Genomic DNA, 57,343 nt, shown 5'->3' on the forward strand with positions numbered 1-57,343 from the left:
GAAGTTTGTTAACAGGTAGCCGCCGAAGCTAGACAGGCTCACCACCCACCCCGCGGAAAGCGAGCACTGTAGCGGAAATAAACCCTAAACGACAATTCAGTTAAAAGCAACAATGTTTACGAAAACAGCCTTTCTAAAAGATTGTTTAAAACAAGAATAAATATGAAAAGGTTACCCTAGAATGTGATGACTTAAAGATCAGTATAACAAAGAATTGCTAGATGAAGAAAATAATAGTACAGTTTAGTGTTGATAACAAGTAAATAGTGAAAGTGTTTAGGTGAAGCAAGGCTACAGCTTTTCTTTTTAACTTTAAAAATGTTATTATAGAGATTGATTTTACATAAAAGGAGATGTTTTCTTTGGCTAAAAAAGGATACATAGTAATGGAAAATGGAGAAAAGATAGAGTTAGAATTTTATCCTAATGAAGCTCCTAACACAGTAGCTAACTTTGAGAAACTAGCTAACGAGGGCTTTTATGATGGCGTAACCTTTCATAGAGTAATCCCTGGCTTTGTGAGCCAAGGTGGAGACCCGACCGGTACAGGAGCAGGTGGTCCAGGATACTCGATTAAATGTGAGACAGAAGGTAATCCACATAAACATGAAGCAGGTTCTTTATCAATGGCGCATGCTGGTAAAGATACAGGTGGAAGTCAATTCTTTATTGTGCATGAACCACAACCTCATTTAAATGGAGTACATACAGTGTTTGGGAAGGTTACATCAGGCCTGGAAACTGCTCTTAATATGAAAAATGGGGACAAAATGACAGAAGTTAGAGTATTTGATGCTGAGTAATTAATAGAAAGCAATGTGAGGTAGGGGATAAAGGCTCCTGCCTTTTTTAAATGAGTAATCCTTGGTACATAATATCATGAGGTTTAGTACAAGATAGTTTGTTTACCCTGTAATAATTAAAGTTCTGTTTTTAAAACTTGGGCTTTTTCAAAAAAAAATTGTTGCTTTCTACACTAACTTTTTTAAAAAGTGCTTGGTCGCGAACCGAAAAAAATAATTTTTCAAAAGCGATTTTCTTGCACTGAATACGATTCAGTGATAATATTCATTTAAAATTAAGGATTCCTCATATAATATTGTTAAAGGAATCAGTAAAAATTACATAGTAGATGATTGGTTTATAAGTCATCTAAATTCTTCGGGGCAGGGTGGAAATCCCTACCGGCGGTGATGAAGTTGAACACTTCTAAGTCCGTGACCCGTTAATGTTGAATCAAATTAACGGTGGACCTAGTGAGAATCTAGGACCGACAGTAACAGTCTGGATGGGAGAAGAATTGCGCATTAGCGGTGTATTATCATTTCCTTTTTATTAACAATTGTAACTATATTTGAATGTACGAGCTAAAGATTTTACTAAAATAATATCGCATGTAGGTTGAGTACAATATATAAATGCTCTGACATAGATAGAACCTATTGTATTTAGCGAGTACTAATGAACATCTGTTTCAATCTAAAAGTTATGATTAGTTATTAAATTATGGAAATAATACTCTTATTTGAGTTTGTCAAATATCAATTTTTCACATACAAAATGTCCCCAATGTCTTTTGACTATGGGGATTTTTTTTGATTTATTAACTCCCTCGGGTAACATAGGAACTGAATTGAGGTGGCAAAGTGTTTACAGGTATCATTGAGGAAATAGGTACGATAACTAGTATTCGTAGTACGGAAAGCTCAATTAATTTTAAAATTGATGCAAAAAAAATAATGGAGGATATTTCATTAGGTGACAGTATTGCAGTAAATGGAGTTTGTTTAACCGTAACAGAGTTTACGTCAAACTCTTTTCAAGTTGATGTTATGCCGGAAACAGTTAAAAGTACATCACTAAAAATTTTATCAAAAGGTTCAAAAGTAAACTTAGAAAGAGCGATGTCTGCTAACGGTAGGTTTGGAGGTCATTTTGTTTCTGGACATGTAGATGGTACTGGTAAAATTGTTAGAAAAACAAGAGAATCAAATGCAGTTTATTATGAGATTGAAGTTTTAGAGAAGTTAACTGATACTTTAATACATAAAGGTTCTGTAACGATTGACGGAATAAGTTTGACGATATTTGGTTTAGAAGCAACTAAGATATTGATTTCAATTATTCCGCACACATTATCAGAAACAATTCTCGAACAAAAAGGTGTCGGCGATATTGTAAATATAGAATGTGACATGATTGGAAAATATATAAAAAAGTTTATAAATCAGCAAGTTCAACAAAAAAGTTCGTCATTAAGTGAATCCTTTTTAAAGGAGAATGGCTTTTACTAGAAAGCATTCTGCAGTTGAACGATTGTGAGGAGGCTAAGTTAATGTTTCATACAATTGAAGAGGCACTAGAAGATTTGAAAGAAGGTAAGGCTGTCATTGTAATAGATGACGAGGATCGTGAAAATGAGGGTGATTTTATAGCATTAGCGGATAGAATTACGCCAGATATTATTAATTTAATGATAAAACATGGTAGAGGGCTAGTTTGTGTACCAATTACTGAGGAAAAAGCAAAAAAATTAGACTTGTATCCGATGGTATCACAAAATACAGACCCACATGGAACAGCATTTACAGTTAGTGTTGATTATAAGACAAATAAGACTGGCATAAGCGCTTTTGAAAGAGCGGACACTGTGAAAGCACTTCTCGCAGATGAAACAAAAGCAGCTGATTTTAAAAGACCTGGTCACACATTCCCACTGGTAGCTAAAGAAGGTGGTGTTTTAAGAAGAGCTGGTCATACTGAGGCAGCTGTGGATTTATCCATCTTATGTGGTGCCAAACCAGGTGGTGTCATTTGTGAAATTATAAAAGAAGATGGAACAATGGCAAGAGTACCAGACTTGCTTGAAATAGCTAACGAGCTTGGTGTGAAAATAATTACTATTAAGGATTTAATTGAATATCGTAATCGAAGTGAAAAATTAATAAAACGTGAAGTAGAAATTGATTTGCCGACAGAATATGGTACATTTAGGGCAATTGGTTATTCAAACTCTATAGATGATAAAGAGCATGTTGCTTTAGTTAAAGGTACGATAAATAGTGATGAACCAACACTCGTAAGAGTACATTCTGAATGTCTATCTGGTGATGTTTTTGGCTCGTATCGATGTGATTGTGGCCCACAATTACACGCGGCACTTTCACATATTGAAAAGGCTGGTAGCGGTGTATTATTGTATATGCGGCAAGAAGGTAGAGGTATTGGTTTACTTAACAAAATGCGTGCGTATAAACTTAGGGAGCAAGGAACTGATGCTGTTTCCGCTAATGAAAAGTTAGGACTTGTTCCAGATTTAAGAGATTACGGTATTGGGGCACAAATATTAAAAGATTTGGGTATAGAAAAAATGAATTTACTTACAAATAACCCAAGGAAAATTACAGGGTTAGAAGGATATGATTTGTCTATTGTGGAGCGCATCCCAATAGAAATACCTACTAGAGGTAAAGATGTACGTAATGACAAAACAAAAAATGATAAAATTGGACATTTTCTACATTTATAGATTATGTATAGCCACAAGTGAAAATTGTTGATTATATTTAAAAATTATTGGAGGTAATGGGTATGAATACATTTGAGGGAAATTTAATTGGTAGTGGTTTAAAGGTGGCAATTGTTGTCGCACGTTTTAATGAATTTATTACATCTAAGCTTTTGAGTGGTGCTGAAGATGGACTGAAAAGGCACGGAGTTAGTGAAGATGAAGTAACGATTGCATGGGTTCCAGGTGCTTTTGAATTACCGCTAGTAGCACAAAAATTAGCTGAATCAGGAAAATACGATGCAGTTATTACTCTAGGAACAGTCATAAGAGGTGCAACAACTCATTATGATTATGTATGTAATGAAGCAGCGAAAGGTATATCTAAAGCATCATTATCAACAGGTGTGCCGGTTATCTTTGGACTTTTAACAACGGAAACGATAGAGCAAGCAATAGAAAGAGCCGGAACAAAGGCAGGTAATAAAGGCTACGAAGCTGCTGCAACTGCAATTGAAATGGCAAACTTATTAAAAGATATCGGATAAATTACTGAAAAGTGTTTAAAAACGATTCGAAACTGTTTATAATGTTGTGAGGAGTTAATTATTGTTATTGCTGAATAAATTGCAATTTAGTTAATGAGGGGTATATATGTTAATTCGCTTTAAAAAAAGTTTTGAAAAAATTGCTATGGGTCTTTTATCTTTTATGCCAGCAGAAAAAGATTTAAAGCAGTTACAACAAACAATTAAGCAATATGAAACTGCAGAAGACTGGCAATTATTTCTTTGGAAGCAAGACGAGGATATAATTGGTGCGATTGGTGTTATTTTTAATGGGGAGAATACGGTTGAGGTTCAGCATATTAGTGTCAATCCATCACACCGTGGACAGGGGATTGGCAAACAGATGGTTAATGCTTTAAAGGAAATGTACAAACATAAAACAGTGATACCGAATCATGAAACAGAGGCATTTTTTGAGAAATGTCTTGATACTGATAATTGTTAGTTTTTCAAGTCAATAATTAAATATCGATCAATTAAAAATGGTAAACATAAAAGGGTCTAACTCCTGCAATGACAATTTATTTATATAAATTGTTTTTGTAGAGCAGACCCTTTTTTATTCAAACGAACTAAGAATTTCTATTTTCTATTAGCTTGACGCTGTAATAATTGTTTTTCTCTTTCCTGAATCACTTCGGTACGGTCACGCTTCATATGCTTATGTAAAATGTACTCATTAGATAAGTCGCTCGTCTCGCCCCAATTACGCTGAGATTCTTTAGCGAGAGTTTTACAATGTTCCAATAATGATTTGTCAACAATCGGTAAGTCAAAACTATAGTAAGCTTGATGATTCATAATTTCTAACTTTCGCTTTTCTAGTGCTTTTAGAAGCTTATCATAATCTAGTCCTAGTTTAGGGAAAATGATTTTTTCTTTATGTAATATATGTATGGAGTTTGTTATCATCTTCAGCGCACCGGCATAATTCCCTCGTCGTTGGTGATACAAACCAACAGACATTTGGATTAGCCCAACTAAATAATCATTTCTATGATTAACCGGGTTCTTTTTCCAGAATTCCTCTAGAATTTCATGACATTCAAAATAATCCCGTTCACAATGAAACTGTAGGAGAAAATTTATATATTCAATATCGTACTTCAATAAAATCACTGCCTTGTCAAATATTTTCTAGTCATTATAAGTGTAGTAACATATATATCTTTGGTCAAATTTTAATTATTTATAATGTGTAAAGGCGAGGGATGTTAGCCTCGCCTTTACCTATGTCATCTTATAGCCAAGCTGCACCAACAATAATTAATAAAATGAATAAAACAACGATTAACGCAAATCCTCCACCATAATTAAATCCATGTTCACCCATAATAAATTCCTCCTTCATGATAGCTTACATTTGTAATATATGAGTAATGGGTTAAGTTGTATGGGCATAAGTCCAGATTTGAAAAAATTTATTTGATTAAAATGATATAGTATTCACAACTAAACAAATTGAAGGAACTTCATAGTACCTCCTTCAATGTTTTGGTGAATTGGAAAGTTAAAAGAAGTTGCAAAAGAAACCCTTCCACATAGAGTCGGGCAAATTGAAAACTGATGGAATCACAAGATGAAGCCACTTTATAACATAAAAACAATATATTGGTAATTAACTCGTAATTTAAATGAATATCAATAATTATTCTTGGAGATATGCAGAATTTATTCTATACTATATGTTGGCTAGTTGGTAGAATGGTGGGATAGTAAAAAATGCAGTATCACGTAAAGATTAATGCGTTTGAAGGACCTCTAGACCTACTCCTTCATTTAATAAATCGTTTAGAGATAGATATATATGATATACCTGTAGCAGAAATTACAGAGCAATATATGTTGTACATTCATACGATGCAGCAATTAGAGCTTGATGTAGCTTCTGAATATTTGGTTATGGCAGCTACTTTATTGTCAATAAAAAGTAGAATGTTACTGCCCAAGCAAGAGGAAACTCTATTTGATGAGGAATATGTAGAGGAATTAGAGGATGACCCTCGAGAAGAACTTATGCAACGGTTAATCGAGTATAGGAAATATAAGGAAGCTGCGCAAGACTTGAGAGATTTAGAGGAAGAACGATCACAGGTTTATACAAAAGCTCCTAGTGATTTAAGTGAGTTTGGTGAACAAACAGTAAGTCAGACGGATTCTTTAAATGTAACAATATATGATATGCTTGGAGCCTTCCAAAAGATGTTAAGGCGAAAAAAACTGCAAAAACCAATACAAACAAGGATAACGAGACAGGAAATACCGATCGAAAAGAGAATGGAAGAAATTCTAGAAGATTTAAGAAGAAATCCAGGCAGACGCCGATTTGTTGAGTTATTTCCGTCAAATAGTAAGGAACATCTAGTTGTTACTTTTTTAGCAATATTAGAATTAATGAAATCACATATGATCCTGATTGAGCAGGAAAATAACTTTTCAGATATTTTTATTATGGGGAGTGTATAGCGTCAATGTCCTATGGTTTAATAGAATGGCAATCAATTGTAGAGGCGCTTCTATTCGCTTCTGGTGATGAAGGCCTATCTTTAAAACAATTAATTGAAGTGCTCGAGCTACAAGAGCATGAAGTGATCGAAATTATAAAAGAACTTGAGGAAAGTTATCGAGTTCGAGAACGTGGTATTGAATTAGTAGAGGTTGCTGGACATTATCAGCTTACTACTAAGAAAGAACATTCATTATACTTAAAGCGACTAGTTGAATCACCTGTAAATACGACACTATCTCAAGCAGCACTTGAAACATTGGCCATCGTTGCATATCGTCAGCCGATTACGCGGACGGAAATAGAGGAGATTCGTGGTGTTAAAACAGAAAGACCAATTCAAACATTAGTTTCAAAAGTACTAATTAAAGAAGTAGGCAGAGTTGAAGGTACTGGTCGAGCTATACTGTATGGTACTACAAAAGAATTTTTAGAACACTTTGGCTTGAAATCATTAGAAGAGCTGCCTCCATTGCCAGAGAAATCAGGTGATGAATTTGAACAAGAGGAAGCTGATTTATTTTTTGAAAAATTTAATGATGCCCTTGAAGACCTCAACTAAAAAGACCCTTAGCAATCATAAATTTGTTTATGATGCTAAAGGGTCTTTTTTTAGTTGAGGATAAAGAGTTAGTAGCTGATTTGCGATTAGAGAAAGTGAGTATTGGGAAAATCGGTGAGGTTATTGAAGGAAGATAAAGTTTGCTTTTTTAACACCCCTCGTAGAAACAAGCAATTTTGAGAAATATCTAGTAGGAACAATGACTGTTTTCGATTCATAACAATAACCTTTTAGCTATGAGATCAATAAATTTTATACATAAGCTTTGTCCACGTGCATAAACTTGTACAAAACAAGTAAGAGGACGTGATTGGTTTGCCGTATGTAAGAAAAATAACAACAGGAGTTGTCATTTTCATTTTACTTCTTTCCGTTTTCCCGCACAAAACAGCGGCTATAGGAGTTAGTGCACGATCTGCAATTTTAATAGAACAAGAGTCAGGAAGAGTTTTATATGAAAAAAATGCACATCAGAAAATGAGAATTGCTAGTATAACAAAGATTATGACTGCAATTCTTGCTATAGAGTCAGGTAAGCTTAAAGAGACTGTTACAGTTAGTGAACGAGCTACGAAAGCAGAAGGTTCATCCCTTTACTTACAAAAAGGCGAAAAAATTGCACTGGAGGATTTAGTTTATGGATTAATGCTACGTTCAGGAAATGACTCCGGTGTTGCAATTGCAGAGCATGTAGGGGGGAGTCTAGAAGGATTTGTCGTTTTAATGAATCAAAAAGCAGAAGAAATTGGGATGAGAAACACTCACTTTGCTAACCCACATGGTTTAGATGATCATGAGGACCATTATTCAACAGCTTATGATATGGCGATATTAACTCAATACGCAATGAGAAATGAAACTTATCGGAAAGTCTCAAGTACAGAAACATATCGGGCACCAAATCCAAATGAAAAATGGGACAGAGTATGGCATAACAAAAACAAATTATTAACCAGTATGTATAAGTATAGTACAGGTGGAAAAACAGGCTATACAGTTAGAGCAAAAAGAACACTTGTTTCAACAGCTTCTAAAAATGGTATGAATACGATTGTTGTTACATTAAACGATCCAGATGATTGGACAGACCATATGAATCTTCATGACTATGCTTTTAATCAATATGAATTAGTTAAACTAAAGGCAAAGGGACGTTTAACTAATATTGAAGATGAGTTTTATAAAGATATGGTTTTTATTAAGAGGGATATTGTCTACCCCTTAACTCCTAAAGAACAAGAAAAGGTGCATATTAATCTTTTATTACAGAAACCTGAAAAGCAATGGAAAAAACCAGAGGATGTTCCTGATGTTATAGGGAAGTTATCTGTAAAAGTAGATAATGAACAAATTTCAGAAGTTCCTATCTTTTATGAAAACGGGGCAGTGAAAAAACCAGATACGTTTTGGGACAATTTCAAAAGAATCTTCTTGATTACAACAGGAGTTAAGTAATATGGTTAATATTATTTGGATGCTATTAACTGTGATAGGAATTGTCTTTGCGATGTTTAATGGTACGATGGATCAGGTTAATGAAGCGATTTTCAAAGGAGGCAAAGAAGCTGTTACGATTTCGATAGGTTTAATTAGTGTATTGGTTTTTTGGTTAGGTCTAATGAAAATTGCCGAGGTAGCTGGGTTATTGGAAAAACTCGGGAATTTATTCAAACCTATTGTAACAAGACTTTTTCCGGAAGTTCCACCTGAACATCCAGCAATGGGCTATATGCTATCAAACATGATGGCGAATTTGTTCGGTTTAGGAAATGCAGCGACACCACTAGGAATTAAGGCGATGGAACAGTTAAAAGTTCTTAATGGTAATTCCGATAAAGCGAGTAGATCAATGATTACATTTCTAGCCATTAATACATCGAGCTTAACCTTAATTCCTACAACGGTCATAGCGATAATGATAACTTATGGTTCATCCTCACCAACTAGTATTGTCGGTCCAACGTTATTAGCTACATTTATATCAACATTAGGCGCTATATTAATCGATCGATTCTTCTATTATCGTAGAAAGAGAAAAGGGTGAAAAGTTCATGGGTGTTATAGGTGTCATTTCGTTATGGTTAATACCAATTATAATCGGTTTCATATTAATCTATGGGACAATTAAAAAGGTTCCAACATATGAAACCTTTGTTGAAGGTGGTAAAGAGGGGATATCAATTGCATTCTCGATAATTCCGTATTTAGTAGGAATGCTAGTATCTATATCAATATTTCGTGCGTCAGGCGCTTTAGAATTTTTAATGAATTCAATGCGACCTTTACTAGAAGTATTACATGTGCCTGCTGAAATTGTACCACTTGCATTTATACGGCCGATTTCTGGAACTGCTGCACTTGGGTTAACTTCAGATATAATTGCTACATACGGACCTGATTCTTTCATCGGGATCCTTGCTGCTACAATGCAAGGTAGTACAGATACAACCCTTTATGTATTAACAGTTTATTTTGGAGCGGTAGGCATAAAAAAAATGGGAGATGCCCTAAAAGTTGGTCTATTAGCAGATTTAGTTGGGATTATTGCAGCGATTATTATCGTTACCTTGTTATTTGCATAAGAGGTTATCCTAAACGCCTTGTCGAATAGTTGGAAGTTAAAGAGACTGTTTATAAGGACTTACTCTCGCTTGTTTTTAGAGTATAGTCCTTTTTATTTACCCATCAATAAATAAGTTAGATTCGTATTAAGGTGCTTTTCGATTCCTAAGCGTAAACGCCTGTTAACGTCTCACCCTTCCTCCGCATACCGCAAGAGTCGCGGACTTACGCTCTAACCAACCTATGAATAAAGTTTGCGCAAAAAGCAACTAACTTTTTAGAAAAGAGCTAGTATTAAGATTAATAGCAGCTGGCTAAGTTTCTACATGAATTTGTAAGTGATAAAATGACAAAAGAAATGTTCGCCAGAAACTATCAATTAAATTTATGGTATGATGGGGAAGCACGTCCACAAAATATATATTAAGAAATGCTTTAGATAGAATGAAATCATTTCTTTTAATAATCACTACTTGTGTATATAGAATGAAAACAGTAATATGTTAACGAGGTGAATGGAATGGAACGGTTACAAAAAGTAATTGCTCATGCAGGTATCGCTTCTAGAAGAAAAGCGGAGCAATTAATATTAGAAGGAAAAGTAAAGGTTAATGGTAAGGTAATAAAGGAATTAGGAACAAAAGTAAGTGAAAATGATAAAGTCGAGGTAGAAGGTGTACCCCTCGAAAGAGAAGAACCAGTTTATTTATTATTTTATAAACCAGCTGGCGTTATATCTGCCGTAAAAGATGATAAAGGCAGAAAGGTCGTCACAGACTTCTTTCCACATATTGAACAAAGAATCTATCCAATCGGAAGACTAGATTATGATACATCAGGATTGCTATTATTAACTAACGATGGGGAATTTGCAAATAGTGTAATGCATCCCCGTTACGAAGTAGATAAAACTTACGTAGCAAAAGTGAAAGGGATCATTACTAAAGAAAAAATGCGCCAGTTAGCAAAAGGTGTCCATTTAGAGGATGGTAAAACAGCACCAGCACAAGTGAAGATGTTATCGATGGATAAAAAGAAGCAAACATGTATAGTTGAACTTACGATTCATGAAGGTAGAAATCGACAAGTGCGACGCATGTTTGATGCAATAGGGTTTCCAGTTCAAAAATTAAAGAGAGAGCGTTATGCTTTCCTAGACTTGAGAGGACTATCAACTGGAGATGCAAGAGAATTAACTCCGCATGAAGTGAAACAGCTTCACGCATTGGCTACCCATGGAAAGCAATATAAATAACAATTCACATAAACGTCAAAATATACGTCAGTTGATTTATTACAAAATGATATAATTGTACTGAATGTGTAAAAAGTAGGTGATATGCTTGAAAAAGAAACGATTACTTATGCGTTCAATTATTTTAATCATATTAATTTGTGCGCTAGGATATACCTTATATTCCAACTTTTTTATAAATAAGGAAAAGGTCAAAATTGGAGATAAAGCACCTGACTTTGTATTAAAAGACCTTGACGGTAAGGAGCACCAGTTATCTGATTACCGGGGGAAAGGTGTGTTTTTAAACTTTTGGGGAACATGGTGTGAACCTTGTGAACGTGAAATGCCATATATGCAAAATCAATATGAATATTACAAGTCACAAGGTGTAGAGGTATTGGCTGTCAACATAGCAGAATCTAATATAGCAGTGGAGAGTTTTAGTAATGCACTAAATTTAACATTTCCCATTGTACTAGATAAGGATAGGCAAGTATTACAAGCCTATGGAGTTGACCCTTTACCAACAACGTTTCTTATTAATCCAGAAGGGGAAGTCGTACATATAACATCAGGTTCATTATCTGAAAGACTTGTAAGGGACTTTATGGAACAGATAAAACCATAAATGGGGAGTTTTTTAGCATGAATAAGGTTAAATGTGAGTGTGGTCATGCAAATCCAGAAGGCACTATTTTGTGTGGGTCATGTGGGAATCCAATAGATGAAAAGGTAACAAAAGAAACAACTAAGTTATTGGATATGAAATATGATGGGTCAGCAAGACGTTCTCAAACCTATAAAAAATCAATTGTAGATAAAATTTGGAATTTCTTTTCGTCTGTTAAGGTTGGTATATGGTTAATTGTATTGCTACTATTAGCATCAGCAATCGGAACAATATTTCCACAGGAATTTTATATACCCAAAACTGTTACTCCCGCTCAGTTTTACAAAGAAGAGTATGGGGTATTAGGACAACTATATTATCAGTTAGGTTTTCACAATTTATATGACTCCTGGTGGTATATTATTTTAGTAGCTTTACTTGGTATGTCACTAGTTATTGCTAGCTTAGATCGGTTCGTACCTTTGTATCGAGCTTTAAAGAAACAAGGTGTTGTAAGGCATGAGTCATTTTTAAAGCGACAAAGATTATTTAGCTCAACTGAAACAAACCAATTGAATGTAGAAGAGATAAAGACGAAACTAACTTCTAAGCGTTACCATGTAAGAGAGGAAAATGGTAATATCTTTGCCGAGAAAGGCAGATTCTCAAGATGGGGTCCTTATGTAAATCATTGCGGATTAATTATCTTTTTAATTGGAGCTATGCTCCGTACAGTTCCAGGGATGTATGTTGATGAAATGCTTTGGATAAGAGAAGGTGAAACAGCTGTTATTCCAGGAACTGAAGGCAAATATTACTTGAAAAATGAAAAGTTTCTTTTAGAAGTTTATGAGAAAGACAAAGAAAATGAAGTGTTTGAAAATGCGATTAATGAAGCCGGTGATGGCAGTGTTGCGAAAAACTTTCAATCAAATGTTGTTTTGTATGAAAGAGTAGGTAAATTCGTCCATGGTGCAAAGCCGGAACTTAAAGAGTTAAAAAATGAAGAAATTCGGGTGAATGAACCTCTTAAGTTCGATTCATTCGCTTTATATCAAACTTCCTATAATCAAAATGAATTTAGTAAAATGAAATTTAGTTTAATAGAAAAAGAATCAGAAGAAAGTTTTGGAGAGATAACGATTGATTTGCATGACCCTGATAAAGAATATGATTTAGGTAATGGTTATAAAGTAGAGTTAGCAACCTACTTACCAGACTTCTATTATAATGAAGAAGGTATCCCTGAGACTAAATCGAGATCACCTTACAATCCAGCTTTTGTATTCAAAATAATCACTCCTGAGACTCCTAATGGTGAGAAGAGTTTTGTTGCAATTCAAAATACTATTGAACCAGACGGAGAGAATAAATATAAAATGAAGTTTGCCGGTATAGAAACGGTTAGCTTGTCAGGACTTACGGTTAGAAAAGATTTAACATTATGGATACTTGGTTTAGGTGGTGCCATTTTTATGATTGGTCTAATTCAAGGTATGTATTGGAATCACCGTCGTATATGGATAAAACAGCTTGATAGTAAAGTATTAATTGCAGGACATACAAATAAGAACTGGTATGGCTTACAAAATGAGTTGAAATTTATTTTACAGGATACATCACTACAACAACCAATTGACCAAAAGGAAAAAGAGTAAAAACTCAAATTAATGAACACTAGCTCTCGTTTCTTTTGATTAACGTTTTCATGGACTAGGCTTATGCTTAAGTAGCTGAGACTGTCCGGGGGATGCAAAAATAACAAGATTTACAGAATGATTTTTATTAAAGCACCATACTGGAGATACGCTATATTAAGGAGGGGGACATGTGGCAGCTATTAGTAGTACGCTATTAGAAATTGCTTTTATAGTCTATTTAATTGCCATTTTTCTTTTCGGTGGTTCAATACGAGATAAACGGAATAAGCATGATAAACAGAGTAAGTGGACAATACTTGCTGTCGTAACAACAATAGTTGGTTTTATTATAAATGTAGGATACTTTATAACTAGATGGATTGCGTCAGGACATGCACCTGTTAGTAACTTGTTTGAATTTGCAACTGCATTCGGAATGATGCTAGTATTAGCTTTCATTATTTTATATTTTATTTATAAAGTAGCTGTGCTAGGTTTATTTACATTACCAATTGTTTTATTATTAATTGCTTATGGCAGTATGTTTACAACAGACATTACGCCATTGATTCCATCATTACAAAGTCACTGGTTGTATATTCATGTAACAACTGCTGCACTAGGACAGGCAGTTTTATCGATTAGTGCAATTGCCGGAATTATTCATCTTGTAAGAGTTGTTGATCAGCAAAAGTCTACTAAGAAGACATTTTGGCTTGAAAGCATTATGTATGTACTCGTTGTGACGTTAGGATTTATTTTGACTACAATGACGTTTAAAACAATGGATTATCAAGCTGACTTTAAGTGGATTAATAAAGAAGGCGAAGAGGCGGTAATGTCATACCAATTGCCTGCATTAGTTGGCCCTAATGAAGGAGAGTTACAGACAGAAGGGCGATTTGAACCTTTACTTCAATTACCTGCGATAATTGAGGCTTCAAAACTAAATACAGTCATTTGGTCAGTAATAATCGGTTCAATTCTTTATTTAGTAATACGGTTAATTGTAAGAAAGCGATTGGCAGCAGTTTTACAGCCGTTCACGAAAAATGTTAATTTAGATTTAGTAGATGAAATTGGTTATCGCTCTGTAGCGATTGGCTTCCCTATTTTTACTTTAGGGGCATTGATTTTTGCGATGATATGGGCACAAATTGCTTGGACCAGGTTTTGGGGATGGGACCCTAAAGAGGTCTGGGCACTAATAACGTGGTTATTTTACGCTGCGTACCTACATTTGCGATTATCAAAAGGATGGCATGGTGAGAAGTCAGCTTGGCTTGCGGTGATTGGCTTTGCAATCATTATGTTTAACTTTATTTTTGTAAACCTAGTAATTGCAGGACTTCATTCATACGCATAAAACAAATTTTTTGAAGAAATTAACATAAAAGTGCAAAAGGGTAAGATAATAGTTTAAACACTGCTATTAAGGCCTTCACTCTCATGCAGTGAAGGCCTTTTAATATTATACTTCTCGTTTTAGCGCTTGTTAAATTGATGATATCAACGCTTAGAATGGTTAGCCTCTAGCTAAAGAGCAATTATAGAAGGATTTACAATTCGCATCGTCCAAGTTGGATACAAGTAAAATGATTTAATGAAAAAGTAGTAGCGAATAGGGAGGTTTTTTTGATGGAAGAGACAAATGCAAGAATTTTAGTTGTTGATGATGAAGAACGTATTAGACGGTTATTAAGAATGTATTTAGAAAGAGAAAATTATGAAATTGTTGAAGCGCAAGATGGAACAGAAGCTTTGGAACTAGGTTTAAATAACGAGTATGACTTGATTATGCTTGATATAATGATGCCTGGTTTAGATGGAATAGAAGTATGTAAAAAGCTTAGAGAAAAAATTGCAACACCAATTATTATGTTAACAGCAAAAGGAGAAGAGGCAAATCGTGTGCAAGGCTTCGAAGTTGGTACCGATGATTATATCGTGAAGCCTTTTAGCCCTAGAGAAGTAGTGTTAAGAGTAAAAGCTTTACTTCGTAGATCATCACAAACGTCCTATTTAAAAACAGAGACGAAAGCAAATAATGTAATTGTGTTCCCACATCTTTCAATTGACCACGACGCACATCGAGTAACTGCTGACGGTTCAGAGGTTAGTTTGACACCAAAAGAATATGAATTATTATATTTTTTAGCGAAAACACCTGATAAGGTTTACGATAGGGAAAAATTATTAAAAGAAGTTTGGCAATACGAGTTTTTTGGCGATTTACGTACAGTTGATACTCATGTGAAACGATTAAGAGAAAAATTAAGCAAAGTCTCACCAGAGGCTGCAAAAATGATTGTCACAGTGTGGGGAGTCGGTTACAAATTTGAGGTTACTAATGCATGATATTATTTAGAAGTGTAGTTGGTAAATTATGGGGCACTATTTTACTACTAGTATGCTTTGTCCTGTTTATTTTAACAATCTTAATGCTGGAGTTTATTGAAGGGTATCATGTGGATGTTGCTGAAAATGAAATAGACCAACTAGCAAAAAAGGTATCAGTCATACTAGAAAGTCATGAGGACCAGGAATTAGCTAGGTCCATATCGTGGGAATTAACTGATGAACTTACAGATATATTAATTATAGAGAATCAACAAAATTACTGGAAATCACCTAATGATTATGAGGAAATAACCCATCTTGAGTTAGCAAATATTAAAAATGACCCAGACTTACAGAACGTTCTTATTAATCAAGAATCGATTAGTAAAAGAACAAACTTAAATGACCCTGCTAATCAGTATTCTAACAGTGAAGAAGAAGTATTAGTTGTTGGTGTCCCATATAAAGTAAATAGCTCTGAATACGGAGCAGTGTTTATATCCCAATCATTAAAAGCAGTTCATGAGACTACGAAAAATACAACCAAATATATTTTCCTAGCAGGTGGTATCGCGTTTATCTTAACAACTATCTTTGCTTTCTTTTTATCGACAAGAATTACTTATCCACTTCGTAAAATGAGAGAAGTTGCTCAAGATTTAGCTAGAGGGAAATTTGATACAAGTGTACCGATTTTATCAAATGATGAAATTGGGGAACTAGGAACAACATTTAACCAAATGGGGAAACAACTAAAGTTCCATATCAATGCATTAAGTCAGGAAAAGGAGCACTTAACGAATATTCTTAGCAGTATGGCTGACGGTGTTATCACATTAAATATTGATGGAGAAACATTGGTGACGAATCCCCCTGCAGAGAGATTCCTTGAAGCCTGGTATTTTGAACAAGGTAAACTTGATGTTAAAGAGGAACTGCCACATGAAATTAACGTGTTATTTGAACAAGTTGTTAGTGAAAATAAAGAACAATTATTAGAAATTACATTACAAGGTAGAAGTTGGGTTATATTAATGAGCCCACTGTATAACCAATTAGATGTAAGGGGTGCAGTTGCTGTTCTACGTGACATGACAGAAGAGCGACGTTTAGATAAATTACGGAAAGATTTTATTGCAAATGTTAGTCACGAATTGCGAACACCACTTGCAATGCTACAAGGTTATAGCGAGGCAATAGTAGATGATATTGCAAGTTCCGAAGAGGAAAAGAAAGAAATAGCACAAGTTATCCACGATGAATCATTAAGAATGGGTAGGCTGGTAAATGATTTATTAGATTTAGCCAGAATGGAAGCAGGCCATATTTCACTAAATCTTGAATCGGTTGAAATAGAGGCCTTTATCGATAAAATTGTAAGAAAGTTTCAAGGTCCTGCGAAAGAACAAGAAATTATGTTAAGAGGTAAATTAAATCTTGAAAGATATGAATATGTCATTGACCCTGATCGAATTGAACAAGTGTTAACAAATTTAATTGACAATGCGATTAGACATACATTAGAAAATGGCAGTGTGGATATAATTGTTTATGATGATAATAAAGGATTGAACATTCAAATAAAAGATTCAGGTTGTGGAATCCCTGATGAAGATTTACCGTTCGTATTTGAGAGGTTTTATAAAGCTGATAAAGCAAGAACACGTGGCCGTTCTGGTACTGGTCTAGGTTTAGCTATTGCTAAAAATATAGTTGAAGCTCATCTAGGAAAAATTCAAGTTCATAGTAAATTAGATGAAGGTACGACATTTAGTATCTTTATCCCACGAAAAAAGGTGGATATTGAATGATTATGCCGAACAATCTTGTTTCATAAGAAACACTATATAAATAGTGAAAGCTGTAAGTGAATGGGTTTTTTTGAAAACTACTGCATTAGAGGTTAACTCCTTAGCGTTACCTTTGTAAAGAATAAAATGTTTACGATAGAAAACAGGTCTTTTCAAAAGAATGATGAATCAAGAATCTTAACTTATTACTTACAATAAGGAGCGTCTTATATTGAAACTATATACAAAAACTGGAGATAAAGGGCAAACAAGTGTCATAGGTGGTCGTGTCGATAAAGACAATTTAAGGGTAGAAGCATATGGGACAATTGATGAAGCGAATAGTTTTATCGGTCAAGCACTCACATATTTATCGGATCCAATGTTCTCTGACATCTATAATGAACTAATTAAAATTCAACATGAATTGTTTGATTGTGGGGGAGACTTAGCTGTCGTGAAGGAAAAATATCCATATAAAGCGAAGATGGATATGATTGATTTTTTAGAGGAGCGAATTGATTATTACGTATCTGAAGCACCTGAGCTTGAACGCTTTATCTTGCCGGGAGGAAGTCCTGCGGCGGCAGTTATTCATATTGCAAGAACTGTTACGAGGAGAGCGGAGCGTAACGTTGTAACACTAATGAAGAATGATCCATGTTGCAATGAAGTCGTGTTGAAATATTTAAATCGTTTATCAGATTATTTATTTGCGATTGCAAGAGTAATCAACTTCAGATTAGGTTTAAACGATATAGAATATGAAAGAAGTGCACTTGTTTTTAAAACGAAGTAGCCAGAATAATGAATATAAATAAACAGAAGCCTTACCAACTAGTCACATCTTGGTAGGCTTTATTTGTTTCAATAAATAGAAGTATTGGAACTAGAGTGTATTTGTGCAATTCTAAATTAGATGGCCACATCAACATATTCATAAAATCTTCCTTTTATCTCTGAGTTTTATAGAAATAATATTATAGAATCTAAAAATAAGGAATATCTATTTTCTAACTCAATGTTGCTTTATACTAAGTAGTTGTAAGTAGTGGAATCTCCACGGATTTAACTACTTACCTGAATCACTTAAATAACCGTATTAATAATTGTGCCTAGTTTAAGATAATTTAACTTAGTCGGTATGTGCTTAATGTTGCATTTGAATTATCTACTATATAATAAAGAAATGACAATATTTGAAAAATATCTTCATAGTTAAGTAGAAAATATGCTAAAGTAGAGAAGATAAGTTTCAAATGTTACATTAATATTTCATTTATATTTCTTTATATAAGCATTGCAACTTTTTTTTTTACATAACGACTAATTGAGAAATGGAGGGGCATTCATGGAGGATACCTTTCAAAGAATATATGAAAAATATCATCACGATTTATTTCAGTTTTTATTTTATTTGGTTAAAAGTCGAGAACAAGCGGAAGATCTCGTTCAAGAAGTATATATAAGGGTTTTAAAATCCTATGACCGATTTGAAGGAAGAAGTAGTGAAAAAACTTGGTTATTTTCAATTGCGAGGCATGTTGCGATTGATTGGTTTCGAAAGCAAAACTCGTTACGACAAAGAATTATCGAAAAATTTGACTGGGATCGGCAACAGTTAGTTGATAGTCATGCTTTACCAGATGAAGTCGTATTGCAAAATGAACAAATTAAATGGATGTACAAATCATTAAACAATTGTACGTTTGATCAAAGGTCAGTACTTGTTTTGCGTTACATTCAAGAATTATCAATTTCGGAAACTGCAGAAGCATTAGGTTGGACGGTAAGCAAAGTTAAGACAACTCAACATCGTGCGCTTAAACATTTACAAAAAGTAATGAGTAGCATCTCTGAAAAGGAGGGGCATCCGATTGGGAAAACAGGCGTGGAATGAAGAAAAAGTTGAACATTTAATGAAGCAATTACCAAAAGTAAAGGATAAACAAAATCCAGAAGAAATATATCAAAATATTTCTAATGAACTCCATTATAGGAGAAAACAGAAAAAATGGTTTGCGCCGGCTATTGCTTCTATTGCTGCCATTTGTATTATGGTAATTATGTCACCTTTTTTGCTTTCAAATTTTAATATCGCAGAACAAAAAAGTTCCAGCATAATGGATTCTGGCAATGCTGAACTAAACAATAATAGCGAATTAGCAATTGAAGAGAAATCTGAGAGCATGGAAACTAAATCAAAAGACATAGATAGTGAACCAAATAAGAAGTATGCAGTTACTGAACAATCCAATGAACAAGTGGAGGAAGAACAGAAAACATTTGTTTTAGCAGAAAGTGATGCCAATAATACAATTACGATTGGATTTACAGACGAGCAAGCCCAAGTCATCTTGCCAATTACGATCATGTTAGAAGAAAATCCTGAGAATATCGAGGTTTTAGAAGAAATAGTACCAGAGGTTTACTATGATGAATTAGGACCTGTCACATATGAATTGCAAGGAATAGATATAGAACAACCTAATCAAGAGGAAATACGAATAGAATTGAACCAAGAGCAACAAATGAATGGTTCAAGAAGTGAGGAATTATTTAAAAACGCAATTATCGAAACTTTTAGATGGCATGATTATAAACACGCATATTTATATACAAATGATGAAAAAGGAATCGAACTACCACACTCAGGTGTTTTAGATAATTTAGAGGTTCCACACGAACGAAAAAAAGCTTATTTTCTCTATCAATATAATCAAAATACATTGAAACTTCTCGTTCCCTCTCCTAATCCATATGATTCAATTAATATGGCGCTAGAGGATATGAAAAACAACCAAGACAACTACAATTTAAAGTCAACGATTTTGGACAATATCAACATAGAAACAATTACAGAGCAAAATAACATGCTGGAAATAACTTTTCATGCAGACTCAAAGTTCCTTAATAATCAAGAATATATTATAATGTTAGAATCAATCTTACTAGTTGCTAAAGAATTTGGCTTTGAAAGAGTACTTTTTAAAGGGATTGGCATAGATAAAATTGGAAATATGGATGTTACTAAACCAATTGCAGTACCTTACTCACCAAACCCGATAGATGCTAATTAGAGACTCCCTTTGAGGGGTCTCTTTTTTATGGTACGAGTAAAATTGACGTGTTTTTACATGGTAACTTTGCTCAAATAAGTAACCGACCGACATCAAAAAAATACCAGAGAAGTCTCTTATATTTATTGAAATTAGACCAACTAATAATAGTCGGAAAAAAACTTAATGAAAAGTTCAATTAATAAATGTATAGTTAGGAAAATTATGTTATATACTACACATGTTCTTTTTTCAGACGAGTCTACATACAATGGACGTGTACTAATGAATTGTACATAATTGTTACTGAGAGAATTCAAGCCTAGCATAAAAAGTGCGAGATTTCGTACATGCGTTGTAGTTTGGTCAATTACTATCTAGTGAATGTCAGAGGTCCATAACGAAAAGCAAAACATGTAAGGGGAGAATGAAATGTTAATGATAATGAAACGATCGGTATTTTTAGTAGTAGTGATGATGATTTTGACTCTGGTCGATATAAATATTGTTAGTGCACATACGTCTATTAAAGAAATTGAAAATAATTGGGTACAACCAGTACAAGGTAAAATAACAGATACATTCGGTACTAGAAATGGTCATCATAAAGGAATTGATATTGCAGCACCTGAAGGAACGAATATTCTCTCTGTCTCGGATGGTGTTGTGACAAAATCGTATTATTCTGATTCCTATGGACATGTAGTATTTGTTAAGCATCCAGAAGGATATGAGACTGTTTATGCACATCTTAGTAAGCGGTTAGTCAATGAAGGAGAGTCAATAAAAAAAGGACAAACTCTAGGGATAATTGGTAATACAGGGATTTCAACTGGTACACATCTGCATTTCGAATTACATAAAGGTGAGTGGACTGTCGATAAAAACCATGCATTAGACCCTTTCTTTGTCTTTCAATTAACAGATTCTTCCGTTTCAGCATCACGGCAACAAGAGACTACTAGTAAGAAAGAAGTAAAATTAATAAGTGCTAAAAATGAATCAGACAAAAAAAATCATAGTAATCACAACGTAATTAAAGTGAAAAAAGGTGATACACTGTGGAGGTATTCCAAAAAATACAATGTATCTGTTCGTCAGATTAAGGAATGGAATCATATAAAGTCTGACTACATATACCCAGGCCAAGAAATTTCGATTCATTCGAATATGGAATATAAGTATGTTGTAAAATCAGGTGACACCCTACATTCAATTGCAAATCAATATAAAACAAATCCTAACCAGATTATGGAGAAGAATGATTTAAAAAACGAAACGATATACCCAAATCAGGTACTTGTCATAAATCCAGCTTCTTAAAAAACCTGTGTATGTAAGCTTTGTAATAACTAATTTTCAGTAATTAAGTAACTAAACTATCTCGTGAAACAGATAATATTGTATGTCTAACAGCCTCAATACTCATTGTAAGGCACTAAAAAACTATGCTGAGGTACAAATGAGAAGATTAAGGGAAAGAAGTCAAAATTCTATACAAAATCTCCTTTTAGGTATATACTAAATGAAAAAATGATCAATCTTCGGGGCAGGGTGAAATTCCCGACCGGCGGTGAGGATACCTTATCTAAGTCCGCGAGCCAATTTTTTGGCATGATCTGGTGTGATTCCAGAACCGACAGTAAAGTCTGGATGAGAGAAGATGGAGGTTCTATCCGTTTGAAAAAAATGATATCAAACGTTTATTTAGACATGGAATAAAGCCCCTTCATAAGTAGATAATTTATCTATTTATAAGGGGCTTTTTGTCTAATGAATGAACTTTCTCTTTTTCGAGATGAGATCAGAAAAGGAGAGACAACCATGCAACATAGTCATGTCAGAAGAAATGTAACAGTAGGAATGTTAAGTACAATTGCTTATTTACTAATGATGCTCGATTTTCCCTTTCCGGGATTCCCAGCTTTTTTACTCATTGATTTTAGCGATATACCAGCATTAATAGCAGCAATTGTTTTCGGGCCAATTGCAGGGATAATGGTTGAAGGGATTAAAAATATTTTACACTACCTTATACAAACTAGCGCAACTGGAGTTCCAGTTGGAGAATTATCAAACTTCATTGCTGGATCATTGTTTATTTTACCAATTGCGATATTTTTTAGACGATATAAAAGCATGAAGTCGTTATTTGTTGGCTTATTTTTCGGTACAATTTTAATGACTGTAGTTATGAGTGTGCTAAATTATTATCTTATCATGCCTGCTTATACATTATTTCTTAATATGCCAGCAATGTCTAATGAGGCAACAAAACAACTCGTTATTGCTGCAATCATGCCGTTTAATTTAATTAAAGGTGTTATGATAAGTATTTTATTATTTGCTTTGATGACAAAGATTAAAACTTGGTTAACGAAATCTATCGTTCATACTTTGTAAGAGAATTACTTTAACAAAGGTTCTTTTACGAAAATAACGAAATAAAATAAAAAAACAGTCCATTGTTAATGCAATGGACTGTTTCATTTATCTATTCAAACTTTAATGCGTCACCATCAAATTTTTCATCAGCAATTTTTATAGAATCTGTTGGGCAGCCCTCGTAAGCATCCATCATATCTTCTTCAAGAACTTCCGGGACTTCAACTATTCCTTGGTTATCATCTAATGTAACGAATGCAATTCCTTCGTCATCATAATCATAAATATCTGGTGCAGCTGCGCCACAAGCACCACATGCGATGCAAGTGTCTTTGTCTACAATTGTGTACTTTGCCATTAAAACAAACCTCCTGATAAATTAATACCATATAAACATATGATAGAAAATGTAAAATAACAAATAAGTAAACACAGAGTATTGAGCGTGTCTAACTAGTATTGTAAAACTGTTCTATGGACATTTCAATATAAAACTTCTGTAATCCATAACAGTGTAAATCATTCAATTACTATCATATCACTATTTTGTAAAATATGTTTGATAAATTTAGAACATTATGCAAACAAACTTCCAAATTGTAGTTAAGGATAACATATTTCTGAAAAAATCGATATGGTAATGACACATAAAATATATAATATTCTAAACGTATTGAACAAATTAATTTGTTAAAATAGAAGAAGATACTCGAATATTGTATAATACTGCAGGTGATGAGATGAACGACGGATATTTACGTTTTATTGTATTGTTGTGTTTTCAACAATTTAAAGGGGAGAGGTCGCCCTCCGCTATTTATCATTTACTTAAAGGGAAAAAATCTTCACAAACAATTCAAGATGGTAAACTTTTTAACCTTTCATTTTTGTTTGGGCTTTTTCCTAGTACAACTAAAACAATAATAGAAGCAATATGTAAGGGATTATTAGCTGATGAGCTCTTATCATTTAAGGAACACCAACACTATATTGTGACAGATAGGGGCAATGAATATATAGAAAGATATAATAAAGAAAAGCCATTACCAGGTCATCTAGACGGATGGAAATATGGTGATTTGTCGAGATTATATTGGCGCAGGTATTCTTTACTTGTACAAGTACTTTCTAACATTTCTTATAAACAAACATCATATTTACCGATAACAAAAAACCAAGAAGATTTACAATGGGTAAAAAAATTTATTAGTGGAATAGGTGAACGAAAGCAAAAAATAATTGATGACCTATACTCTGAGACGTACTTTGCTTTAAAGCAATTAACCAATTTAGAAGCTGAAATTTTCGTGAAGAAATTGACAGCCAGCTACCGTGTTGGAGATACATTTGAACAAATTGCAATAAAACAAAGAGAAGACCCTGTATATATTTATTTAATGTTTTGGAATGTTAATCACGTACTTATTAAAAACATTCAAAACACACCCGAACATTTTCCGATGTTTGTAAAGATAATAGAGGACCGGATGCAGCAAAATTATGTTACAAATTCTACAAAAGTCACTTACTCTTTCTTACAAAAGGGACTTGATATATCACAAATAGCAGCTACACGCGGTTTGAAAGAAAGTACGATTGAAGACCATGTTGTTGAGCTTACACTTCATTATCCAAATTTTCAACCTGATCCGTTTATTACAACAGAAGACTTTTTGCTAATTAATGATGCAATTGATTCGCTACAAACACATCGCTTAAAACAGGTTAAAGAATATTTTCAACATAAATATAGTTATTTTCAAATTCGACTTGCTTATGCTTTGAAAGGAAGAAACAGATGAATAAGCAACTAATGACGATTTTAAAAACACGGTTTCATTTGGATAGTTTTCGGGTTGGACAACAAGAGATTATTGAATCAGTACTTAATGGAAATGACGTTGTCGCGATGTTGCCGACAGGTGGTGGTAAATCCCTATGCTATCAATTACCCGGTTATATTTTAAAAGGTCCAATATTAATTGTTTCACCTTTACTCTCTTTAATGGAAGACCAAGTTGAGCAAATCAAACTGAGAGGAGAAAAAGGTGTTGTTGCTTTAAATAGTACGTTATCGTTTGAAGCAAGGACAAAATTGCTAAAGTCTTTAAGTGCTTATCGTTATATTTATGTTTCCCCTGAGATTTTACAATCTGACCATATTTTACGGGCTTTAAAAAATATTAGTATTTCATTATTTGTAGTTGATGAGGCTCATTGTATTTCACAATGGGGTCATGATTTTCGATTAGATTATTCGAGATTAGGCGAAATTCGAAAACAATTAAACAATCCTTCCTGTCTAGCATTGACGGCAACTGCAACAAAGGAAGTGCTAAATGATATCCAACAAATTTTATATTTTCAAGATAAGTGTGAAACGTTTATTTACTCTGTTGACAGACCGAATATAGCTTTAGCTGTTGAGAGAATGAAATCCGTAAGTGATAAGATGAAAAGAATTCAATATTTGGTAAAGTCGTTAGAAGGACCTGGGGTTATTTATTGTTCTAGTAGATTATCAGCTGAACGGATTGCTGAGGATTTAATTAATGCTGGAATAGAAGGTGTAGCTTATTATCATGGTGGGATGGACCCAGAACAAAGAATACTAATTCAACAACAGTTTTTATACAATCAATTGCAAGTTGTATGTTGCACAAATGCATTTGGTATGGGAATAAATAAACAAAATATTCGATTTGTTATTCATTATCACTTTCCTTCCCAAATAGAATCATATATGCAAGAGATTGGCAGGGCTGGGAGAGATGGATTACCTAGTCTTGCGATTACATTACTTACAAATAGTGATTATGATATCCCAAAGTCATTAGTTGAGTCAGAGTTTCCGTCATATAATACGTTGTCTCAAACTGTACACTATCTGTATAACAATCAACAAGAGAAATTATCAATGATAGATATCATGGAAAAGTGTCAACTGACTGAAACACAGTGGCGATATATAGATAAAAATCTTAACCGTCTAATTGATAACGTGGAGAACCTAGAAGAACTTATATCAAATATCTGGTCCGAGATTGAAAAAAGACTAGTTGTGAAACATAATAAACTAAATTTAATGTTTGATTGGCTCAATACCACAAAATGCAGGCGACAGAAATTACTCGCTTATTTTGGTGAATCACTAACCAATCATGAAAAAGTAAATTGTTGTGATAATTGTGGTCTAGAATATAATAGCTTTGAAGGGAATACACATAATCAGAGTGTAAGATATACATTGAACTGGAAAGAAGAGTTAAAAATGATTTTTAATAAAAGTGAGTGAATCCTTCTTGTTAAAAAAACAAAGCGAACAAATTAAAGAATTAACAGATAAAGAAATAGTAATTAGCTTATATATGACCCAGTTGCTGATTTTTGTATTTTCTTGTATATTATCCTTATTTTTATTCAATAGTTATAATGAGTTCAAGGTAATGTGGGATTTATCTAGTGTGAAGGTTATTTATTACGGTGTTTCCGTTGCTGCAATCGTTATTGTAATTGATTATGTACTTATGAAGGTTCTACCTGTACATTTACTTGATGACGGTGGTGTGAATGATAAAATTTTCAAGAACCGCAGTATTCCACATATAGTAATTTTAACAGGCATTATCGCCATATCAGAAGAGTTCTTATTTAGAGGGGTAATTCAAACAAATTATGGAATCTGGATAGCTAGTATTATTTTTGCCCTTCTTCATTTTAGATATGTAACAAAGTGGGTTTTGTTCACGCTAGTAATATCAATTAGTTTTCTACTTGGAATTGTTTACGAGTTAACAGATTCATTGTATACGACGATATTGGCTCATTTTATAATCGATTTAGTTTTTGCTATTCAAATTAGGCTTAAGTTTATCAAAGGGGTGAGGAACAACAATGAGTGATTACGATAGAAACCCTGACCAAGCAGAAAATTTACGAACGAGAATGATCGATGATTTTAAAGAAGTAAATGGTGAATATCCACCAAGAAGTGAAGTACACAAAGATAAAGAAAAGAAGACGAATGTTAAATTAAGGTATCCATTAATTAGCCTATTAGCAGGACTTTTTATTCTTTTACCTATATTAGTATTGACGATATCTTTATACTATTCACAACAAGGTAATGAACGAGGAAACAATAATAACGATAGTGACAACAAGGTATATTACACGAATGACTCGGAAGACGAATCAGAAAGTCTATTAGAACAGATGCCTACAGAAGAAAAAGAGGTAACTTCTTCTGAAAGTGAAGACGATTCAGGGAAAAATAACATTCTTGAAGATGGGGCTAAAAATGAACAATTAGAGAAAATAACAAAACAAGAGCAAGAAGTTGAGCAACGGTCCCCAGAAGAAGATGATGAAATTGTTAATGAAAATCCAGAAGTTGAAGTAAATGAGAGCGGCAAAGTGTTAACACACACAGTTTCTTCTGATGATACACTCTTCAAAATTGCTATAAAGTATTATAATAGTCGTGCTGGTGAGGATATTATTCGGAAATATAACGGTTTGAATGGTGATGAAATATTTGTCGGTCAAAAATTAAAAATACCTCTTCAATAGTAGCTAACAACCTCAGTTATCATAACTAAGTGGACGAACTCATACATTGTAATAACAATGACTTGAGGGGAAGTGAGTTGCTATCGAGACACATATCAAGCTCCTAAGGGACCATACTGATGAGCCGACAAAAAAAATGCTCCAAAACTTAGTTGAAAGAAAGCGCAAATATGAAATGTACAAAAAAAAGTGTTTTAATACACAATTTGTTACGTTTATTGCTTTAATGACTTATGTTGTATATTTATATATGTTTATTATTAAACCAACAGGTGGAGAAATACCTGTAATTTTTCATACGATTTTTAGTGGGTCCCATCATACATTTATTGCATTATTAATTGTTAGTGGATATGCAACGGCACAATATTTCAAAAAGAAGGAGGACAAAGCAGAAACGGAATTTAATAATTTAAGGTGTGAGGTAATCAGAAAGAGTGCGGAGTTATGGCAAAAGCCCTCGCAATGGCAAAATAGGCATGAAGTGTTTACGATGATGAAATCTGAATATGACATAAACTTATTTCATGAGAGCAAGTAGATGGATTTTAGATGGATTTTAGGAGTGGCTGACTTATAGTTGTGTCAGCCACTTTGTAGAATGACATGTAATGATATGTTGAAATCCGCACATTTTACTTGTTGATTTTAAACCGGATAGTATATAAAAGGAGGTTGTTTCGTTAACCATTGTTGCTTTAAAAGGTGTTGTCGAATAAAGTTTCCTAAATTTGATTGTCGATGTACTTCCAGTTTATACGTCGGATGGGATAGCCGACGCCACTTTTCGAAACCAACAGTGTAAATGCCTGCTCTCGTCTCACCTCTCCTACATAACCCGAAGGAGCCTGGAATCTGCTGCAACAAAATGGTTAAAATGGTTAGAGTAATAAGGCACAACCTTCTAGAGAAAACCCTAAATAAATGATAGAACTAAACGGATGGATAGGTGAGTTTTTTGATTGTTTTAATGGTTTTAATAATTTGTTGTGTGTGCATCTTATTAGGTTTTTTTATGTATTTAAAGGCAAAAGAGAATCATTTAACAACACATACATTTACTTTTCAAAATCTTCCGCATAGTTTTTCCCCTTTAAAAATTTTATTTATTTCTGATATTCATCGGCGGGTAGTTTCTGAAGAATTATTGTCAAAAGTTCCACCTTTTATCGATTTAGTCATAATTGGCGGAGATTTAACGGAAGCGGGTGTTCCGTTTGAACGAGTAGAAGAAAATTTGCGTATATTAACTAGCTACGGTCCAACTTATTTTGTTTTTGGAAATAATGACTATGAAGTAGGAAAAGAGTCATTAGAGAAATTGTTAAAAAAATATCAAGTTACAGTGTTAAATAATACGTCAATGCCTCTTTCATCGAATAAAGGTGAAACAATCTTCCTAATTGGTGTTGAAGATATGAATGAGGAAAGAGACTGTCTAGATTCTGCATTAAAAGGTGTATTAACGAACAGCTTCAACATATTGGTCAGTCATAATCCTAAAATTATTGATAAGTTTCCAGAAAATCACAATATCTCTCTTGTCTTAAGTGGACACGAACATGGAGGACAAATTAGATTATTTGGATTTGGTTTATATGAAAAGGGAAAGGTACATGTTTATAAAAAACTTACATTATTAATAAGTAATGGATATGGAACATCTGGTATACCACTTAGACTAGGTGCGCCAGCAGAAGCACATTACATAGAAATTACAAGTGATACTAAGTAGTGGTTTAGATTATTAAAGTTCTCAACACGACACATATTTAATATGAGGGTATGAACCATCTTTACTACTAAGTGAGTCGCTACTTCCTGTGTGAAGAGGGGAATAATATCTTTCATCATTCTTATTTAACTGCTAGTAACAAAACGACTGTTTTGATTGATTTATTTTTAGTACTAGCTTTACTTGAGGTGGGTGGTCAGCCTTATGCTATGTCAGCTACCCACTATCAAATTTTTGGACTTCATATCTCTCCATTCGATAAGTCATCATCGATTTACCTACGGGGTATCTGGATACCTATAATAGACAATGCTCCACTCTAGTTTGTGCATCGAACGATAAGTCGCCTCCACATTAAACGTCTTTGCATAAACACTCTCACCTGCGCACTCAGCAGGAATCTCCAAACACACCAACGACCCCTTGTTAAAATATAGTGCAAGAAAGCACCAGCTTTAGATATGAGTTATAACTTTCTATATGGTCGAGTTAGTCGTTTTCCTGTAATGACTTTCAAACATATAGTTTTAGATGGGCTTTCAATGTTAATCTTATGTTGGAAGTGATAATACTTGTCTAAAATGATCACACAGTGTACACTGTAAAAAATATTAGAACATATTAGAACCATTGTATATAAAATTCATATGATAATTTTATATAGAGCGTTCTGACGGCAGGAGGGTATGGGATGCGGCTAGAGCGACTGAATTACGATAAAATAAAAATTTTTTTAACAACTGATGATTTAAAAGACAGAGGTCTAACGAAAGAAGACCTATGGAAGGATTCAATTAAAGTTCATCAACTGTTCCGAGACATGATGAATGAGGCTAGTGAGGAGTTAGGTTTCAAGGCGCATGGTCCTATCGCTGTTGAGGTATATTCATTACATGCTCAAGGAATGGTTATTATCGTTACGAATTCAAACGAGGAAGATGAAGAGGATGAAGACTATTCAGATGATTATATTGAGATGCAAGTTAAATTAGATGAAAATCTCGATATTATTTATGAATTTGATACATTTGAAGATATTATTCAATGTGCTGCTTGTTTAAAGCAACAAGAGATAGAAGTAGGCATGCTCCTTTCATTTAATGGAAGGTATTTCCTATTATTTAGTGATAATGAAATATCAAATCTTGATGATTTTGTCGCAATATTAGCAGAGTATGGAAGTCCTTCAACATTAACCGTACATCGATTAAAAGAATATGGCAATATGATTATGAATGAATATGCGATAAGAGAGATCTATAAATATTTCATTAAAGGTTGATTTTATTTCTTCATCCTTGCAAAGAGTAATCTGATTAAAGAGAGTGAATTGGCGAGAATAATGATTATGACTAGATTATTCTTACCGTTCACTCCTCAAGAAATGAACGGGGTAATGGTTAACCTTATTCGTAAATTACCCAATTACAATACATAATTATTGAATGAATTGTAACGTAAAGGAATAAAGATGATTTGTTATAATAAAGTGTAATTATAGGCTATAGTTTAAGTATATTATTAAACTGTTTTATCTTTATCGATCATGATTTAATATATCTTCTATTATTTTACAATTGTGTTTTTTGTACTTTGCATAACGTTTTATAAAGTGTATACTAATTTCTGTAGGTGGACATTCTTTATTTACTGATATGATTTAGGAGGTTAGCTTAAATGGTAGCCGAAAATAGCACCAGTGCTAAAAATGATAAACTAGATGTGTTGAAATCTACACAAACGGTGATACATAATGCTCTAGAAAAACTAGGATATCCAGAAGAAGTTTTTGAACTTTTAAAGGAACCTATGAGATTATTGACTGTAAAAATTCCTGTAAGAATGGATGATGGTTCAGTTAAAATTTTTACTGGTTATCGAGCACAACACAATGATGCAGTTGGTCCTACTAAAGGAGGAATTCGCTTCCATCCTAAAGTGACAGAAAAGGAAGTAAAAGCATTGTCGATATGGATGAGCTTAAAATGTGGGATAGTTGATTTACCATATGGTGGTGGTAAGGGCGGAATTGTTTGTGACCCAAGGGATATGTCATTTAGGGAATTAGAGAGATTGAGCCGCGGTTATGTTCGTGCAATAAGTCAAATAGTAGGTCCTACTAAAGATATTCCTGCACCAGATGTTTTCACGAACTCACAAATTATGGCTTGGATGATGGATGAGTATAGCCGAATAGATGAATTCAACTCACCTGGTTTTATTACGGGTAAACCACTTGTACTTGGCGGTTCACATGGACGCGAATCTGCAACAGCAAAAGGTGTAACAATATGTATTCGCGAAGCTGCTAAGAAAAAGGGGATAGACCTTGAGGGTGCAAAAGTAATTGTTCAAGGCTTTGGAAATGCAGGGAGCTTCCTATCTAAATTTATGCATGATGCAGGTGCAAAAATTGTTGGGATATCAGACGCTTATGGTGGACTTTACGATCCAAATGGATTAGATATAGACTATTTATTAGATAGAAGAGATAGTTTTGGTACAGTAACGAAGTTATTTAATGATACGATAACAAATAAAGAACTACTAGAACTTGAATGCGATATTTTAGTTCCAGCAGCTATTGAAAATCAGATAACTGAGGAAAATGCAAATAATATTAAAGCGAGTATAGTAGTGGAAGCGGCAAATGGTCCAACTACATTAGAAGCAACGAGAATACTTTCTGAACGAGGAATATTACTTGTTCCTGATGTATTGGCAAGTGCTGGTGGAGTAACTGTATCGTATTTTGAATGGGTTCAGAATAATCAAGGCTATTATTGGTCTGAACAAGAAGTGGAAGAAAAGCTTGAAAAAGTCATGGTTAAATCATTTAATAACATTTATGAAACAAGTCAGAATCGAAGAGTGGATATGAGACTTGCCGCGTATATGGTTGGTGTACGTAAAATGGCTGAAGCATCAAGATTTCGCGGTTGGATATAAAAGGCGAACTATTTGCATCAATATCACTAATCTTCTATCATTATTGATAGGAGATTTTTTGTGATTTACGTCAATTAAATAAAGTCCATAACAATGTATACGTAAACAACGGTTACAAAAGGATATCAATAAATGGAATGCATAATTAAAGTATGATAAATGAACAGCATTCGGTACACTAATTTCGAGACCCTATAGAGTGTATAAATCTACTAACTCTACTAATCAGTAGTTGATTAAAAATGCACACGCGACATTTATGCAAAGAGGTTCAACATAAAAAGTCTAAAATATGTCAACAGAGGAAAATATTCATCATTCATAGTAAGCAAGTTGATTACACAGGAGTGAAATAATCGTGATTATAGAAGAAACGATAATAATTGGCGGTGGCCCATGTGGGTTATCAGCTGCAATTGAAATTGCTAAACTTGGAAAAAAGCCATTGGTTATTGAAAAAGGTAATATTGTAAATGCCATATATCATTATCCTACACACCAAACCTTTTTTAGCTCAAGTGAAAAATTGGAGATAGGAGATGTTCCATTTATTACAGAAAACCGTAAGCCTGTTCGGAATCAAGCATTGGCTTATTACCGCGAAGTTGTTCGCCGTAAAGAAATTCGTATCCATTCATTTGAGAAAGTTGAAAGGGTTGAGAAAGACGAACATAAATTTATTGTCCATTCTGACAAACAGACTTACTTAGCTAACCATGTAGTAATTGCAACTGGGTATTATGACCATCCAAATTATATGAATGTTCCAGGTGAGGAACTATCTAAAGTGTTTCACTACTTCAAGGAGGCACATCCATATTTTAATAAAGATGTTGTCGTAATTGGAGGGAAAAACTCAAGTGTAGATGCAGCGTTGGAACTTGTTAAAGCAGGTGCTAATGTCACTGTTCTTTACAGAGGTAAAGAATATTCCTCGAGTATAAAACCTTGGATATTGCCAGAGTTCGAATCACTTGTACGAAATGAAACAATTAAAATGGAATTTATGGCTAACGTCCTTGAGATAAGTGAGCATTATTTAACTTATGAAGTGAATGGCCAATCGTTTACGATTAAAAATGACTTTGTATTTGCTATGACTGGCTACCACCCTAATCATCACTTTTTAAAAGAGATGGGAGTATCGATCGATGAGGAGACAGGAAGGCCAAAATATAACCCCGATACGATGGAAACGAATGTTGAAGGAATTTTTATTGCAGGTGTAATAGCCGCTGGAAATAATGCGAATGAGATATTTATTGAAAATGGTCGGTTCCACGGTAATTTGATCTGTGAAGCAATTAGAAGTAAAACGGAAACTAAAAAGTGAGACTTAGTCTCACTTTTTAGTTTATATAACGATATTTTAGTACATTAATCAGTAAATATAGATTCTAATTCAATATGGCTTGAAGTATTTTCTAAGGCAATCATTAATTTTAGTCTAGCCTTTTGGCCATTAATGCCATTACTGAAGATGACGCCTAATTCTTTTAGATGTCTTCCGCCGCCTTCATAACTATAAGTATCTTGGACGACACCGTTAAAACAGCGTGACACTAGTACAATTGGTATGCCTCTTTTTAATAGAGATGTTAATTCCGGTAATAGAGCAGGAGGAAGGTTACCTTGTCCGAGAGCTTCAATAACAAGACCATCAAGTTTTACTTCAGATACCGCCTTTAGTAAACTATCGTCCATTCCTGCGAATGCTTTCAGTAATAAAACGTTTTTATCTAAATTATTTACTGAAAGAGAACGTCCGGTTAATGGTTTGTGATGAAATAGAGCACCATCTTTATTCACGATTCCAATTGGACCGTATTGTGGACTTTGAAATGTTGCTACATTACTTGTATGAGTTTTTGTTACATTTTTCGCTGTATGAATTTCATCATTCATGACAACGAGTACGCCCATATTTTTCGCAGAGTCTGAAGTTGCAACCTTTAATGCTGATAGTAAATTGTATAATCCATCTGAACCTAATTCATTACTTGAACGCATTGCACCGGTGAGCACAACAGGTATATCAATTGTTAACGTAATATCAAGGAAATAAGCTGTTTCTTCTAATGTATCTGTACCATGAGTAATAACGACACCATTAATATCATGCTCTTTGACATTTTTTAAAATGTAATTTTTCATGTCTAACATATGTTTAGGTGTTATATGTGGCGAAGGTAAATGAAAAAGTTCGGTTGTTATAAGTACTGTATTAGGTATATCATTAATATGATCCATTAACGGATTCTTCGCATCTGGTTTTACTTCACCAGTTTTTTCATCTGATTTCATTGAAATAGTTCCACCAGTATGTATTAATAGAATGTTTTTCATTTTATGTCCTCCATGATGTATAATTATCAAAATGATTAAGTGATTTCCATTTATAGAATAACGTGTTACGATAACTAGTAATAATAAAATTATTTAGAAGTTACAACACTCTATAGTAATACAATTATGCAGTTCTCGTAAACAATGTTGCTTACAGTAAAGTTGTCAATTTGTATTCGTTAGTTACATATTAGGCAAGAAACGGTTGTGTGGTAAGACTCATAGCTATGGGCTACCCGTCCTCGCTTTACAAACTGATTAGCGTTATTGCAACTAGAGTCCTACCACTTTCATGCAACAAGCAGTAGACTCAAAACCCGCTTCTACTAACCAATTATTAAGGAGAAAAAGAATATTTTTTGAACAGGCTTTTATATTATGACTGTTTTCGAAAATATTGCTGCTTTTTACTTCCTTGTCGTTTTAGGTTGGTTTCCGTTTTAACCAATTCTTAATAAAGTCAATGCAAAAAGCAACAATCTTTTATAAATAATCTTAAATTATAAACCTTGACAATTATTTTTTAGTTAGAAAGCTTACTTTAAAGTTAAATAGCATTTATATTTTTATAGAAAAGAGGCCTGTAGATGATTGCAATTATTTCTGCAGGCATAGCCCCGGGTCTAGCATTATTATCTTACTTTTATTTAAAAGATCAGTACGAATCAGAACCGTTTTATTTGGTGCTCCGTTCGTTTATATTTGGGGCTCTGCTTGTTTTTCCACTCATGTTTATACAGTATGTATTAGAAGTAGAAAAGGTAATTTCATCTGAGTTATTATATAATTTTATTGCAGTTGGTTTCCTAGAAGAGTTTTTTAAGTGGTTTATTTTATTTTTTACAATTTATCAGCATGTTCATTTTGATGAACACTATGATGGAATTGTGTATGGTGTCTCAGTATCACTAGGATTTGCTACACTTGAAAATATTATTTATTTATTTGCTAATGGTGTTGAATATGCAATTGGTCGAGCGATGCTACCTGTTTCGAGTCATGCTCTCTTCGGTGTTATCATGGGTTATTACCTTGGTAAAGGCAAGTTTAATAAAGACAAACATAGAAAACGGTGGTTAGTATATTCATGTATATTGCCGATTTTGCTTCATTTTGCATATGATTCCATTTTAACAAGTTATACACATTGGAAATATATTATCTTACCGTTTATGCTATTTCTCTGGTGGTTTGCTTTACATAAAGCTAAAAAAGCTAGAGTACGATTATCAGATTTATAAAGCAATCTTTTAGCCACTTTTCATTTAAAGTGGTTTTTTCTGTATCTACTATTCCCCATATTGCGATAACATCATTTCGTGTATAGAAGACGTTGATCTAATTTTCCTTCATAACCTATAAAGTTTCCACATTTAAAATGGCTGAATCTGCCTTACATGCCTAAAGGATTAAATCTAATGCATAAAATACCAAAGACTACAAAAAATACGTTTAAGCATTTACAACTACTTGAGGAGGCAGCAACATGAAAAACATGCGCATTATGTTGACCGTTGTCGTCGTTTTTATTGGAACGTTCACATTTCAAGTTTTTTTAACGAAAATCCCAGAAGCACATGCTTTTTCAGAACAGACTATTCAACGAGGTGCAACGGGTAGTGATGTTATTGAATTGCAGGCAAGACTACAGTATAACGGTTATTATCATGGGCCAATCGATGGTGTCTATGGATGGAATACTTATTGGGCAGTCAGGAATTATCAGAAAATGTTCGGCTTAGAAGCAGTTGATGGCTTAGTAGGGGAGAAAACAAAAGCTATGCTTACAAAGTCATCTACATTCTATAAAGACTTTGTGAATGACCAAATAAATAAAGGAAGACGCTTTACTCATTATGGTGGTGTTCCATTATCCTTACAATCAGCACCAAGTGAACAACAAATACAACGTGCAAGGCAAGCTGCTGAACAAAGAAGAGCACAACAGGAGAAGCAATACTTAGCACAACAACAAGCAAAACAACCGCAACAAGGTGGGCAGCAGGCGAAACAACAACAAGCAAAACAACCGCAGCAAGGACAGCAGCAGGCGAAGCAACAACAAGCAAAACAACCGCAGCAAGGACAGCAGCAGGCGAAGCAACAACAAGCAAAACAACCGCAGCAAGGACAGCAGCAGGCGAAACAACAACAAGCAAAACAACCGCAACAAGGACAGCAGCAGGCAAAGCAACAACCAGCAGAACAACAGCAACAGGCGAAGCAGCAACAAACAAAACAGCCTGACCAAGGTAATCAGCAGGCAAAAAAACAAGCTACAAAGAATAATGCTAAGCAAGAAGATACAAAAGGCCCACAAAAAGATTCAACTGCAGTAAATTTACCAAATGGCTTTTCACAAAATGATATACAACTAATGGCTAATGCAGTATATGGTGAAGCACGAGGAGAGCCTTATGTAGGACAAGTAGCTGTCGCAGCAGTCATTTTAAATCGAATAAATAGTCCGACCTTTCCGAATACTGTCTCAGGTGTAATTTTCGAACCGGGTGCGTTCACTGCCGTTGCAGATGGACAAATATGGCTAACACCAAATGAAGGTGCGAAAAAAGCAGTATTAGATGCGATAAATGGTTTTGATCCTACTGGTGAAGCGATGTACTACTTTAATCCAGATACAGCAACAAGCTCGTGGATTTGGGGTAGACCACAAATTAAACGTATCGGGAAGCATATTTTCTGTAATTAGAAAGGGTGAAGACAAATGATACGTGGCATACTTATTAGTTTATTAACAGTTGCCGTAGTTGGGACTGGATATTGGGGGTATAAGGAACACCAAGAAAAAGATGCTGTATTAATACAAGCTGAAAATAACTACCAAAGAGCATTTCACGATTTAACATATCGTGTTGATCAGCTTCATGACCAAATCGGTGCAACGTTAGCTATGAATTCAAAGGATTCTTTGTCTCCGGCACTAGTTGATGTTTGGCGGCTAACTTCAGAAGCGCAATCGAATGTTGGCCAGTTACCGCTGACATTGTTACCATTTAATAAGACGGAGGAATTTCTCGCTGAGATTAGTGATTTTACTTATCGTACAGCTATAAGAGATTTAGATACAGAACCTCTCTCAGACGAGGAATATAAAAAGTTACAATCGATTTATAAACAATCTGCAGATATACAAGATGAATTACGAAATGTTCAACATTTAGTTATTGAAAATAACTTAAGATGGATGGATGTAGAGCTTGCGTTAGCTTCAGGTCAAAAACAGATGGACAATACAATTATAGATGGTTTTAAAACTGTTGAAAAAAATGTCGGGGCATATTCTGAGGCTAACTCTGGTCCAACGTTAACTTCAACTAAACAAAATACTGAAAATGGATTTACCCATTTAAAAGGGAAAGAAATTTCAAGTAATGAAGCTAAGAAAATCGCAAAGGAATTTATACAGAATAATGATGTGAAAAATGTAAAGGTAACAAAAAATGGGGAAGGATCCTCATATGAGTTTTTTAGTGTATCAATGAAAGATAAAAAAGGAGATAACGATATAAATATGGATATTACCAAAAAAGGAGGACATCCAATTTATATCGTACAGAGTCGAGAAATAAAAGATAATAAAATTAGTTTAAGTGATGCAACAAATAAAGCGAGAAAATTTTTAGAAGACCATGGTTTTAAAGATTTAGATTTGTTTGAAAGTGCACAATACGATAACACAGGAGTATTTTCATTTGTTGCACTAGATAACGGAGTAAGGATATATCCAGATGCGATTAGAATGAAAATTGCCCTAGACGATGGACAAGTAATCGGTTTCTCTGCAAGAGATTATCTTTCAGCACATAAAAAGCGAGAGATACCAAAGCCTAAAATTACAAAAGAAGAAGCAATAAAAAAACTAAATCCTAATCTCGAAGTTCAAGAAGATCGAATGGCGTTAATTATGAATGAACTTGGTGAAGAGGTATTATGTTATGAATTTTTAGGTACCATTGATAATGATTCATATCGGATATTTATTGAAGCTGAAAATGGAACAGAAGAGAAGGTAGAAAAACTAAAAAATCCTGAACCAATTTTTCAGGAGGTTTAAACTAATAAAAAGGGTGCCAAATTACATTAGTGTCTAAAAGAACCGGCAAGCATTGTTATATAAAAAGTATGTATACTATTTATATGTTTGAAAGGTCAGACACTTCTGTATTAAGTCACCCTTTTTTACTTTTTTAAAATACATAAAATGAGCATAGAACACATTGATTTAGCTATAGAATTTATTTCACTCACTCTTGCACTACCTAATAGACCATGATTTAATAAGATTAGAGATTAGGGAAAGAGTGATTTTATGTTAAATATTGGGGATGTTATTCAGCTCGAAACAAAAGGTAATGTTGTCGAAAAATTAAAATGTAAATTAGTAGAAAGAAAAGGAAACCAACTATATATCGACTATCCTATAAACATAGATACTGGTCGTTCAGCCTTTTTAATGATTGGTACAGAATTAGTCGCGTCATATATTACGAAAGACCAAATAGCATATCGATTTCAAACAGAAGTAACTGGACGTGTAAAAGATAATATTCCGATGATTTCACTAACATATCCTGGCGATGAAATGCTTGTTAAAATACAGAGAAGAGAATATGTAAGAATAGATACGAGTCTTGATGTTGCAATTCATCCTATAAGCAATGAATTTGAACCCTTTACAGCCGTTACATCTGATATTAGTGCAGGTGGAGCAGCGATTTTAGTCCAACGGAAAAATAAATTAACTGTTAACCAGGAAGTAATGGTCTGGATTTCATTACCATTTTATAATGAGCAAATTCAACATGTTAAAGTACGTGCTAAAATTATTCGATTCTTAGATGTTGATAATGAATTATTTGTAAAAATCCCTTTACAGTTTCTTAATATTGAAGAAAATGTTAGACAAACATTAATTAGGTTTTGTTTTCAAAAACAAATACAAATGAAACGCAAAGGGCTAATTGTAGAATAAAAATACCGATTTATATACATAATGGGAAAGAGAGGAAATTTACTCTCTTCATTATTGTATATAGGCGGAGATGATCGTATGAAACGATTTGAAAGAATTCTTATAAAGCTAATAGTTATCCAATTTATCGTTCTACTTTGCTCACAACTATTGATTCAGCAATCAGCAATTAAACCATATTTATCAAAGGTGGTACAATATGAAGGGGTTAATAAGCAGACGATTACAGAATGGCTTGAAACTTTTAACCAATAATGAAATACAGGTATGCGAAAACTACCTGTATTTCATTATGTATAGACCTATTAACCGCGCCTTTGTATTTTGATTGGTCAGTTGAACTAAACCTATTAAAGATACCTATATTAAAAACAACTCAAAATTACAAATAACAACTAGTATAGTCACTACTAGATTAATAGTTTACTTGGAGGATATATGAGACATAAAATATCAATAGCTATAGATGGACCAGCTGCAGCCGGGAAAAGTACAGTCGCAAAGATTATTGCAGAGCATTACGCATATATTTATATAGATACTGGAGCTATGTATCGTGCACTTACTTATAAGGCAATACAAGAAAATATTGATTTAAATAATGAACTCGAAGTTGCAAATGTACTATCATCAATCAAGATAGAACTGAAGCCTGCTAATGATGGGCAAATTGTGTTAATTAATGGTGAAGATGTAACAGACGTTATACGAACTAATCAGGTTACAAATCAAGTATCAATTGTTGCGATGCATCCTAAGGTAAGAGAGGAAATGCTGAAGAGACAAAGGCTATTGGCTAGCAATGGCGGTGTTGTAATGGATGGTCGTGATATCGGTACACATGTTCTGCCTAAAGCAGAGGTGAAAATATTTTTAAAAGCTTCTGTAGAAGAAAGAGCATTAAGGCGCCATCAAGAAAATATAAAAAAAGGGTTTGAATCAGATTTAACAAAATTAACTAATGAGATTGCAAACCGTGATAAACTTGATTCAGAAAGAGAAATTGCACCTTTGAAAAAGGCATCCGATGCAATTGAAATTGATACAACTTCAATGACAATTCAAGATGTAGTAAGAACTATAGAAAATTATATAGAAGAAAGGCTTTGATAAAATGGCTCTATATACATTTGCAAGGTCTGTTGTTGCAGGAATATTAAAACCAACTTATCGAGTTAAAGTTGAAGGGATTGAAAACTTTCCAAAAGAAGGAGGAGTCTTCCTTTGTGCAAACCATATTAGTAATTTTGACCCTCCAATTGTCGGAATCACCGCCCCTAGACAAGTTTTATTTATGGCAAAAGCCGAATTATTTAAAATACCGGTATTAAAAACTTTACTAAAAGATTTTGGTACGTTCCCAGTAAATCGTGGTGGAAGTGATCGAGAAGCATTAAGAACAGGTTTAAAAATATTAAAAGAAGGAAATGTATTAGGGTTCTTTCCTGAAGGAACTAGAAGCAAAAATGGAGAATTAGGTAAAGGTCAGTCAGGTGCAGGCTTTTTTGCTTTACGCTCTAATGCGGCAGTTGTACCTTGTGCTATCGTAGGTCCATACAAGCCATTTCACACATTGCGCGTCATTTATGGTAATCCAATAAACATGGAAGAATACCGTGCAAAGAAAATAACAACTGAAGAAATGAGTGCTATTATTATGGAAGAAATCGGCAAACTTTTAAAAAAATAAGTTGCGATTAGGACTTACTACTTGACAAAAAGTAGCATTTATTAGAAGTTTAAATAAGGAAGTTTTTTCATTTTATTAATAAGTTAAGTGCTTTTTAATAAAATGATATCTTACATATATTTAATCAAGAGTCGCGCAGGTTTTGACCAAGGAGGTAATAAGATGGAAGAATTGAATAGCGTTCAAGTTGAAACACCTGAAGTTGGAGATGTTGTCAAGGGAATAGTTACTAAAGTTGAAGAGAAACAAGTTATCGTCGAAATAGAAAATTGTAAATTCACGGGAATTATTCCTATAAGTGAGCTTTCAAGTCTACATGTTGAGAAGGCTTCAGATGTTATTAATGAAAACGAAGAATTAACGTTACAAGTTTTGAAAGTAGAAGAAGAAGCACTTGTTCTGTCAAAAAGAGCTGTTGATGCTGAAAAAGCTTGGGATTCGTTGCAGCAAAAATTTGAAACAAAAGAAGTCTTTGAGGCAGAAGTAAAAGATGTTGTTAAAGGCGGACTAGTAGTTGATCTCGGTGTAAGAGGATTTATTCCTGCATCATTAGTTGAAGCGCATTTTGTTGAAGATTTTTCCGATTACTTAGGTAAATCACTTTCTCTAATAGTTGTAGAGATTGACCGAGATAAGAATCGTGTTATTTTATCACATCGTGCAGTAATTGAAAAAGAGCAAATTGAAAAAAAATCAGCTTTGTTGGATACAATTAAAGTAGGGGACGTTATTGAAGGTAAGGTCCAACGACTAACTGATTTCGGTGCTTTTGTTGATATAGGAGGTATCGACGGTCTAGTCCATATTTCACAGCTATCACATACTCATATCGACAAACCTTCTGATGTTGTGGAAGAAGGTCAATCAGTTACTGTTAAAGTACTTGGTATTGACCGAGATAATGAAAGAATCTCGTTATCGATTAAAGAAACACAAGCTGGTCCATGGTCAAATATTTCAGAAAAAGTGAAAGCTGGCGATATTTTAGAAGGTACAGTGAGACGACTTGTTGCATTTGGTGCATTTGTCGAAATATTACCTGGTGTTGAAGGACTTGTTCACATTTCTCAAATATCGAATAAACATATAGGTACACCTCAAGAAGTACTTGAACATAACCAAATAGTTAAGGTGAAGGTCTTAGATGTAAATGAGTCTGAGCAACGTATATCATTAAGCATCCGTGAACTTGAAGAAACAACAAAAGCATCAGACGAAGATTTTCGTAATTATCAAGCACAAGAAGATAATACATCAGGGTTCCAATTGGGTGAAATGATTGGAGACCAGTTAAAAAAATTAAAATAAAATGGTGATTTTGGTGAGTGATCGAAAGCAAAGAAAACTAGAACATATTCAACATGCACTAACATCTGGACAAGATCGAACAAATGGGTTTGAGGATATAACATTTATACATCAAAGCTTACCAAATCAGTCGTTAGCAAATATTCAATTAGACACAAAAATTGGCGAACTTATATTAAGTTCGCCAATTTTTATAAATGCAATGACTGGTGGAGGTGGCAAAAAAACTCTAGAAATTAATGAAGCATTAGCAAAAGTTGCAAAAGAGACAAATATCGCTATGGCAATTGGTTCACAAATGGCTGCAATTAAGGATAAATCGGCAATAGCATCTTATGAAATTGTTCGAAAGGTGAACCCGAAAGGTATCATATTCGCAAATATCGGAAGTGAAGCAACTTTAGATGAGGCGAAGTTAGCTATCGAAATGATTGAAGCCGATGCCTTGCAAATTCACATAAATGTAGTGCAAGAGTTAATCATGCCTGAAGGAGACCGAGATTTTACGGGTGTTCTAGCAAGGATTGAAGAAGTAGCTAAAAATGTAAATATTCCCATTATTGTAAAAGAAGTAGGGTTTGGTATGAATCGGGAGGTGGCTAAACAGTTAAAGGAAGTGGGCATAAACATTGTCGATATTGGAGGGCGTGGAGGTACAGATTTTGCAAAAATCGAAAACTTAAGACGAGAACGAATGCTAGAAAGTTTCAACGAATGGGGCATACCTACAGCATCTTCAATTGCAGAGGTAAAAACATCATCAGCAAATATGACGATTATGGCTACCGGTGGGATACAAAGTGCATTAGAAGTTGCTAAAGCAATAAGTTTAGGAGCTTCAGCGGCTGGTGTTGCTGGCTACTTTTTAAAGATCTTAATAGAAAATGATGGTGACTATTTAGTAGAAGAAATAAAAGAGATGAAAAAACAATTATCGATTATTATGACTGCTTTAGGGACTAGTACAATTAAACAGCTTCAACAGAGTCCGATTCTTATAAGCGGTAAGACTCATCATTGGTTAACAGAACGTAACATTAATACAAAGGAATACAGCGTAAGGACAATGATAAAGAAGTAGAAATTCAGAGGTTAATCATCTGAATAAGCTACTTCTTTTTTATTTGCAGTTTACGTAAACATCGTTGTTTTATACTCAGTTGGCGTTAGGGGTTGGTGTCCTTTTACAGTACTAGTTTTTCACGGTGGGATGGTGTGCCTCATAGTCCCGGCGGCTACCCGTTTATGCTAAAATTAACAATCTCTTGGAAAACATCCCTTTTATTTAACTCAACAGAAGCAAAATATATCCAGCTAAATCAACAATAATCATTGAGAAATCATAACCAAATAGTCAACAAATGTTCTTCTTTCATTGTGTCTATAAATTAAAAAAGTTTTTAGTTTTAGATTAAAACTAATTGAAAAAAGACATAATGGGTATGTAGGAGGAGTGGATGTGGAAGGGATTTTTTATTTTTGGTTTATGTGGTTAGCGTGGATTGTGACAACATTCCTATTGAGGAAGAGTACAGTTAGGCTTAAGTTAGGAATCTTTCTTATGATAACTATTATGATGAGCAAGTATTTTGTACTCCTTGGGGAATATAACATTAGAATTTCACTACTTTTATTTTTGTTTTTAGGCTACTACTTAGCGACAAAAATGAAAAGTGCAAAAATATCTTTTTTCATCATGGCTATGACACTTACACTAGCCTACTCAGGAATTTTGCTTTTTCGGATATACGACCCGGTATGGTTCCTTTTTGATTACCGTTTGATTGTAAGTCTTGTGATTAGTATATTAGCGATTTACTTAGGGAGAAAACCTACTGAAAAGTTTACTTTATTCATCATATCCATCGGACAAGGAGAATTTATATATTGGGGAATTCTTGGGAAATTTCATAGTGGATTAACAATCGGTACGTCTGCTAGTTTAGATATCTTAGCAATTGGTTGTTTTTTCATTTACATTTGGGTAATTGCACAACAGGTAATAACTTACATTGAACAAAATATCCAAAAACCTGCAAAGGAGAAACAAGGCTAACATGAATGAATATACATTACCGGTCCTTTTTGGTGTAGTTGTAGGTGTACTAACAAGACTACATATGTTAAAAACAGATTATCGACAGTACCCCACGTATTTACACGGGAAAATTATTCATATCGCTTTAGGCTTTATTGCTGCTGGATTAGGAACGGTTGCAGTACCATCGATAATGGAGGAAGACTTCACTGCTATTACTTTTTTGACCCTAGCTGCTTCGCAGTTTCGTGATGTTAGAAATATGGAACGTAATACATTAACTGTTCTTGATGGCTATGAGCTAGTTCCAAGAGGCAGTACTTATATAGAGGGAATTGCTGTTGCGTTTGAGAGTAGAAATTATCTCGTCATCTTTACATCACTATTAACAACTTTCGCTTACTTAGTTGGTAATTTTGTGATAGCTATTGTAGTAGGTGTTATTTGTTTCCTTGTATGTAGAAAACTAATGGCAGGAAGCCGTATTAAAGATATTGTAAATATTGAGTATGTTGAACCTCATTTTGAAGGTGCCGGTCTTTATGTAGGTAACATTTACATTATGAATATTGGGTTACCTGACAAACAAAAAGACGTTTTGAAATACGGTATGGGTTTTATTTTAACACCAAAAAATCCAAATTCTACAGCGACAATAGCAAATCTAGGACAGAGGCAAGCAATTTTACATGATGTTTCAACTGCCTTAGGTGTTGTAAGAGACTCAGGGGAACCTGCGCTCGTTCCATTAGCAAAAAGAGATTTAGATGATGGTAGACTTGGGGTTTTTGTTCTTCCTCAAGAACGAAATGTGGACAAGGCCATACGAGTAATTGGAGAGACGCCAACACTGGAAAATGCGATTAGAATGCCAACTGAAGCGAAGGCGAATAAAAGGGGTTAACGAAATGAGTTCATCTTTAGAAAAGTACATATTAGCGATAATAACAACAGATAAAACAAAAGCTGCTGGGGGAACTGCGATATTTACTTGTGAAACAAAGGAAGAGATGGATTTTTACGCTAAAAATTTAGAAGCAATTTTAGATGGAATTGCACATGGAATTGGTGATGACTTATATGTTATCGTAAAACACTGAGTTGAGTATTTTATAAATGTTTGCTAATATATAAAAGTTAAGCCCTTCTTTTGTTTAGAAGGGTTCTTTTATTAAGTTTGTTTGTCGTAAGCTTTGTTTAATTAAATTGTAAAAACTTCTGATGATTGTAGAAAATAATATGCTCCTATTCATATGAAATGTACGTTTTAGCTATACATATTCGTTTTTTAGTTTCTATGTAATGTTTCATATATCTTTTACGAATAAAGGATTTGCATAGCTTATATATCGTAAGTCAAAATATTAGAAGTAGATAAAGAAAGGGTGAAGGATATGGCAAAACCAATAATTGCAATTGTAGGACGACCTAATGTTGGTAAATCCACGATTTTTAATCGAATTGTAGGTGAGAGAATTTCTATTGTTGAAGATATTCCAGGCGTTACAAGAGATCGGATATACAGCTCAGGTGAGTGGCTTAATTATCAATTTAATATTATCGATACTGGTGGAATCGATATCGGAGATGAACCATTTCTCTCGCAAATTAAACACCAAGCAGAGATTGCGATTGAAGAGGCTGATGTTATTATATTTTTAACAAATGTTCGTGAAGGTGTTACAGCAGCTGATGAGGAAGTTGCCAAAATATTATATAAAACAAATAAACCTGTTGTTTTGGCAGTAAATAAAGTGGATAATCCTGAAATGCGTACAAATATTTATGATTTTTACTCATTAGGATTTGGAGATCCGTTTCCGATATCTGGTTCACACGGGTTAGGCTTAGGAGATTTACTAGATGAAGTTGCTAAACACTTTCCGAACATTGGTACGGAAGATTATGATGACACTACTGTAAAATTTTCATTAATAGGCCGTCCGAATGTTGGTAAGTCTTCATTAGTTAATGCAATTTTGGGAGAAGAGCGCGTAATTGTAAGCGATATAGCTGGTACAACTCGTGATGCCATTGATACAGCATATAAATATGAGGGTCAAGAATTTGTGATTATTGATACAGCTGGAATGAGAAAAAAGGGTAAGGTTTATGAAACAACAGAGAAATATAGTGTTTTACGGGCCTTAAAGGCGATTGAACGATCAGATGTAATTCTTGTTGTTATTAATGGAGAAGAAGGAATTATTGAACAGGACAAGCATATTGCGGGATATGCACATGAAGCAGGTAAATCAGTAGTCATTGTTGTTAATAAGTGGGATGCAGTTGAGAAAGATGAAAAAACAATGAAAGAATTTGAGGTCAACATACGTGAGCATTTTAAATTTTTAGATTATGCGCCTATTGTATTCTTATCCGCTATTACAAAGAAACGAATCCACACGTTAATGCCGAAAATATTAATTGCTAGTGAAAACCATTCTAGACGTGTTCAAACGAATGTTCTAAATGATGTCGTAATGGATGCAGTTGCGATGAATCCTACGCCAACACATAAAGGGAAACGGTTAAAGATTTTCTATACAGCACAGGTAGCAGTTAGACCCCCAACCTTTGTCGTATTTGTAAATGACCCTGAGCTTATGCACTTCTCATATGAACGGTTCTTAGAAAATCGGATTCGTGAAGCTTTTGATTTTGAAGGCACACCTATAAAGATATTTGCTAGGGAAAGAAAATAATTCAATATTTTTTGTTATGCAAGTCAGTTACGTAATAGCTATTGTAATCAATTTATGAATTGGTAACTGATTGCTCATGCAAAAAAATGATTTAGGGTATATCAGAAATGGCTTACCCTCTTTTTATAGGAAGGATGTGTAGAAATGGAACAAATTACTGTTTTAGGTGCCGGTAGCTGGGGAACTGCTTTGGCTATTGTGCTTGCTGATAATGGCCACCATGTAAAACTATGGGGACATCGTCAAGAATTAATCAACGAAATTAACGAAACTAGGAAAAATGAAAAATACTTACCGGGTATTGAATTACCTAGTCGTATTCATGCAATTTCTGATTTGAAAATGAGTTTAAATGGGGCCAGAACAGTTGTGTTAGCAGTACCCACAAAGGCAATCCGAGAAGTATTACAACAAATTGCACAATCGATTACAGAAGCAATTACGATCGTGCATGTAAGTAAAGGAATTGAGCCTGATACATTATTACGTATTTCGGAAATTGTAGAAATCGAAATGCCGAAGCATTTACTGAAAGATGTTGTTGTATTATCAGGTCCAAGTCACGCTGAAGAGGTTAGTCAACGTCATATTACAACAGTTACTTCATCTTCTAAAAACCTGCATGCAGCAGAATACATACAAGATTTATTTATGAATCAACATTTTCGTGTTTACACAAATCCTGATATTATTGGGGTTGAGATTGGTGGATCTTTAAAGAATATAATTGCATTAGCGGCAGGAATAACCGATGGTCTTGGCTACGGAGATAATGCAAAAGCAGCACTTATTACAAGAGGTTTAGCAGAAATTGCTCGACTAGGCAGTAAAATGGGTGGAAATCCCCTTACTTTCTCTGGTTTAACAGGAATAGGTGACTTAATTGTTACTTGTACTAGTGTACATTCGCGAAATTGGAGAGCGGGAAATCTTTTAGGGAAAGGTCAAAAACTTGAAGAAGTATTGGATAATATGGGTATGGTTGTCGAAGGCGTCAGAACAACAAAGGCAGCCTATCAGCTAGCTCAAAAATACAATGTAAAGATGCCGATTACCGAGGCGCTTTACGACGTATTATTCAATGGCCAGTCTCCAAAAATTGCAGTGGATGCGTTAATGGCACGTGTGAAAACACATGAAATGGAAGACCTAGTAAATGTTATGGATAATCGCTAACTAATAATATGTGTAATCTCTTCTCATAATTAGGTGGCAATATAAAGACAACGCGCATACTATAACATTGAAAAATAAAGGGTACATTATATCCTATAAGGTATAGACTGCGTGTTATTCGCGGATATTCATTTGATTACTTTCCTTAAGTTGCCGACATTAACCTAACTTGTAAAGTTTCTTAAACAATTCTAGGCATTAGAGGATACAAAGTTATCGGAATTCGCATAAAATGCAACGTAGTCAATATAGAGTTGTTCTTATAGTTGGGTACAATTTAGTCAATCATCTTGCTGAAGTAAAGTTCGTCCCCTCTTTACTTCAGTTTTTTACTGTATGTGTAATTTATAGATTCAACATGAGGATGTATAGTATATTATAATCAACGATAATATAGTCCTAGTCCTACGGTTAATTTACATGAAAAGTTAATTTGTATAAACATAAAATAACTAATGTTTGTATAACTCATAGTGTTGCTTTATTTTTTGTTTTTATTTTTTGTTTATTTTTTTGGGAAAAACATAGGACAAGCTTTAATGTATTTCGGTACGCTTAAATGAAATGGTAAGTTATACATAAAATATATAAAGTTAGGAGGACAAGAATTGAATATCGCACTTATGAAAATGTGGATATCATTTGCATCCATGGGTTTTATGTTTATCTCAATATTATTAATCTATTTAAGTAGATTTAAATTAAAAAAAGGAATTTTAAGAGTCATTGTGACGATATTTGCTTATCTATTTATGATTCTAGCAGGTCTGATAATTCTTTTCGTTGTATTTAGTGGCCCTGTATCTGAATAATATGGAAAAGGAAGTTGCTTGCCAATGAAATGTTTGAAAATAGTATCCTTATTATTAACCTTTGCTTTATTAACAGGATGTCTTTATCCAGAAGAGAAACTTCAGAAAAACTCAGTACCTTACGATGATCAAATAAGTGCTGTTCAAACAACTGTGAAACAATACCAAGAGGATACAGGTGGTCTGTTACCTATAAAAACAAGAGATATGACAACACCCATTTATCAAAAGTATCCGATTGATTTTAGTAAATTAACACCTAAATATATGGCCGAACCACCAGGAACAGCTTATGAAAGCGGAGGGATATATCAATACACTTTAGTCGATGTGGAAGAGAATCCTACTGTAAAACTAATTGATTTAAGGATATCAGAAGCTATTCATGAGTTAAAAGTTAGGTTGAATGTATATCGTCAATCAAATGGATACCCTCCGTTTAAGGATATCGTTGCCGATGGCATATTCACTTTAGATTATGAAAAATTAGGATATGATGAGCCGCTAATGGTTCAAAGTCCGTTTTCTGGTGAGTATCTGCCATTTGTTATCGATAACCAAGCTGAAGTTTTCGTGGATTATCGAATAGACTTAAGTAAAACTCTAGAAAATAATGAACATCGTTATACATTTGGAGACGATATCCGAGATATTTTACTTGAGGATAGTCATTTTGTACCTGTATATTCTATGCCATATACAATTGATGAAAAAGGAGAACCGATTTTTCTTTTGAATAAATAATCATAAAAAAAATAATAAAATTGTCATGAACCCTTCTTTAGAGAATAAACTTTAAAAGAAGGGTTTTCTTTTTCGCTTTTAAGTAGTACACCAATTAAATAAATTAGCGATAATGGAAAAAAGTTTGCTAGCTAAGTCATAAACAAATAGGACAACGTCATACATATATAGTGTCCTATAAGATGACGGATAAGATTTATCCCAAATTGTAAAATCGGGAGGGGATCACTTGGAAAAAGTAGATATTTTCAAGGATATCGCTGAACGAACTGGTGGCGATATATATTTAGGAGTAGTTGGTGCAGTTAGAACAGGTAAATCTACTTTTATTAAGAAGTTTATGGAGTTAGTTGTTTTACCTAATATTGAAAATGAATCAGATAAAGCTAGAGCTCAAGATGAATTACCACAAAGTGCAGCTGGTAAAACAATTATGACGACTGAGCCTAAATTTGTCCCGAATCAAGCAGTTTCCATTCACGTGGATGAGGGACTTGATGTCAATATTAGATTAGTAGATTGTGTAGGTTATACTGTTCCAGGTGCAAAAGGTTATGAGGATGAAAATGGTCCTCGCATGATTAACACTCCTTGGTATGAAGAGCCAATACCATTTCATGAAGCAGCTGAAATTGGAACGCGTAAAGTTATTCAGGAACATTCAACAATTGGTTGTGTCATTACGACAGATGGTTCGATTGGAGATATTCCTAGACAAGATTATTTAGAGGCAGAAGCAAGAGTTATTGAAGAATTAAAAGAAGTAGGTAAACCGTTTATTATGATTATTAATACGGTTCGTCCGCATCACCCTGAGACAGAAGCCCTTCGACAATCATTAAATGAGCAATATGATATTCCTGTACTTGCAATGAGTGTTGAAAGTATGCGGGAATCAGATGTGCTAAATGTATTAAGAGAATCTTTATACGAATTCCCTGTTTTAGAAGTAAATGTTAACCTGCCAAGCTGGGTAATGGTATTAAGAGATGACCATTGGTTAAGAGAAAGTTATCAAGAAGCTGTGAAAGATACTGTAAAGGATATAAAAAGATTAAGAGATGTTGACCGGGTAGTTGGTCAGTTTAGCGAATATGATTTTATCAACCGGGCAAGTTTAGCGGGAATTGAAATGGGTCAAGGGATCGCGGAAATTGATTTATATGCACCTGATGATTTATATGATCAAATCTTGAAAGAGGTTGTAGGTGTAGAAATCCGTGGCAAAGATCATTTACTCCAATTGATGCAAGATTTTGCCTATGCGAAAGCTGAGTATGATCAAGTAGCAGATGCATTAAAAATGGTGAAACAAACTGGATATGGAATAGCTGCACCTGCTCTAACAGATATGAGTCTAGATGAACCAGAAATTATTCGCCAAGGCTCTAGGTTTGGTGTTAGATTAAAGGCTGTAGCACCTTCTATCCATATGATAAAAGTTGATGTAGAATCTGAATTTGCTCCAATTATTGGTACAGAAAAACAATCTGAAGAGTTAGTGCGCTATTTAATGCAAGATTTTGAGGATAACCCGCTTTCAATTTGGAATTCTGATATCTTTGGTCGAAGCTTGAGTTCGATTGTTCGAGAAGGCATTCAAGCTAAACTTTCACTCATGCCTGAGAATGCACGATATAAACTTAAGGAAACACTGGAGAGAATTATTAATGAAGGCTCTGGTGGTTTAATCGCAATTATTCTATAGTGTAAAGGCCTCCTCAAAAGGGGTCTTTTTTTTATTTAAACATTAGCATTTTAACTTATAAGGTGTGGAGACAGCTTCCATTGCATAACCCATAATCCCACGATTATCTACTTTAAACCGTAGTTAACTATATAGCAGTGTGAAAAATAACATTCAATTTTAAAGGATATATTAATATAGTTTTAATTAATTTTGAAAAGAATGTTTGAATCTCAAATAAGTATTAAATTTTAAGACAACATGTAGGATTAATGCAGATGATACCACTTAATAAAATTCATAATAGGTTTAGTAATGCTGTAGTTTATAAAAAAAATATTAATATTTTGCACAAATCAATATTTTCAAAAAACATTCAAAAAACAGGAAAGAAGTGTAAAAAAATCGAACCTTTGTTCTTATCTAAGGGGGAAAACGTTGATATTAATGGTTTTTTATTAGGAATAAACTTGATTCAATAGATTTAATATGATAATCTACTTAAGAAATAAATTTCTCTGTTGGTCAATTCTTCCTTACACATCAAGATTCGTGATGAAAATCATTGAATTATGTAAAAAAATCATATAAGATAAGCGTGTTGTGATATTTTTTAATTTCTATCATGTATAGAATTGAATCAAACTGTGAAGAAATGAGACTAATAAGAGTCCATCCCTTTTGGGAGGAGGTGAAAGGCATGAATAAAACAGAACTAATCAACGCAGTAGCTGAAGCTAGTGAATTATCTAAAAAAGATGCAACAAAAGCAGTTGATGCTGTTTTCGATACAATTTTAGATGCACTAAAAGATGGTGACAAAGTACAACTTATCGGTTTTGGTAACTTTGAAGTTCGTGAGCGTGCAGCTCGTAAAGGACGTAACCCACAAACAGGTGAAGAAATCGAAATCGCTGCAAGTAAGGTGCCTGCATTCAAACCAGGTAAAGCGCTTAAAGACGCAGTTGCAGGAAAATAAGTTTGTCGTGTAATACTTATTACATACAACCAAAAGCCCCTTCATTAGGGGCTTTTTGATTGTTCATAATGTTTTTTATATTTAAAGGATATTAAAAAAAGAAAATGGCCTTTGTACTTACTTAATCTTATAAACGGTTAGTTGAAGTGTAAATGCATCTAACCCGCGGAGAGCAAGTTAATAGGCAACCGATAACGAGAATACATAAGTAATAAACGTCATTATTTAAAAAATTGCCTTTAAATAAACTGTTGCTTTTACACAAACATATGTAAGTTGGACTAACTGATTGCGAGAATACTACTACGATACATGATAAAGGTGGACTCATATACAATCGTATTAAGACCAGCTAGTAAAGACAACTTTGGAAAAGCAACTATGTATACATAAATAGCGAAGGAATACGTAAAAATAGACTATTGCATAATATAATTCATTATTATGTATATTTTGCTATTTCACCTTTCTTTATGCTAGAATCGGTATTAATTGTACTTTCAGGAGGAAAGAAATGGGACAGGTTGATATAAAAAAGATAGAGCAAGCTGTTGTACAAATTCTCGAGGCAATTGGTGAAGATCCATCTCGAGAAGGATTACTAGATACACCTAAACGTGTTGCAAAGATGTATGAAGAAGTATTTAGCGGGTTAAATGAAGATCCGACAGAACACTTTAAAACTGTTTTTGGAGAAGACCATGAAGAATTAGTGTTAGTAAAAGATATCCCTTTTTATTCTATGTGTGAACATCATTTAGTGCCTTTCTTTGGACAAGCCCATGTAGCATACATACCGAAGGGTGGCAAAGTAACTGGGTTAAGCAAATTGGCTCGTGCTGTAGAGGCTGTTGCTAAAAGACCTCAGTTGCAAGAAAGAATAACGTCAACGATTGCAGATAGTATTGTGTCATCATTAGATCCTCATGGAGTGATGGTTGTAGTTGAAGCTGAACATATGTGTATGACGATGAGGGGTGTCAAAAAACCAGGGGCTAAAACAATAACATCAGCTGTACGTGGGATTTTTCACAATGATGCAGCGGCAAGAGCTGAGGTTCTTTCGTTTATTAAAGGTTGATTTTTTTACGATACATAGGACATACAAAATGATATGATAGAATCGAAACAAGATAATCAAATGAAAATTTATTAGGGTGGGTGCTAACATGTCAAATCCCAAAAATGATTATGTCGTCATAAAAGCTATTGAGGACGGAGTAAATGTAATAGGTCTGACAAGAGGTACGGATACAAGATTTCACCATTCAGAAAAATTAGATAAGGGTGAAGTCATGATTGCTCAATTTACAGAGCATACATCTGCTATAAAAATTAGAGGTAAAGCTGTTATCCAATCCGCATACGGTGAAATGGAAAGTGATGCAAAAAAATGAGCAGGGATTCCTGCTTTTATTTACGTTAATACTATTATTATGTTGACCAAAAACGAGAATAAGCCAACCCAACGAGTACCAATATGTTATAATTAATATTAGAGTTATTTAATTGTTTTATAAGAGAGACCAGTGGGTATATACTTTTATTGACTAATTAGTTGTTAGCTAACAAAGTAATAACATTTGTGTTTTGTGTATTCACGAATCATAGAGAGAGAATGTTAAATTGGGGACAAGGGTGATATATTTGCAGGACATCTATGTAAAATTAACAAAAATTAAATCGATGCTTCAAAAAAAGTTGAGTCATCCTTTTCTTGAGCAATATTTGTCCACTCCAGAAATAGATGATGATAAGCTATTACTTCTGTATGCAATTTTTGATGAGATAGAACTTCCTAGTCAATTAAAGGAACGTTATATCATGACAGCTATGCTTGTACAAATCGCACTTGATACTCATGACAAAGTGACAGTAGATAAGAATATAAACCATGATGCTTTTGTTGAACGGCAATTGACTGCTTTAGCAGGGGATTACTATAGTGGTTTATATTATGGCATGCTCTCTGAATTGAAGGACATCCAAATGATACGCGTATTAGCTGAAGCGATAAAAGAGATAAATGAAAATAAAATTAAACTCTATCATGATAAGGAACTAAGTGTACAAACAACTATGGAAAGTGTGTTAATTGTTGAAACCGCCCTTTTTCAAAAGATAACACAACATTATAAGTTAGACTTCTGGAACCTATTTTCAACAAAATTTTTGACATATAAAAAGCTATCTCATGAAAAATTCCATAATGAAGAGAAAATAGCTACACTTGAATTATCAAAAATGAAGCAAGAACGCTACCCAATCAATTCGTTGAAAAGGATATGTGAATTATTTTATGATGATACAGTATCCCTTTTAGACGCTTGTTTAATAAAGACACCTTCTATTAAAGAGTTATTATTTAAACGAGTGCAAAATATTCGTTTACATGAGAAATTAGATTACAAAAAGACTGTGGAAGAAGGTTTGTCATAATGCAACACTCGAAAGAAGAAAGAGTACACGGAGTATTTGAAAAAATCTATAAAAATTATGACCAAATGAACTCGGTTATAAGCTTTCAGCGTCACAAAGCTTGGAGAAAAGAAACAATGCGAATCATGCAGGTACAACCAGGTCAAAAAGCATTAGACGTATGTTGTGGAACAGCTGACTGGTCAATTGCATTAGCTGATAAGGTTGGAGAAACTGGACAAGTTACAGGACTAGATTTTAGTAAAAATATGCTGAAAATAGGTCAAGAGAAAGTTGAACAGCTTGGATTAAAAAATGTTACATTACTGCATGGAAATGCAATGGAACTACCTTTCGACGATAATACATTTGATGTTGTTACAATTGGCTTTGGCCTAAGAAATGTTCCGGATTATATGCAAGTACTAAAAGAAATGAATCGTGTCCTTAAACCAGGTGGAAAGGCAGTTTGTCTTGAAACCTCACAACCTACAGCGCCGATTTTTAAACAATTCTTTGCTGTTTATTTCCGATATATTATGCCTTTGTTCGGTAAAATCTTTGCAAAAAGTTATAAAGAATATTCATGGTTGCAAGAATCTGCACGAGATTTTCCTGGAATGCAGGAATTAGCTAACATGTTTCGTGATGCAGGCTTTATCGAAGTTCAAGTTAAACCATTTACAGGTGGGGTTGCTGCAATGCACTTAGGAATTAAAGGTGAGTGAATAAACATCGCTATTTTTAATTAGAAATAACATATACCGTGTACGACAATAAGATGTATTAAGGTGAAAAGTATGAAATTTAAAACATTGTATTCATTTTTGAATACAGATCTTAAAATCATAGAATTAGAGCTTGAAAAAACAGCAGTCTCACAACATTCACTCATAAGAGAAGCTAACATGGAATTATTACAGGCAGGCGGTAAAAGGATTAGACCCGTCTTTGTTCTCTTATCATCGATGTTTGGTCAGTATGACATTAATGTTGTTAAACACGTCGCTGTATCGCTTGAGACGATTCATATGGCATCGTTAGTCCATGATGATGTAATTGATGATGCTGATATTAGGAGAGGAAAGCCTACGGTTAAATCGAAATGGGATAACCGGATTGCGATGTATACAGGAGATTTTTTACTTGCCCGTTCATTAGAGGTAATGACGAAAATAGAAAATCCACTTGCGCATCAAATACTTTCCAAAGCGATAGTTGAAGTATGTCTTGGTGAAATAGAGCAAATAAAAGATAAGTATAATTTTAACCAATCATTACGAACATATTTAAAAAGAATAAAAAGAAAAACAGCTTTATTAATCGCAGTAAGCTGTCAATTAGGAGCAATATCTGCAGGTGCGAATGAAGAAATACATCGTAAACTATATTGGTTTGGTTATTTTGTTGGAATGTCTTTCCAAATTACCGATGATATCCTAGATTTTACAGCAACTGAAAAAGAATTAGGAAAGCCAGTAGGAAGTGATCTTCTCCAAGGAAACATTACGCTTCCTGTTTTATTAGCTTTAAAAAATCCAACGATGCGAAATGACATCTTACAAATTAGTAACGAGACGACACCGAAAGAAATTGAACCATTATTACATAAAATATTAGAGTCAGATGTCATTGCTCAATCAGAATCGATAAGTAACCGCTATCTGCAGAAAGCATTGGATATTCTAGAAACACTACCTAGAAATCGAGCTAGAACAACTCTATTTAGTATTGCTAAATACATAGGGAAACGTAAATCATAACTTGATATTGTATATTGAATAATACCATAATACATGGTATTATTCTTGTGGAAAAATGTAAGCCTATACATAACTGATGGAGTGGAGTGTACATGGTAAGTAAAACTTTTTTAATGGTAAAGCCAGATGGTGTACAAAGGCAAATAATTGGGGATATTATTAGTCGTTTTGAAAGAAAGGGTTTACAACTAGTCGGTGCAAAATTGATGAGAGTTACTACTGAATTAGCAGAAGAACACTATAAGGAACATAAAGGCAAACCTTTTTATGAAAATTTAATTCAATTTATTACTTCTGGGCCGGTATTCGCGATGGTTTGGCAAGGTGAAAATGTCGTAGATATCACGCGTAAACTAATCGGTAAAACAAATCCGAAAGATGCAGAACCTGGGACAATCCGTGGTGACTATTGTTTATATGTAAGCAAAAATATTATACATGGCTCAGATTCAGAAGAAAGTGCTGTTCGAGAAATTAGTTTGTTTTTTAATGAAGATGAAATACTTGAGTATAATAAGGATATTGACGTTTGGATTTATAAAAGCTAGCATTGCTAGCTTTTTTATTGTTTAGCGTACAATGTCAAATACTTTTTTCAAGTTTTTGGGCAACTCAAACACACTTACTGTAGTTTCCTAATTCTACCAGTAACAATTAACC

At 34.0% G+C, this 57,343-nt stretch carries 58 protein-coding genes and 2 riboswitches; of the genes, 54 read left to right on the forward strand and 4 right to left on the reverse strand.

Annotated features, from left to right (window positions below; all coding sequences use genetic code 11):
• Positions 1-353 precede the first annotated feature (353 nt).
• The 5 genes from J2S19_RS19760 to J2S19_RS19780 all read left to right on the forward strand — a co-directional run bounded on the left by J2S19_RS19760 (position 354) and on the right by J2S19_RS19780 (position 4,522).
• The gene (locus J2S19_RS19760) at positions 354-803 is read left to right on the forward strand and encodes a peptidylprolyl isomerase (RefSeq protein WP_307345477.1); all 450 of its coding nucleotides are present in this window, start codon (positions 354-356) and stop codon (positions 801-803) included.
• Between the two features lie 350 nt (positions 804-1,153).
• A riboswitch (FMN riboswitch) is annotated at positions 1,154-1,304 on the forward strand.
• A 342-nt stretch (positions 1,305-1,646) separates the two neighbouring features.
• Positions 1,647-2,294 carry a riboflavin synthase gene (ribE, locus tag J2S19_RS19765; protein ID WP_307345478.1) on the forward strand — a complete coding sequence of 216 codons (648 nt, stop codon included), beginning with the start codon at positions 1,647-1,649 and terminating at the stop codon, positions 2,292-2,294.
• 41 nt (positions 2,295-2,335) lie between these two features.
• The gene (locus J2S19_RS19770; protein ID WP_307345479.1) at positions 2,336-3,529 is read left to right on the forward strand and encodes a bifunctional 3,4-dihydroxy-2-butanone-4-phosphate synthase/GTP cyclohydrolase II; all 1,194 of its coding nucleotides are present in this window, start codon (positions 2,336-2,338) and stop codon (positions 3,527-3,529) included.
• A gap of 62 nt (positions 3,530-3,591) precedes the next feature.
• Positions 3,592-4,056: a 6,7-dimethyl-8-ribityllumazine synthase gene (ribH, locus tag J2S19_RS19775; protein WP_307345480.1), complete on the forward strand. Its 465-nt coding sequence runs from the start codon at positions 3,592-3,594 to the stop codon at positions 4,054-4,056.
• Between the two features lie 106 nt (positions 4,057-4,162).
• Complete coding sequence (locus tag J2S19_RS19780) at positions 4,163-4,522, forward strand: GNAT family N-acetyltransferase (RefSeq protein ID WP_307345481.1); 360 nt, start codon at positions 4,163-4,165, stop codon at positions 4,520-4,522.
• 137 nt (positions 4,523-4,659) lie between these two features.
• Here the strand turns inward: J2S19_RS19780 and J2S19_RS19785 are convergent, their stop codons facing one another.
• Together J2S19_RS19785 and J2S19_RS19790 are read right to left on the reverse strand one after the other, a co-directional pair.
• Positions 4,660-5,187: a DUF309 domain-containing protein gene (locus tag J2S19_RS19785; protein ID WP_307345483.1), complete on the reverse strand. Its 528-nt coding sequence runs from the start codon at positions 5,185-5,187 to the stop codon at positions 4,660-4,662.
• A 130-nt stretch (positions 5,188-5,317) separates the two neighbouring features.
• The gene (locus J2S19_RS19790) at positions 5,318-5,410 is read right to left on the reverse strand and encodes a YjcZ family sporulation protein (RefSeq protein WP_098797212.1); all 93 of its coding nucleotides are present in this window, start codon (positions 5,408-5,410) and stop codon (positions 5,318-5,320) included.
• Between the two features lie 389 nt (positions 5,411-5,799).
• Here J2S19_RS19790 and J2S19_RS19795 point away from each other — a divergent pair, with 389 nt between their 5' ends.
• From J2S19_RS19795 to J2S19_RS19870, 16 genes are all read left to right on the forward strand, one after another.
• Entirely contained in the window at positions 5,800-6,543 is a 744-nt protein-coding gene (locus tag J2S19_RS19795) for a segregation/condensation protein A (RefSeq protein WP_307345486.1), read from the forward strand.
• Between the two features lie 5 nt (positions 6,544-6,548).
• On the forward strand, positions 6,549-7,145 hold the full coding sequence (gene scpB / locus J2S19_RS19800) for an SMC-Scp complex subunit ScpB (protein ID WP_307345488.1): 597 nt from the start codon (positions 6,549-6,551) through the stop codon (positions 7,143-7,145).
• Between the two features lie 315 nt (positions 7,146-7,460).
• A complete protein-coding gene (locus J2S19_RS19805; protein WP_370875181.1) occupies positions 7,461-8,600 on the forward strand; it encodes a D-alanyl-D-alanine carboxypeptidase family protein in 1,140 nt (379 codons plus the stop codon).
• A gap of 1 nt (position 8,601) precedes the next feature.
• The gene (locus J2S19_RS19810; protein ID WP_307345490.1) at positions 8,602-9,189 is read left to right on the forward strand and encodes a nucleoside recognition domain-containing protein; all 588 of its coding nucleotides are present in this window, start codon (positions 8,602-8,604) and stop codon (positions 9,187-9,189) included.
• Between the two features lie 7 nt (positions 9,190-9,196).
• Positions 9,197-9,727: a spore maturation protein gene (locus tag J2S19_RS19815; RefSeq protein ID WP_307345492.1), complete on the forward strand. Its 531-nt coding sequence runs from the start codon at positions 9,197-9,199 to the stop codon at positions 9,725-9,727.
• 500 nt (positions 9,728-10,227) lie between these two features.
• Complete coding sequence (gene rluB / locus J2S19_RS19820) at positions 10,228-10,962, forward strand: 23S rRNA pseudouridine(2605) synthase RluB (RefSeq protein ID WP_307345495.1); 735 nt, start codon at positions 10,228-10,230, stop codon at positions 10,960-10,962.
• Between the two features lie 88 nt (positions 10,963-11,050).
• Positions 11,051-11,572, forward strand: a complete 522-nt coding sequence (gene resA, locus J2S19_RS19825; RefSeq protein WP_307345497.1) for a thiol-disulfide oxidoreductase ResA — start codon at positions 11,051-11,053, stop codon at positions 11,570-11,572.
• Between the two features lie 17 nt (positions 11,573-11,589).
• The gene (resB, locus tag J2S19_RS19830; RefSeq protein ID WP_307345499.1) at positions 11,590-13,212 is read left to right on the forward strand and encodes a cytochrome c biogenesis protein ResB; all 1,623 of its coding nucleotides are present in this window, start codon (positions 11,590-11,592) and stop codon (positions 13,210-13,212) included.
• Between the two features lie 172 nt (positions 13,213-13,384).
• Positions 13,385-14,560, forward strand: a complete 1,176-nt coding sequence (gene ccsB, locus J2S19_RS19835; RefSeq protein ID WP_307345500.1) for a c-type cytochrome biogenesis protein CcsB — start codon at positions 13,385-13,387, stop codon at positions 14,558-14,560.
• Positions 14,561-14,832: 272 nt separating this feature from the next.
• Positions 14,833-15,552 carry a response regulator transcription factor gene (locus tag J2S19_RS19840; RefSeq protein ID WP_307345502.1) on the forward strand — a complete coding sequence of 240 codons (720 nt, stop codon included), beginning with the start codon at positions 14,833-14,835 and terminating at the stop codon, positions 15,550-15,552.
• Complete coding sequence (locus tag J2S19_RS19845; protein ID WP_307345505.1) at positions 15,549-17,345, forward strand: ATP-binding protein; 1,797 nt, start codon at positions 15,549-15,551, stop codon at positions 17,343-17,345. The genes J2S19_RS19840 and J2S19_RS19845 overlap by 4 nt, the downstream gene beginning before the upstream one ends.
• 211 nt (positions 17,346-17,556) lie before the next feature.
• Positions 17,557-18,123: a cob(I)yrinic acid a,c-diamide adenosyltransferase gene (locus J2S19_RS19850; RefSeq protein WP_307345507.1), complete on the forward strand. Its 567-nt coding sequence runs from the start codon at positions 17,557-17,559 to the stop codon at positions 18,121-18,123.
• Positions 18,124-18,675: 552 nt separating this feature from the next.
• Positions 18,676-19,224 carry an RNA polymerase sigma factor SigX gene (gene sigX / locus J2S19_RS19855; protein WP_307345510.1) on the forward strand — a complete coding sequence of 183 codons (549 nt, stop codon included), beginning with the start codon at positions 18,676-18,678 and terminating at the stop codon, positions 19,222-19,224.
• Positions 19,202-20,404: an RsiX family anti-sigma factor gene (locus J2S19_RS19860; RefSeq protein WP_307345512.1), complete on the forward strand. Its 1,203-nt coding sequence runs from the start codon at positions 19,202-19,204 to the stop codon at positions 20,402-20,404. Before sigX ends, J2S19_RS19860 begins: the two co-directional genes overlap by 23 nt.
• Positions 20,405-20,815: 411 nt before the next feature.
• The gene (locus J2S19_RS19865) at positions 20,816-21,706 is read left to right on the forward strand and encodes a LysM peptidoglycan-binding domain-containing protein (RefSeq protein ID WP_307345514.1); all 891 of its coding nucleotides are present in this window, start codon (positions 20,816-20,818) and stop codon (positions 21,704-21,706) included.
• Between the two features lie 213 nt (positions 21,707-21,919).
• Positions 21,920-22,052, forward strand: a riboswitch (FMN riboswitch).
• Between the two features lie 155 nt (positions 22,053-22,207).
• Positions 22,208-22,786, forward strand: coding sequence for an ECF transporter S component (locus J2S19_RS19870; RefSeq protein WP_307345517.1), 579 nt, complete (start codon positions 22,208-22,210; stop codon positions 22,784-22,786).
• Between the two features lie 91 nt (positions 22,787-22,877).
• Here the strand turns inward: J2S19_RS19870 and J2S19_RS19875 are convergent, their stop codons facing one another.
• On the reverse strand, positions 22,878-23,126 hold the full coding sequence (locus J2S19_RS19875; protein WP_307345520.1) for a ferredoxin: 249 nt from the start codon (positions 23,124-23,126) through the stop codon (positions 22,878-22,880).
• A 382-nt stretch (positions 23,127-23,508) separates the two neighbouring features.
• On the opposite strand from J2S19_RS19875, the gene J2S19_RS19880 reads away from it, so the two are divergent.
• From J2S19_RS19880 to J2S19_RS19920, 9 genes are all read left to right on the forward strand, one after another.
• Entirely contained in the window at positions 23,509-24,570 is a 1,062-nt protein-coding gene (locus J2S19_RS19880; protein WP_307345523.1) for a YpbB family protein, read from the forward strand.
• Positions 24,567-26,063, forward strand: coding sequence for a RecQ family ATP-dependent DNA helicase (locus tag J2S19_RS19885; RefSeq protein ID WP_307345525.1), 1,497 nt, complete (start codon positions 24,567-24,569; stop codon positions 26,061-26,063). Before J2S19_RS19880 ends, J2S19_RS19885 begins: the two co-directional genes overlap by 4 nt.
• A 7-nt stretch (positions 26,064-26,070) precedes the next feature.
• Entirely contained in the window at positions 26,071-26,670 is a 600-nt protein-coding gene (locus tag J2S19_RS19890; protein WP_307345527.1) for a CPBP family intramembrane glutamic endopeptidase, read from the forward strand.
• Positions 26,663-27,340 carry a LysM peptidoglycan-binding domain-containing protein gene (locus J2S19_RS19895; RefSeq protein ID WP_307345530.1) on the forward strand — a complete coding sequence of 226 codons (678 nt, stop codon included), beginning with the start codon at positions 26,663-26,665 and terminating at the stop codon, positions 27,338-27,340. Before J2S19_RS19890 ends, J2S19_RS19895 begins: the two co-directional genes overlap by 8 nt.
• A 136-nt stretch (positions 27,341-27,476) precedes the next feature.
• A complete protein-coding gene (locus J2S19_RS19900; RefSeq protein WP_307345533.1) occupies positions 27,477-27,881 on the forward strand; it encodes a YpbF family protein in 405 nt (134 codons plus the stop codon).
• Positions 27,882-28,289: 408 nt separating this feature from the next.
• Positions 28,290-29,075 (forward strand): metallophosphoesterase, encoded by a 786-nt coding sequence (locus J2S19_RS19905; RefSeq protein WP_307345536.1) that lies wholly within the window; start codon positions 28,290-28,292, stop codon positions 29,073-29,075.
• Between the two features lie 691 nt (positions 29,076-29,766).
• Positions 29,767-30,357 (forward strand): genetic competence negative regulator, encoded by a 591-nt coding sequence (locus J2S19_RS19910; protein WP_307345539.1) that lies wholly within the window; start codon positions 29,767-29,769, stop codon positions 30,355-30,357.
• A 395-nt stretch (positions 30,358-30,752) separates the two neighbouring features.
• Positions 30,753-32,024: a Glu/Leu/Phe/Val family dehydrogenase gene (locus tag J2S19_RS19915; RefSeq protein ID WP_307345542.1), complete on the forward strand. Its 1,272-nt coding sequence runs from the start codon at positions 30,753-30,755 to the stop codon at positions 32,022-32,024.
• Between the two features lie 358 nt (positions 32,025-32,382).
• Entirely contained in the window at positions 32,383-33,357 is a 975-nt protein-coding gene (locus tag J2S19_RS19920; RefSeq protein WP_307345546.1) for a YpdA family putative bacillithiol disulfide reductase, read from the forward strand.
• A gap of 44 nt (positions 33,358-33,401) precedes the next feature.
• On the opposite strand, the gene J2S19_RS19925 is transcribed toward J2S19_RS19920, so the two are convergent.
• Positions 33,402-34,370: an asparaginase gene (locus J2S19_RS19925; RefSeq protein ID WP_307345549.1), complete on the reverse strand. Its 969-nt coding sequence runs from the start codon at positions 34,368-34,370 to the stop codon at positions 33,402-33,404.
• A 587-nt stretch (positions 34,371-34,957) separates the two neighbouring features.
• Here J2S19_RS19925 and prsW point away from each other — a divergent pair.
• From prsW to ndk, 24 genes are all read left to right on the forward strand, one after another.
• Complete coding sequence (gene prsW / locus J2S19_RS19930) at positions 34,958-35,611, forward strand: glutamic-type intramembrane protease PrsW (RefSeq protein WP_307345552.1); 654 nt, start codon at positions 34,958-34,960, stop codon at positions 35,609-35,611.
• Between the two features lie 254 nt (positions 35,612-35,865).
• Positions 35,866-37,080, forward strand: coding sequence for a spore cortex-lytic enzyme (sleB, locus tag J2S19_RS19935; RefSeq protein WP_370875183.1), 1,215 nt, complete (start codon positions 35,866-35,868; stop codon positions 37,078-37,080).
• Between the two features lie 15 nt (positions 37,081-37,095).
• Complete coding sequence (ypeB, locus tag J2S19_RS19940) at positions 37,096-38,445, forward strand: germination protein YpeB (RefSeq protein ID WP_307345558.1); 1,350 nt, start codon at positions 37,096-37,098, stop codon at positions 38,443-38,445.
• Between the two features lie 255 nt (positions 38,446-38,700).
• Entirely contained in the window at positions 38,701-39,363 is a 663-nt protein-coding gene (locus J2S19_RS19945; protein ID WP_307345565.1) for a flagellar brake protein, read from the forward strand.
• 78 nt (positions 39,364-39,441) lie between these two features.
• Complete coding sequence (locus J2S19_RS19950) at positions 39,442-39,618, forward strand: YpfB family protein (protein ID WP_307345568.1); 177 nt, start codon at positions 39,442-39,444, stop codon at positions 39,616-39,618.
• Positions 39,619-39,801: 183 nt separating this feature from the next.
• On the forward strand, positions 39,802-40,473 hold the full coding sequence (cmk, locus tag J2S19_RS19955) for a (d)CMP kinase (protein WP_307345570.1): 672 nt from the start codon (positions 39,802-39,804) through the stop codon (positions 40,471-40,473).
• Positions 40,474-40,477: 4 nt separating this feature from the next.
• The gene (locus J2S19_RS19960) at positions 40,478-41,053 is read left to right on the forward strand and encodes a lysophospholipid acyltransferase family protein (protein ID WP_307345572.1); all 576 of its coding nucleotides are present in this window, start codon (positions 40,478-40,480) and stop codon (positions 41,051-41,053) included.
• A gap of 102 nt (positions 41,054-41,155) precedes the next feature.
• Entirely contained in the window at positions 41,156-42,361 is a 1,206-nt protein-coding gene (rpsA, locus tag J2S19_RS19965) for a 30S ribosomal protein S1 (protein ID WP_370875182.1), read from the forward strand.
• Position 42,362: 1 nt separating this feature from the next.
• Positions 42,363-43,442: a type 2 isopentenyl-diphosphate Delta-isomerase gene (fni, locus tag J2S19_RS19970; RefSeq protein ID WP_307345578.1), complete on the forward strand. Its 1,080-nt coding sequence runs from the start codon at positions 42,363-42,365 to the stop codon at positions 43,440-43,442.
• 378 nt (positions 43,443-43,820) lie between these two features.
• Positions 43,821-44,417: a YphA family membrane protein gene (locus tag J2S19_RS19975; protein ID WP_307345580.1), complete on the forward strand. Its 597-nt coding sequence runs from the start codon at positions 43,821-43,823 to the stop codon at positions 44,415-44,417.
• A gap of 1 nt (position 44,418) precedes the next feature.
• The gene (locus J2S19_RS19980; protein WP_307345582.1) at positions 44,419-45,303 is read left to right on the forward strand and encodes a YIEGIA family protein; all 885 of its coding nucleotides are present in this window, start codon (positions 44,419-44,421) and stop codon (positions 45,301-45,303) included.
• A gap of 4 nt (positions 45,304-45,307) precedes the next feature.
• Positions 45,308-45,499, forward strand: coding sequence for a capping complex subunit for YIEGIA (locus J2S19_RS19985; RefSeq protein ID WP_307345583.1), 192 nt, complete (start codon positions 45,308-45,310; stop codon positions 45,497-45,499).
• A 294-nt stretch (positions 45,500-45,793) separates the two neighbouring features.
• Complete coding sequence (gene der / locus J2S19_RS19990; RefSeq protein ID WP_307345586.1) at positions 45,794-47,104, forward strand: ribosome biogenesis GTPase Der; 1,311 nt, start codon at positions 45,794-45,796, stop codon at positions 47,102-47,104.
• Positions 47,105-47,248: 144 nt separating this feature from the next.
• A complete protein-coding gene (locus J2S19_RS19995; RefSeq protein WP_307345588.1) occupies positions 47,249-48,280 on the forward strand; it encodes an NAD(P)H-dependent glycerol-3-phosphate dehydrogenase in 1,032 nt (343 codons plus the stop codon).
• A gap of 608 nt (positions 48,281-48,888) precedes the next feature.
• The gene (locus J2S19_RS20000; protein WP_307345590.1) at positions 48,889-49,092 is read left to right on the forward strand and encodes a DUF2768 domain-containing protein; all 204 of its coding nucleotides are present in this window, start codon (positions 48,889-48,891) and stop codon (positions 49,090-49,092) included.
• A 24-nt stretch (positions 49,093-49,116) separates the two neighbouring features.
• Positions 49,117-49,836 carry a YphF family lipoprotein gene (locus J2S19_RS20005; protein WP_307345593.1) on the forward strand — a complete coding sequence of 240 codons (720 nt, stop codon included), beginning with the start codon at positions 49,117-49,119 and terminating at the stop codon, positions 49,834-49,836.
• 229 nt (positions 49,837-50,065) lie between these two features.
• The gene (gene spoIVA / locus J2S19_RS20010) at positions 50,066-51,544 is read left to right on the forward strand and encodes a stage IV sporulation protein A (protein ID WP_307345595.1); all 1,479 of its coding nucleotides are present in this window, start codon (positions 50,066-50,068) and stop codon (positions 51,542-51,544) included.
• Between the two features lie 679 nt (positions 51,545-52,223).
• The gene (gene hbs / locus J2S19_RS20015; protein ID WP_034332307.1) at positions 52,224-52,502 is read left to right on the forward strand and encodes a non-specific DNA-binding protein Hbs; all 279 of its coding nucleotides are present in this window, start codon (positions 52,224-52,226) and stop codon (positions 52,500-52,502) included.
• A gap of 514 nt (positions 52,503-53,016) precedes the next feature.
• On the forward strand, positions 53,017-53,583 hold the full coding sequence (gene folE, locus J2S19_RS20020; RefSeq protein WP_307345598.1) for a GTP cyclohydrolase I FolE: 567 nt from the start codon (positions 53,017-53,019) through the stop codon (positions 53,581-53,583).
• Between the two features lie 88 nt (positions 53,584-53,671).
• Complete coding sequence (gene mtrB, locus J2S19_RS20025; protein WP_307345601.1) at positions 53,672-53,899, forward strand: trp RNA-binding attenuation protein MtrB; 228 nt, start codon at positions 53,672-53,674, stop codon at positions 53,897-53,899.
• A 250-nt stretch (positions 53,900-54,149) separates the two neighbouring features.
• Positions 54,150-54,941, forward strand: coding sequence for a heptaprenyl diphosphate synthase component 1 (locus J2S19_RS20030; protein WP_307345604.1), 792 nt, complete (start codon positions 54,150-54,152; stop codon positions 54,939-54,941).
• Entirely contained in the window at positions 54,941-55,648 is a 708-nt protein-coding gene (locus J2S19_RS20035; protein ID WP_307345606.1) for a demethylmenaquinone methyltransferase, read from the forward strand. The genes J2S19_RS20030 and J2S19_RS20035 overlap by 1 nt, the downstream gene beginning before the upstream one ends.
• Before the next feature lie 72 nt (positions 55,649-55,720).
• Complete coding sequence (gene hepT, locus J2S19_RS20040; protein ID WP_307345609.1) at positions 55,721-56,683, forward strand: heptaprenyl diphosphate synthase component II; 963 nt, start codon at positions 55,721-55,723, stop codon at positions 56,681-56,683.
• 92 nt (positions 56,684-56,775) lie between these two features.
• Positions 56,776-57,231 carry a nucleoside-diphosphate kinase gene (gene ndk / locus J2S19_RS20045; RefSeq protein ID WP_307345612.1) on the forward strand — a complete coding sequence of 152 codons (456 nt, stop codon included), beginning with the start codon at positions 56,776-56,778 and terminating at the stop codon, positions 57,229-57,231.
• The last annotated feature ends 112 nt before the right edge of the window (positions 57,232-57,343 follow it).

The sequence above is a fragment of the Metabacillus malikii genome (genome assembly GCF_030813355.1).
Taxonomy (GTDB): domain Bacteria; phylum Bacillota; class Bacilli; order Bacillales; family Bacillaceae; genus Metabacillus; species Metabacillus malikii.

Bases quoted from the DNA above. Each gene is read 5' to 3' on its own strand.
- prsW (WP_307345552.1), top strand. From the start codon at position 34,958: ATGATTGCAATTATTTCTGCAGGCATAGCCCCGGGTCTAGCATTATTA.
- J2S19_RS19995 (WP_307345588.1), top strand. From the start codon at position 47,249: ATGGAACAAATTACTGTTTTAGGTGCCGGTAGCTGGGGAACTGCTTTG.
- J2S19_RS19925 (WP_307345549.1), bottom strand. From the start codon at position 34,370: ATGAAAAACATTCTATTAATACATACTGGTGGAACTATTTCAATGAAA.
- J2S19_RS19915 (WP_307345542.1), top strand. From the start codon at position 30,753: ATGGTAGCCGAAAATAGCACCAGTGCTAAAAATGATAAACTAGATGTG.
- J2S19_RS19950 (WP_307345568.1), top strand. From the start codon at position 39,442: ATGAAACGATTTGAAAGAATTCTTATAAAGCTAATAGTTATCCAATTT.
- J2S19_RS19875 (WP_307345520.1), bottom strand. From the start codon at position 23,126: ATGGCAAAGTACACAATTGTAGACAAAGACACTTGCATCGCATGTGGT.
- der (WP_307345586.1), top strand. From the start codon at position 45,794: ATGGCAAAACCAATAATTGCAATTGTAGGACGACCTAATGTTGGTAAA.
- hepT (WP_307345609.1), top strand. From the start codon at position 55,721: ATGAAATTTAAAACATTGTATTCATTTTTGAATACAGATCTTAAAATC.
- hbs (WP_034332307.1), top strand. From the start codon at position 52,224: ATGAATAAAACAGAACTAATCAACGCAGTAGCTGAAGCTAGTGAATTA.
- J2S19_RS19945 (WP_307345565.1), top strand. From the start codon at position 38,701: ATGTTAAATATTGGGGATGTTATTCAGCTCGAAACAAAAGGTAATGTT.
- ribH (WP_307345480.1), top strand. From the start codon at position 3,592: ATGAATACATTTGAGGGAAATTTAATTGGTAGTGGTTTAAAGGTGGCA.
- J2S19_RS19870 (WP_307345517.1), top strand. From the start codon at position 22,208: ATGCAACATAGTCATGTCAGAAGAAATGTAACAGTAGGAATGTTAAGT.
- J2S19_RS19780 (WP_307345481.1), top strand. From the start codon at position 4,163: ATGTTAATTCGCTTTAAAAAAAGTTTTGAAAAAATTGCTATGGGTCTT.
- fni (WP_307345578.1), top strand. From the start codon at position 42,363: ATGGTGATTTTGGTGAGTGATCGAAAGCAAAGAAAACTAGAACATATT.
- J2S19_RS19770 (WP_307345479.1), top strand. From the start codon at position 2,336: ATGTTTCATACAATTGAAGAGGCACTAGAAGATTTGAAAGAAGGTAAG.
- ndk (WP_307345612.1), top strand. From the start codon at position 56,776: ATGGTAAGTAAAACTTTTTTAATGGTAAAGCCAGATGGTGTACAAAGG.
- J2S19_RS19910 (WP_307345539.1), top strand. From the start codon at position 29,767: ATGCGGCTAGAGCGACTGAATTACGATAAAATAAAAATTTTTTTAACA.
- cmk (WP_307345570.1), top strand. From the start codon at position 39,802: ATGAGACATAAAATATCAATAGCTATAGATGGACCAGCTGCAGCCGGG.
- J2S19_RS19840 (WP_307345502.1), top strand. From the start codon at position 14,833: ATGGAAGAGACAAATGCAAGAATTTTAGTTGTTGATGATGAAGAACGT.
- scpB (WP_307345488.1), top strand. From the start codon at position 6,549: ATGTCCTATGGTTTAATAGAATGGCAATCAATTGTAGAGGCGCTTCTA.
- J2S19_RS19865 (WP_307345514.1), top strand. From the start codon at position 20,816: ATGTTAATGATAATGAAACGATCGGTATTTTTAGTAGTAGTGATGATG.
- rluB (WP_307345495.1), top strand. From the start codon at position 10,228: ATGGAACGGTTACAAAAAGTAATTGCTCATGCAGGTATCGCTTCTAGA.
- J2S19_RS19900 (WP_307345533.1), top strand. From the start codon at position 27,477: ATGCTCCAAAACTTAGTTGAAAGAAAGCGCAAATATGAAATGTACAAA.
- J2S19_RS19790 (WP_098797212.1), bottom strand. From the start codon at position 5,410: ATGGGTGAACATGGATTTAATTATGGTGGAGGATTTGCGTTAATCGTT.
- J2S19_RS20005 (WP_307345593.1), top strand. From the start codon at position 49,117: ATGAAATGTTTGAAAATAGTATCCTTATTATTAACCTTTGCTTTATTA.
- J2S19_RS19845 (WP_307345505.1), top strand. From the start codon at position 15,549: ATGATATTATTTAGAAGTGTAGTTGGTAAATTATGGGGCACTATTTTA.
- sigX (WP_307345510.1), top strand. From the start codon at position 18,676: ATGGAGGATACCTTTCAAAGAATATATGAAAAATATCATCACGATTTA.
- folE (WP_307345598.1), top strand. From the start codon at position 53,017: ATGGGACAGGTTGATATAAAAAAGATAGAGCAAGCTGTTGTACAAATT.
- J2S19_RS20035 (WP_307345606.1), top strand. From the start codon at position 54,941: ATGCAACACTCGAAAGAAGAAAGAGTACACGGAGTATTTGAAAAAATC.
- J2S19_RS19960 (WP_307345572.1), top strand. From the start codon at position 40,478: ATGGCTCTATATACATTTGCAAGGTCTGTTGTTGCAGGAATATTAAAA.
- mtrB (WP_307345601.1), top strand. From the start codon at position 53,672: ATGTCAAATCCCAAAAATGATTATGTCGTCATAAAAGCTATTGAGGAC.
- J2S19_RS19880 (WP_307345523.1), top strand. From the start codon at position 23,509: ATGAACGACGGATATTTACGTTTTATTGTATTGTTGTGTTTTCAACAA.
- sleB (WP_370875183.1), top strand. From the start codon at position 35,866: ATGCGCATTATGTTGACCGTTGTCGTCGTTTTTATTGGAACGTTCACA.
- J2S19_RS19815 (WP_307345492.1), top strand. From the start codon at position 9,197: ATGGGTGTTATAGGTGTCATTTCGTTATGGTTAATACCAATTATAATC.
- rpsA (WP_370875182.1), top strand. From the start codon at position 41,156: ATGATATCTTACATATATTTAATCAAGAGTCGCGCAGGTTTTGACCAA.
- J2S19_RS19810 (WP_307345490.1), top strand. From the start codon at position 8,602: ATGGTTAATATTATTTGGATGCTATTAACTGTGATAGGAATTGTCTTT.
- J2S19_RS19895 (WP_307345530.1), top strand. From the start codon at position 26,663: ATGAGTGATTACGATAGAAACCCTGACCAAGCAGAAAATTTACGAACG.
- J2S19_RS19985 (WP_307345583.1), top strand. From the start codon at position 45,308: ATGAGTTCATCTTTAGAAAAGTACATATTAGCGATAATAACAACAGAT.
- ypeB (WP_307345558.1), top strand. From the start codon at position 37,096: ATGATACGTGGCATACTTATTAGTTTATTAACAGTTGCCGTAGTTGGG.
- J2S19_RS19885 (WP_307345525.1), top strand. From the start codon at position 24,567: ATGAATAAGCAACTAATGACGATTTTAAAAACACGGTTTCATTTGGAT.
- resB (WP_307345499.1), top strand. From the start codon at position 11,590: ATGAATAAGGTTAAATGTGAGTGTGGTCATGCAAATCCAGAAGGCACT.
- J2S19_RS19760 (WP_307345477.1), top strand. From the start codon at position 354: ATGTTTTCTTTGGCTAAAAAAGGATACATAGTAATGGAAAATGGAGAA.
- J2S19_RS19980 (WP_307345582.1), top strand. From the start codon at position 44,419: ATGAATGAATATACATTACCGGTCCTTTTTGGTGTAGTTGTAGGTGTA.
- J2S19_RS19795 (WP_307345486.1), top strand. From the start codon at position 5,800: ATGCAGTATCACGTAAAGATTAATGCGTTTGAAGGACCTCTAGACCTA.